General features: G+C 57.0%; 47 protein-coding genes. 18 read left to right on the plus strand and 29 right to left on the minus strand.

Annotated features, from left to right (window positions below; all coding sequences use genetic code 11):
* Positions 1-40: 40 nt before the first annotated feature.
* Genes CPJ18_RS14045 through CPJ18_RS14055 form a run of 3 tightly spaced genes read right to left on the minus strand, consistent with a single transcriptional unit; the run spans position 41 to position 4,664 of the window.
* Entirely contained in the window at positions 41-2,410 is a 2,370-nt protein-coding gene (locus CPJ18_RS14045; RefSeq protein WP_103659020.1) for an LPS-assembly protein LptD, read from the minus strand.
* A complete protein-coding gene (lptG, locus tag CPJ18_RS14050) occupies positions 2,410-3,498 on the minus strand; it encodes an LPS export ABC transporter permease LptG (protein WP_077122751.1) in 1,089 nt (362 codons plus the stop codon). Before lptG ends, CPJ18_RS14045 begins: the two co-directional genes overlap by 1 nt.
* On the minus strand, positions 3,495-4,664 hold the full coding sequence (locus CPJ18_RS14055) for an LptF/LptG family permease (RefSeq protein WP_103587672.1): 1,170 nt from the start codon (positions 4,662-4,664) through the stop codon (positions 3,495-3,497). The genes lptG and CPJ18_RS14055 overlap by 4 nt, the downstream gene beginning before the upstream one ends.
* A gap of 273 nt (positions 4,665-4,937) precedes the next feature.
* Here CPJ18_RS14055 and CPJ18_RS14060 point away from each other — a divergent pair, with 273 nt between their 5' ends.
* Together CPJ18_RS14060 and CPJ18_RS14065 are read left to right on the plus strand one after the other, a co-directional pair.
* The gene (locus CPJ18_RS14060; RefSeq protein ID WP_103659147.1) at positions 4,938-6,428 is read left to right on the plus strand and encodes a leucyl aminopeptidase; all 1,491 of its coding nucleotides are present in this window, start codon (positions 4,938-4,940) and stop codon (positions 6,426-6,428) included.
* Positions 6,429-6,460: 32 nt separating this feature from the next.
* Positions 6,461-6,910 carry a DNA polymerase III subunit chi gene (locus CPJ18_RS14065; protein WP_103659022.1) on the plus strand — a complete coding sequence of 150 codons (450 nt, stop codon included), beginning with the start codon at positions 6,461-6,463 and terminating at the stop codon, positions 6,908-6,910.
* A 95-nt stretch (positions 6,911-7,005) separates the two neighbouring features.
* Here the strand turns inward: CPJ18_RS14065 and CPJ18_RS14070 are convergent, their stop codons facing one another.
* On the minus strand, positions 7,006-9,441 hold the full coding sequence (locus tag CPJ18_RS14070) for a glucose/quinate/shikimate family membrane-bound PQQ-dependent dehydrogenase (protein ID WP_103659024.1): 2,436 nt from the start codon (positions 9,439-9,441) through the stop codon (positions 7,006-7,008).
* Between the two features lie 630 nt (positions 9,442-10,071).
* Here CPJ18_RS14070 and CPJ18_RS14075 point away from each other — a divergent pair.
* Positions 10,072-11,100, plus strand: a complete 1,029-nt coding sequence (locus CPJ18_RS14075) for a sensor domain-containing diguanylate cyclase (RefSeq protein ID WP_103659026.1) — start codon at positions 10,072-10,074, stop codon at positions 11,098-11,100.
* Between the two features lie 4 nt (positions 11,101-11,104).
* Here the strand turns inward: CPJ18_RS14075 and CPJ18_RS14080 are convergent, their stop codons facing one another.
* The 4 genes from CPJ18_RS14080 to CPJ18_RS14100 all read right to left on the minus strand — a co-directional run bounded on the left by CPJ18_RS14080 (position 11,105) and on the right by CPJ18_RS14100 (position 16,281).
* Positions 11,105-12,031 carry a Gfo/Idh/MocA family protein gene (locus CPJ18_RS14080; protein ID WP_103659028.1) on the minus strand — a complete coding sequence of 309 codons (927 nt, stop codon included), beginning with the start codon at positions 12,029-12,031 and terminating at the stop codon, positions 11,105-11,107.
* A gap of 312 nt (positions 12,032-12,343) precedes the next feature.
* Positions 12,344-13,183, minus strand: coding sequence for a polysaccharide deacetylase family protein (locus tag CPJ18_RS14090; RefSeq protein ID WP_077122745.1), 840 nt, complete (start codon positions 13,181-13,183; stop codon positions 12,344-12,346).
* Positions 13,184-13,294: 111 nt separating this feature from the next.
* The gene (locus CPJ18_RS14095; protein ID WP_103659030.1) at positions 13,295-15,178 is read right to left on the minus strand and encodes an ABC-F family ATP-binding cassette domain-containing protein; all 1,884 of its coding nucleotides are present in this window, start codon (positions 15,176-15,178) and stop codon (positions 13,295-13,297) included.
* A 62-nt stretch (positions 15,179-15,240) separates the two neighbouring features.
* The gene (locus tag CPJ18_RS14100; protein ID WP_103659032.1) at positions 15,241-16,281 is read right to left on the minus strand and encodes a GGDEF domain-containing protein; all 1,041 of its coding nucleotides are present in this window, start codon (positions 16,279-16,281) and stop codon (positions 15,241-15,243) included.
* A gap of 225 nt (positions 16,282-16,506) precedes the next feature.
* Between CPJ18_RS14100 and CPJ18_RS14105 the strand changes: the two genes are divergently transcribed.
* Positions 16,507-17,199 carry a glutathione S-transferase family protein gene (locus CPJ18_RS14105; protein ID WP_077122742.1) on the plus strand — a complete coding sequence of 231 codons (693 nt, stop codon included), beginning with the start codon at positions 16,507-16,509 and terminating at the stop codon, positions 17,197-17,199.
* Between the two features lie 102 nt (positions 17,200-17,301).
* The gene (gene ndk / locus CPJ18_RS14110) at positions 17,302-17,724 is read left to right on the plus strand and encodes a nucleoside-diphosphate kinase (RefSeq protein WP_045231849.1); all 423 of its coding nucleotides are present in this window, start codon (positions 17,302-17,304) and stop codon (positions 17,722-17,724) included.
* 312 nt (positions 17,725-18,036) lie between these two features.
* On the opposite strand, the gene CPJ18_RS14120 is transcribed toward ndk, so the two are convergent.
* A complete protein-coding gene (locus tag CPJ18_RS14120; protein ID WP_103659034.1) occupies positions 18,037-18,540 on the minus strand; it encodes a hypothetical protein in 504 nt (167 codons plus the stop codon).
* On the minus strand, positions 18,537-19,088 hold the full coding sequence (locus tag CPJ18_RS14125) for a CGNR zinc finger domain-containing protein (protein ID WP_103659036.1): 552 nt from the start codon (positions 19,086-19,088) through the stop codon (positions 18,537-18,539). Before CPJ18_RS14125 ends, CPJ18_RS14120 begins: the two co-directional genes overlap by 4 nt.
* Positions 19,089-19,151: 63 nt before the next feature.
* Here CPJ18_RS14125 and CPJ18_RS14130 point away from each other — a divergent pair, with 63 nt between their 5' ends.
* Positions 19,152-20,048, plus strand: a complete 897-nt coding sequence (locus tag CPJ18_RS14130; protein WP_103659038.1) for a branched-chain amino acid ABC transporter permease — start codon at positions 19,152-19,154, stop codon at positions 20,046-20,048.
* Here CPJ18_RS14130 and CPJ18_RS14135 read toward each other — a convergent pair.
* The 5 genes from CPJ18_RS14135 to CPJ18_RS14155 form a co-directional block, all read right to left on the minus strand.
* Positions 20,045-20,506, minus strand: coding sequence for a molybdenum cofactor biosynthesis protein MoaE (locus CPJ18_RS14135; protein ID WP_167397906.1), 462 nt, complete (start codon positions 20,504-20,506; stop codon positions 20,045-20,047). The genes CPJ18_RS14130 and CPJ18_RS14135 overlap by 4 nt on opposite strands.
* Positions 20,507-20,591: 85 nt before the next feature.
* The gene (moaD, locus tag CPJ18_RS14140) at positions 20,592-20,846 is read right to left on the minus strand and encodes a molybdopterin converting factor subunit 1 (RefSeq protein ID WP_103659042.1); all 255 of its coding nucleotides are present in this window, start codon (positions 20,844-20,846) and stop codon (positions 20,592-20,594) included.
* Entirely contained in the window at positions 20,846-21,433 is a 588-nt protein-coding gene (gene pgsA, locus CPJ18_RS14145) for a CDP-diacylglycerol--glycerol-3-phosphate 3-phosphatidyltransferase (protein ID WP_077106544.1), read from the minus strand. The genes moaD and pgsA overlap by 1 nt, the downstream gene beginning before the upstream one ends.
* 102 nt (positions 21,434-21,535) lie before the next feature.
* On the minus strand, positions 21,536-23,578 hold the full coding sequence (gene uvrC / locus CPJ18_RS14150) for an excinuclease ABC subunit UvrC (protein ID WP_167397899.1): 2,043 nt from the start codon (positions 23,576-23,578) through the stop codon (positions 21,536-21,538).
* A complete protein-coding gene (locus tag CPJ18_RS14155) occupies positions 23,575-24,342 on the minus strand; it encodes an SDR family oxidoreductase (RefSeq protein ID WP_103659044.1) in 768 nt (255 codons plus the stop codon). Before CPJ18_RS14155 ends, uvrC begins: the two co-directional genes overlap by 4 nt.
* A 369-nt stretch (positions 24,343-24,711) precedes the next feature.
* On the opposite strand from CPJ18_RS14155, the gene CPJ18_RS14160 reads away from it, so the two are divergent.
* Positions 24,712-25,368 (plus strand): outer membrane protein, encoded by a 657-nt coding sequence (locus CPJ18_RS14160; RefSeq protein ID WP_103587685.1) that lies wholly within the window; start codon positions 24,712-24,714, stop codon positions 25,366-25,368.
* Between the two features lie 118 nt (positions 25,369-25,486).
* On the opposite strand, the gene CPJ18_RS14165 is transcribed toward CPJ18_RS14160, so the two are convergent.
* Together CPJ18_RS14165 and CPJ18_RS14170 are read right to left on the minus strand one after the other, a co-directional pair.
* Positions 25,487-26,083, minus strand: a complete 597-nt coding sequence (locus CPJ18_RS14165; protein ID WP_103659046.1) for a glutathione S-transferase — start codon at positions 26,081-26,083, stop codon at positions 25,487-25,489.
* A gap of 21 nt (positions 26,084-26,104) precedes the next feature.
* On the minus strand, positions 26,105-26,833 hold the full coding sequence (locus CPJ18_RS14170) for a ribonuclease T2 family protein (protein ID WP_103659048.1): 729 nt from the start codon (positions 26,831-26,833) through the stop codon (positions 26,105-26,107).
* Between the two features lie 209 nt (positions 26,834-27,042).
* Between CPJ18_RS14170 and CPJ18_RS14175 the strand changes: the two genes are divergently transcribed.
* Complete coding sequence (locus CPJ18_RS14175; RefSeq protein WP_077122731.1) at positions 27,043-27,999, plus strand: lysylphosphatidylglycerol synthase domain-containing protein; 957 nt, start codon at positions 27,043-27,045, stop codon at positions 27,997-27,999.
* 5 nt (positions 28,000-28,004) lie between these two features.
* Here the strand turns inward: CPJ18_RS14175 and CPJ18_RS14180 are convergent, their stop codons facing one another.
* Complete coding sequence (locus CPJ18_RS14180) at positions 28,005-28,850, minus strand: 23S rRNA (adenine(2030)-N(6))-methyltransferase RlmJ (RefSeq protein ID WP_077106537.1); 846 nt, start codon at positions 28,848-28,850, stop codon at positions 28,005-28,007.
* A 17-nt stretch (positions 28,851-28,867) separates the two neighbouring features.
* Here CPJ18_RS14180 and CPJ18_RS14185 point away from each other — a divergent pair, with 17 nt between their 5' ends.
* Both CPJ18_RS14185 and CPJ18_RS14190 read left to right on the plus strand, forming a co-directional pair.
* Entirely contained in the window at positions 28,868-31,066 is a 2,199-nt protein-coding gene (locus CPJ18_RS14185; RefSeq protein WP_167397900.1) for a molybdopterin oxidoreductase family protein, read from the plus strand.
* A gap of 19 nt (positions 31,067-31,085) precedes the next feature.
* Complete coding sequence (locus CPJ18_RS14190) at positions 31,086-31,703, plus strand: NUDIX domain-containing protein (RefSeq protein WP_103659050.1); 618 nt, start codon at positions 31,086-31,088, stop codon at positions 31,701-31,703.
* An 8-nt stretch (positions 31,704-31,711) separates the two neighbouring features.
* On the opposite strand, the gene CPJ18_RS14195 is transcribed toward CPJ18_RS14190, so the two are convergent.
* From CPJ18_RS14195 to purM, 6 genes are all read right to left on the minus strand, one after another.
* A complete protein-coding gene (locus tag CPJ18_RS14195) occupies positions 31,712-31,999 on the minus strand; it encodes a type II toxin-antitoxin system RelE/ParE family toxin (protein ID WP_103659052.1) in 288 nt (95 codons plus the stop codon).
* The gene (locus CPJ18_RS14200; protein ID WP_103659054.1) at positions 31,996-32,235 is read right to left on the minus strand and encodes a type II toxin-antitoxin system ParD family antitoxin; all 240 of its coding nucleotides are present in this window, start codon (positions 32,233-32,235) and stop codon (positions 31,996-31,998) included. Before CPJ18_RS14200 ends, CPJ18_RS14195 begins: the two co-directional genes overlap by 4 nt.
* A 62-nt stretch (positions 32,236-32,297) precedes the next feature.
* The gene (locus tag CPJ18_RS14205) at positions 32,298-32,696 is read right to left on the minus strand and encodes a type II toxin-antitoxin system VapC family toxin (RefSeq protein WP_103659056.1); all 399 of its coding nucleotides are present in this window, start codon (positions 32,694-32,696) and stop codon (positions 32,298-32,300) included.
* On the minus strand, positions 32,696-32,935 hold the full coding sequence (locus tag CPJ18_RS14210) for a type II toxin-antitoxin system Phd/YefM family antitoxin (protein ID WP_103659057.1): 240 nt from the start codon (positions 32,933-32,935) through the stop codon (positions 32,696-32,698). The genes CPJ18_RS14205 and CPJ18_RS14210 overlap by 1 nt, the downstream gene beginning before the upstream one ends.
* A 77-nt stretch (positions 32,936-33,012) precedes the next feature.
* On the minus strand, positions 33,013-33,672 hold the full coding sequence (gene purN, locus CPJ18_RS14215; RefSeq protein WP_103659058.1) for a phosphoribosylglycinamide formyltransferase: 660 nt from the start codon (positions 33,670-33,672) through the stop codon (positions 33,013-33,015).
* Positions 33,669-34,742, minus strand: a complete 1,074-nt coding sequence (gene purM / locus CPJ18_RS14220; RefSeq protein ID WP_103659059.1) for a phosphoribosylformylglycinamidine cyclo-ligase — start codon at positions 34,740-34,742, stop codon at positions 33,669-33,671. Before purM ends, purN begins: the two co-directional genes overlap by 4 nt.
* Before the next feature lie 237 nt (positions 34,743-34,979).
* On the opposite strand from purM, the gene CPJ18_RS14225 reads away from it, so the two are divergent.
* From CPJ18_RS14225 to ppx, 4 genes are all read left to right on the plus strand, one after another.
* Positions 34,980-36,134: an AI-2E family transporter gene (locus CPJ18_RS14225; protein WP_077122723.1), complete on the plus strand. Its 1,155-nt coding sequence runs from the start codon at positions 34,980-34,982 to the stop codon at positions 36,132-36,134.
* 3 nt (positions 36,135-36,137) lie between these two features.
* Positions 36,138-36,851 (plus strand): DnaA regulatory inactivator HdaA, encoded by a 714-nt coding sequence (gene hdaA, locus CPJ18_RS14230; RefSeq protein ID WP_103659060.1) that lies wholly within the window; start codon positions 36,138-36,140, stop codon positions 36,849-36,851.
* Positions 36,852-37,001: 150 nt separating this feature from the next.
* Positions 37,002-39,203, plus strand: coding sequence for an RNA degradosome polyphosphate kinase (locus CPJ18_RS14235; protein WP_077122721.1), 2,202 nt, complete (start codon positions 37,002-37,004; stop codon positions 39,201-39,203).
* Positions 39,200-40,720, plus strand: a complete 1,521-nt coding sequence (ppx, locus tag CPJ18_RS14240) for an exopolyphosphatase (RefSeq protein ID WP_077106527.1) — start codon at positions 39,200-39,202, stop codon at positions 40,718-40,720. The genes CPJ18_RS14235 and ppx overlap by 4 nt, the downstream gene beginning before the upstream one ends.
* Before the next feature lie 189 nt (positions 40,721-40,909).
* Here the strand turns inward: ppx and CPJ18_RS14245 are convergent, their stop codons facing one another.
* The 3 genes from CPJ18_RS14245 to rnd form a co-directional block, all read right to left on the minus strand.
* Positions 40,910-42,271 carry an esterase-like activity of phytase family protein gene (locus CPJ18_RS14245; RefSeq protein WP_103659061.1) on the minus strand — a complete coding sequence of 454 codons (1,362 nt, stop codon included), beginning with the start codon at positions 42,269-42,271 and terminating at the stop codon, positions 40,910-40,912.
* Positions 42,272-42,379: 108 nt separating this feature from the next.
* Entirely contained in the window at positions 42,380-43,405 is a 1,026-nt protein-coding gene (locus tag CPJ18_RS14250; RefSeq protein ID WP_077106525.1) for an adenylate/guanylate cyclase domain-containing protein, read from the minus strand.
* A gap of 202 nt (positions 43,406-43,607) precedes the next feature.
* Positions 43,608-44,774, minus strand: a complete 1,167-nt coding sequence (gene rnd, locus CPJ18_RS14255) for a ribonuclease D (protein WP_103659062.1) — start codon at positions 44,772-44,774, stop codon at positions 43,608-43,610.
* A 301-nt stretch (positions 44,775-45,075) separates the two neighbouring features.
* Between rnd and aspS the strand changes: the two genes are divergently transcribed.
* Positions 45,076-46,866: an aspartate--tRNA ligase gene (gene aspS / locus CPJ18_RS14260; protein WP_077122766.1), complete on the plus strand. Its 1,791-nt coding sequence runs from the start codon at positions 45,076-45,078 to the stop codon at positions 46,864-46,866.
* A 5-nt stretch (positions 46,867-46,871) separates the two neighbouring features.
* Positions 46,872-47,348 (plus strand): FUSC family protein, encoded by a 477-nt coding sequence (locus CPJ18_RS14265; protein WP_103659063.1) that lies wholly within the window; start codon positions 46,872-46,874, stop codon positions 47,346-47,348.
* A gap of 57 nt (positions 47,349-47,405) precedes the next feature.
* On the opposite strand, the gene CPJ18_RS14270 is transcribed toward CPJ18_RS14265, so the two are convergent.
* Complete coding sequence (locus CPJ18_RS14270) at positions 47,406-48,596, minus strand: hypothetical protein (protein ID WP_103587698.1); 1,191 nt, start codon at positions 48,594-48,596, stop codon at positions 47,406-47,408.
* A 227-nt stretch (positions 48,597-48,823) separates the two neighbouring features.
* On the opposite strand from CPJ18_RS14270, the gene parC reads away from it, so the two are divergent.
* Entirely contained in the window at positions 48,824-51,103 is a 2,280-nt protein-coding gene (gene parC, locus CPJ18_RS14275; RefSeq protein ID WP_103659064.1) for a DNA topoisomerase IV subunit A, read from the plus strand.
* Positions 51,104-51,317: 214 nt separating this feature from the next.
* Here parC and CPJ18_RS14280 read toward each other — a convergent pair whose 3' ends face one another.
* The gene (locus tag CPJ18_RS14280) at positions 51,318-51,785 is read right to left on the minus strand and encodes a PRC-barrel domain-containing protein (protein ID WP_103659150.1); all 468 of its coding nucleotides are present in this window, start codon (positions 51,783-51,785) and stop codon (positions 51,318-51,320) included.
* Between the two features lie 270 nt (positions 51,786-52,055).
* On the opposite strand from CPJ18_RS14280, the gene CPJ18_RS14285 reads away from it, so the two are divergent.
* Positions 52,056-54,270 (plus strand): DEAD/DEAH box helicase family protein (locus CPJ18_RS14285; RefSeq protein ID WP_103659065.1); only part of this gene is annotated, 2,215 nt, incomplete at its 3' end.

The following is a 54,270-nucleotide window of genomic DNA, read 5'->3' on the forward strand; positions in this document are numbered from 1 at the left end:
AAAAAAAGCGGCGAAGTTTTCACTTCGCCGCGGTTTGAAATCAGAAGTTATTGGGCTTCCAGCCGATCTCGGCATCATCCCAGTCCGTGCCAGCCGAACCCACGGTGATGTCACCCAGCGTTCTGAACGCCAGACGCGCATTGACCGACCAATCATTCGCGGCCTCGTTGACCGTATTGATGTTGCCCACATCCGAATAGCTGACGGTGAAGATGGTGCATTCATCCTGATAGAGAAAGCCGATACGCCGCTCGCTGGAGAACTTGTTGTTCACGTCATAATTGATCGCGCCGAACAGAGCCCAGTTATCATCGAGGCGCAGCTTGCCAGATGCCTGAATGATGTCACGTTTACGGTCGTAGCCGTATTCCGGCTGAGCGTCGACCTGGGTGTAGCTGACTTTGCCAGATACCCGGTTGTCGGTATAGGCGACCGCCGTTTCCGAGCGATTGACTTCGAACGTATCCTTGTCGAACCGGAGGCTGGAGGACAGCGACAGGCCGATCGGCGCGTCGATGGCTGCCATTGCAACGTAATCGGAACGGTCCGTTTCCAGACCGGAATCTGCACCGACATTGACCAGATCGTTGGACGCAAACGAGTTTTCGCCAGCGAGATGGAACGACTGACCGGCAATGGCGCGAATGCCGTAACCATTGTCGAATGTGCCATTGTAGCGGAAGCCGAGATTGGCGCGTGTGCCGCCTTCGATGCGGTCGAAGCCCGAAAACTTGTCGCGCTCGAACAGATTGGTCGCATCGAACACGAATGCCTGGGCATCTTCGTTTGGAAACTGGCCAGAATTGCTTTCGTTCGGACGAACGAAAATCTGGGCGATAGGCTCGATCACATGGCTGCTGTTAAGTGCCTTGAAAAGCACCGGATAACGGGCTTCAAGACCGAACGTCGCCATGCCACGCAGATTTGCGTCATTATTGATCGAGCTATCATAGGCATATGTGCCGAACGAGTTTGCGGACATGTCATTCCACAATGCATCGCCACGGGCTGCCAAAAGCGGCGTCAGCAACAGACCGCTATCGAATGTAAAGGTCCGCTTCCATTCCGCCTCTGTCGAAAGGCGCGTGTAGTTTCCTTCGAGGCCATTATAGCGCACGGATGGACCGAGGTTATAGGCATCCTGCTCACGACGCGTCAGGCTGGTGAAATTGGTCGTCAGCGACAGTTCGCCGCCATATACCGGATCTGGCAAGAAATAGCGGTAATCGAGAGCAGGGTGAACGATCGCCTGCTTGCGCTCCTGCGTTTCGCTCTCGTCATTGTCCTGAACGTTGAAGTAATAGGCGTTCAAATCGAAGGAATTACGGTCGCCAAGGCCTGTCAGATAAAGCTTGTTGGTCTGAACGTCTGACTTGTAGTCCTTCAGACCATAGGTGCGCGAGAAGTTGTTGTCGGTCTGCACCATGGCGTCCCAGCCGAACGACCAGCGTGGATTGATCTTGAACTCGCCTTTGGAGGCGATCATGGCGCGTGTGTCGTTCTGCGAATCGCTGGTATTGACGTCGAAATCCTGCGGGTTCATCTGATTGATACCAGCCGCGCGCATCGTATGCGTTCCCATTTCGAAACGCTGGCGCAACTCACCCTCGAGCAGCAGACCCTGTGACGAGTAATAGGTCGGCGTGACAGTGACGTCAGCGGTATCGGACAGCACCTGGAAATAGGGAACGCCAATACCGAAACCGAGATTGTCGGTCACGCTCATGCGCGGAAACAGGAAGCCGGACTTCCGTTTGACCGTGTTGTCTGGAACCGTGATGAACGGCAGATAGGCGATCGACTTGCCAAAAAGCTCGAAGCGAGCCTTCTCAAGCCGCACCGTATGGGTCTTGCCGTCCTGAATGACGCGTTCTGCCTTGACCTGCCACAGAGGCGCTTTTTCTGGCCGTTCGGCGCAAGGAAGACATGCCGTGTAAACGCCGTTGTTCAGAACCATCACGTCCTGCGAAAGACGTTCGGCGCTTTCACCGGCAATGCGGGTATTGTCCGTCGTCTCGACACGAAGCGCGTTTATGAAGCCCTGGCCAAAATCGTCGGTAACGTCGAGTTCGTCCGCATAGATGCGGTTGCCGCCCGGTTCGATCAGTTCGATGTTGCCGCGCGCAAGAACGCGCCCAGTGGACTGGTTATATTCGACGCGCTGGGAAACCATGCGGTAGCCGGAATAGTGCAGGCGCACGCCACCGGTCGCGATGACGCGTTCGGCATCTTTATTATAGGTAAGTTCGTTCGCTGTAAGCAGGAGTTTCGATTGGTCCTGAGGGTCGCCTACGATGACGCCGTCTTCAGCGAAAACGCTGGAAGCGGTTGCAACATATGCGCACACAGCAGCACCAGTCAGAAGGGCTGTCGTAAGCCGTCTGATATTCCCGCGGTCAAATACCGCCACTAGCCGTCCTCCTGATGAAGCAGAATGGTTGCACCCAACGCCAACGCCACGACAACTGGAACCCAGACCGCAACGAAGGGAGGGACAACGCCGCTACTCCCGAATGCCCTTACGAGCACGGTTACTACATAAAGCACGAAGCCGGAAACGATTCCACCCAGAATCACGGAGCGAGACTGTGCAAAACGGCTGAACTTTAATGAAACAGTCGCGGCAATGAACGTCATGGCCACGAGAAGAAAGGGCATGGACAACAGGAAGTGGTACTGTGTCTCCAGAGCTTTCGAAGAGATTCCGAAAGACTGGGCTACCTCGATTTTGTGAGAAAGCTCAAAGAAAGCAACGGTTTCAGGCTGCGTCAAACGCTCCTGAACGAATTCCTGTCTCAGATTGGTACTGATTCGTGCCGAGGCTTCCCGGGTTGGCACATGGCCGGGGCGGATCTCTGCAACGTTGTTAAGAAGCCAGTAACCATCTTCCAACTTAGCCGACTGTGCGTCCTGACGCAGGAGGATATTGCCGTCCTTGTCGAGGTGTATGAGCACCACATCCTTGAGCAGGGTGCCGTTGTCCTCGAAGCTCTTGGCACCGATGATCGTGTCCTGTCCGCCGCTGCTCTGGCGAAGCCATGGAAGCACCTGCTGCTGGCGTGAAGCCCCGCCCTCATTGCGCCATCCCGATTCGACCGCCAGCGATTTGCTTTCGCCCCAGGCTGCGATGGGGTTCAGCACCGTGATGGAGAGAATACCCATAAGAATGGCACCGCCAACGAAGGGCAGAATGAACTGCCACGCGGAAATACCGGCAGCGCGGGTAACCACTAGCTCATAACGGCGGTTGAGCGAAATCAACGTCGTCATGCCGACGAAGAGAGCGACGAAAGGAATCGTCTGCTGAAGAATGAGCGGCAGGCGCAGAGCGGTCAGGCCGAGCGCAGCCGGCACCGAGTAACCTGGCAGGCCGGACATGCGTCGCGCCGTTTCGCTGAAGTCGGCCAGAAAAATGATCGCGGATACGCCAAGCAGGAACCAGACGGTCGTCATGAGATAACGGCGGAGGAAGTAGCGGGAAAGCGTGCCGAACATCATGCGCTTTGCCCTCCGGAACCGGATGCCTTGGGTGGAGAAAAGCGCTTCTGGATTCTCAGCAACGCATTGCCGAAAGCGCTCGGCATCCGCAGCTTTTGGCCGGTCAGGAGCAGGAACGTCGCAATACCGCCGCTGACCACTGGAACCGCATACACAAGCGGTATGAAGGCTGCACTCTGCTTGACCTGATTGGTGAAATAGAAGCCGAGCCAGCGCAGCATGAATGCGGTGAGAAGTGCCGCCACCATCGGATGCAGCCGTGCCTCACGGTGGGAGCGGGCATCTCCCGCGACCACAAGCGAAATCAGCGCGAAAACGAAGGGAAACATCCAGTCCACCAGACGACGGTGCAGCTCAGATTGAAAGCCGCCCGGTGCTTTGCGGTAGCTCTCAACTGTTTCATCCGGCGAGAGCAGGAATGACAGGCTCGCATCGCTGGATGAAATCGAGGGTTCGCTGTCGCCCTTCTCTGACATCGTGGACAGATCGAAGGCATAGGACAGGAACTTGACCACAGAAACCTTGCCGTCCGGCGTCTTCTGCTGCACTTCGCCATCGCGCATGGTCAGCGACGTGCCGCCCTCATCGATCATGCCTTCCTTGGCATAATAGATGAGATCATAGTTTGGATCACGCCGGTCCGCGACGAACAGACCGCGCAGGATACGCCCCTGACGCTCGCCGATCTGGACGTAAAGGCCATCCTGAATGGTGCGGAATGTTTTTTCTTCGATGACCGACGACAGGAGGTCGGCGTAAGCCGCTGCAACCATCTGCCGTGCGGCCGTGCGTGCCGGTGGTTCGGCGAAATTTGTGATTCCGAAGGAGACAAGGCTCAGCACGGTTCCAAGAATCAGAATCGGCTTGAAGATGATCGTCCGCGGTGCGCCGGACGCATCGATGATCGCCAGCTCCGAATCGGTATTCATCGCCGTCAGCGTCTGCGTGATGGCAATGACGAGGGCGAAGGGTAGGACAACGGGAATCAGCGTCGGCAACAGCATGGTCGCCAGCGTCACGAACGAACCCATGGACTGACCGGTATCGGTAACGAGATTGATTCTCTGCAGAACCTGAATCGTCCAGATAATGGCCAGAACGGGTAAAAGCGCGACCAGAAACATCTGCGTCGTGCGTCGCAATATGTATCGTTCAAGAAGCGTCATTCGGTCCCTGATAAGGTATTTCCATTTTGTTCCCCCCGCGGGAACTTTTTCTATCTAGCTGCAACAATCGCGAATGGCGACTCCGGGACACTCACAAATCTGTCTTGCGCGGCAATTTTTCTTAACCCTGTGTCTTTTTGTTGGTCACGCCTTTTCTAATCTCCGCATGCGTGATTCATAAAATTGCCATGCCGGGAAGAGATTGCAGGGTTGCGCCGGGCCTGGAAAACGTGATGATCCCGCGCATCCCGAAATAAAGTGATGAGCGAGAACATGTCCGCCAAATTCGATATATCCTTTGCCAACTCCGCCACGCTCGAAAATGCCAGCGCAATTTTGCTGCAGGCTTCCGGCGAAAATGCTCCCGCTGGCCAGGCGCATGTCGATCCGGCGGGCATATTGGCGAAGGCCGCCAAGGTTTCCGGCTTTGCCGCCAAATCGATGAGCGTTCTCGATGTGCTTGCCCCGCAGGGCTCGGACGCGGATCGAATCACGGTTATCGGTCTGGGGAAAGTTGCCAAGCTGACCGCCCATGACTGGCTGCGCGCAGGCGGAACGGCTGCTGCCAATTTCAAGAAGGCCGAAAAGGTCGTTATCTATCTCGACGCGCTGGGTATCGACGTCGATGGCAAGGCTGCTGCGGATTTTGCCCTTGGCCTTCTGCTTCGCGCCTATAGCTTCGATACCTATAAGACGAAGAAGAAGTCCGATGACGACAAGACACCGAAAAATGTCGAAGTCATCATCGTGACAGCGGCTCACGCCGAGGCAAAGGACGCGTTCGTCACTGCTGAGGCCGAAGCGGAGGGCGTTATTCTGGCGCGCGATCTCGTCAACCTGCCGCCGAATGTGCTGGGTCCGGTCGAGTTTGCCGAAAAGGCCGAGGAGTTGAAGAAACTCGGCGTCGAGGTTGAAATCCTTGGCGAAAAGGAAATGAAGAAGCTGGGCATGGGTGCGCTTCTGGGCGTCGCGCAAGGCTCGGTTCGGCCACCTCGTCTGGCCATCATGCACTGGAAGGGCGGCTCCAAGAAAGATGAGCCGATTGCTTTCGTCGGCAAGGGCGTCGTGTTCGATACCGGCGGTATTTCGCTGAAGCCCGGTGCCGGCATGGAAGACATGAAGGGCGATATGGGCGGCGCGGCCGCCGTGACCGGCCTGATGCACACGCTGGCGGCGCGCAAAGCCAAGGCAAACGTCATCGGCGTCATCGGTCTTGTCGAGAACATGCCGGATGGTAATGCGCAGCGCCCGGGCGACATCGTCACCTCCATGTCCGGCCAGACCATCGAAATCATCAACACCGATGCCGAAGGCCGCCTCGTGCTGGCCGATGCGCTTTGGTACACCAATGATCGTTTCAAGCCGAAGTTCGTGATCAATCTGGCGACGCTGACCGGGGCGATTACCGTGGCACTCGGCAATCTTCAGGCTGGCCTGTTTTCCAACGACGACGAACTGGCCGAACGTTTGACGAGCGCGGGCAATACTACACAGGAAAAACTGTGGCGCATGCCGCTGGGCAAGGATTACGACAAGATCATCGACTCGAAATTCGCCGATATGAAAAACAGCTCTGGCCGTCTTGCCGGTTCGGTGACGGCCGCGCAGTTCCTCAAGCGCTTCGTGGGCGACACGCCTTGGGCGCATCTGGATATTGCCGGAACGGCCATGGGTTCGCCGCTGACGGAGATCAACCAGTCTTGGGGTTCGGGTTATGGCGTGCGCCTGCTGAATGAACTCGTTCGCGCCCACTACGAGGATTGATCATTGGTGGGCAAAGCGCTACTGGCACGACGATGACGGAGATACTGTTTTACCATCTGACCGAATCGAAGCTGGAAGACGCTTTGCCACCGCTTCTTGAAAAGTCATTGGAGCGCGGCTGGAAAGTCGCAGTCCAGACCTCGATGGAGGAGCGTCGCGATTCGCTCGATGTGCATCTGTGGACATTCCGCGACGACAGCTTCATGCCGCATGGCACCGAGCTCTCCGAAAAAGCCGCTGAACAGCCCGTCCTGCTGACCGCATCTGGCGAAAACCTCAACGCCGCCAACGTCCGCTTCATCGTAGACGGCGCAGAGCCACCCCCAATCGACAGCTACGAGCGCATCGTTTTCATGTTCGACGGTTATGACGCCGCGCAGCTCGAGGGCGCGCGCGCCCAGTGGAAAAAGCTGAAAGGCGAGGGTCATACGCTGACCTACTGGCAGCAATCGCCGGAAGGGCGCTGGCAGAAGAAGGCTTGAGGGCCAGAGCTTTACATAAGGGTTTCTGCATCTTGAAGATTATAAAAATGGCCGGGTCATCCCCGGCCATTTCCGTTTCTCAATGCCTTGCAGTCTTACTTTTGCCCAGGCAGCGCATAGGCAATGACGTAATCGCCACGATCCGGGGACTGGCGGGCTCCGCCTGCGGAGATGACGACATATTGCTTGCCGGTCTTGGGTGACTTGTAGCTCATTGGGCCGCCCTGGCTGCCGACGGGGAGGCGAGCTTTCCAGACTTCCTTGCCGGTCGCCGTGTTGAAGGCGCGCAGATAGTAGTCCTGTGTGCCGGCGATGAAGACGAGACCGCCCTGGGTGGCGAGCGTGCCGCCGAGGGTTGGCATGCCGATGGGGATGGGTAGACCCATCTTGATACCCAGCGGGCCGGTGTCTTCGACAGTGCCGACCGGCACCTGCCATTTGATCTTCTGCGTCTTCATGTCGATGGCGGTCATGGTGCCGAAGGGCGGTTCCTGACACGGGATGCCAAGTGCCGATAGGAACCGGTTCTTGTTGACCGCATAAGGTGTGCCCTTCATCGGCACGACGCCCATCACCGTATTGGTCGCTTCCGAACCGCTGTTGACGGCGGTTGTCGGCTTTGCTTCCTGCATCTGGATCCACAGACCGAGACGCATGTCGTTGACGAAGATGGTGTTGGTCGTCGGGTCGGTGGAGATGCCGCCCCAGTTCATGCCGCCGAGCGAGCCGGGGAAGTTGAGCGCCAGATCGGTGCCGGGAACGGTGTAGACGCCGTCATAACGCATGCCCTTGAAGGCCACGCGGCACAAAAGCTGATCGAACGGAGTTGCACCCCACATGTCGCTTTCGGTCAACGTCTGAGCACCGATCTGCGGCATGCCGACGGAAAGCTTCTGCGTTGGTGCATAGGGCTCGTTCGGGATATTGCCCGGTTTGACCGGAACGTCGGCAACCTCAGTTAGCGGTTGACCCGTGGCGCGGTCCAGCACGTAAAGCTGGCCTGCCTTGGTGCCGAATACAAGGCCGGGAACCGTTGTGCCATCGGCCTTCGGGAAGTCGATGAACGACGGCTGCATGGGCACGTCGAAGTCCCAGAGGTCGTTATGCACGGTCTGGTAGACCCACTTTTCGCGACCGGTGGAGGCATCCAGCGCCAGCATGGAAGCGCCATATTTGTGATCGAGCTGTGTGCGGGTTACGCCATAGAGATCGACCGATGGGCTGCCAACCGGCATGAACACGGTGTTGGACTGCGGATCATAAGACATCGCGGCCCAGACGTTCGGCGTTGAGCGCGTGTAGGTCTGGCCCGGAGGTGGCAGCAGGGTGATGTCAGGGTTGCCGGGATCGAACGCCCAGCGCAGCTGGCCGGTGATGACATCGAAGCCGCGCATGACGCCGCCCGGCATGTCTGTCTGTACGTTGTCGGCGATACGGCCGCCAACGACGACGGTGGTGCCGGCAAGTGTTGGTGCCGAGGTCAGCACATAGCTTGGGTCCGGCGCATCGCCGAGGCCGATTTTCAGATCAACGCGGCCATTGGTACCGAAATCCGGGCAGAATGCGCCAGTGTCGGCGTCCAGAGCGATCAGCTCGGCCGTGATGGTGTTCATCAAAATGCGGCGCTGGCAAAGAGCGCCTTCGGTAACGGTTGCTGCCGTCACAGGCGTGGAGCCGGGAACGCTTGGCTGATCGACCGGGCGCGTGGCATCGAAATAGGCGAGGCCGCGGCAACGCATCCAGACGGATGACTTGGCGTTGATCTCGTTCTTCCAGATTTCCTTGCCGGTATCGGCATCCAGCGCAATCACGTTGTTATGCGGTGTGCACAGGAAGACGCGGTCGCCCACCTGCAATGGCGTCTGCTGGTCTTCGGCACCGCCGCCGCCGGGGCTGATGGGCGTATCGCCGGTGTGGTAGGTCCACGCGACTTCGAGCTTGTCGATGTTGTCGCGGTTGATCTCATCGAGCGCCACGAAGCGGCTGCCACCCGGTGTATTGCCGTAGTGTTCCCAGTTCTTCTGCTCGGTTTCGGCGGTGACGGGTGTCAAGGCCGGAGCGTCGCCGCTGGCAACAACGGTTGGGTGTGGCACGAACATGCCAGCCATACCGGCGGCCGATGCGGCACCAAGCACGAGCGCCAGAATGAACGAGCCTGCATAGGCCGGTGTTTTTCCAGCAGAGCGCCGCAGCAAGGGAACGGAAAGCGCAACGACTGTCGCACCAACCGTCAAGGCCAGCAGGCGGGAAATCAACGGCCAGTATTCAAACCCGACATCCCAGATGGCCCATGCCAATGTGCCGATGAAAACGAGGGCGAAAACGCTCGCTCCAAACGGTTTGCGCAGGGCGATGAGCAGGCCGCCGAGAATAAGGGCGACGCCGGAAATGATGAAATAGAGGCTGCCGCCCAGCATGGCGAGCTTGCCGCCGAAATAGGCGAAGAAGATACCCGCAGCGATGATAACGAGGCCGAGAAGTGCCAGCCATATTTTCGAAAGTGCGGATAGGGGTTTTGGTTGATCAACCATCAAGAATTCCTGACTGTTTAAGTTTTGCAGTCAGACGAAACGCATGTTCGCCCACGTGGAGCGCAAAGGATTTCTGTCTGACAGATGGCACATGATCTTGAGCCGCCAGGAGGCTGCTGTGACAGGAAATGGGCCAGGCTGAGAAGCATGCTGTCCATGATAACTTTCCGCAAAGGGATATATCGGCGGGCCTTGGCAAGCCACGTAAGCTGGCTTTCAGGCGGCGATATGTCCCGTCAAGATCCGAGTTTCCCTCGCAACCCCACTCCTCCAACGGATTGGTACGGGCGTTTGGCTTTCACCAAGCCCTGTGGGAATACGCCCCGCCGCAGACGTTAACAAGGTAAAAAACGCAGAGATTCGGCTGAAAAAACCGCCATAACCGACTCTTTCCGCTCACTTTCTCTGAATATCACGGCTTTTTGAGGCGGGAAGTCGCCGGTGGGAAGACGGAAGCGTGGGGCGTATCATATAAAAACCTACGAATCAGTCGGTTTTAGAAACAGGCAACGAAACGAGATTGAACTCTGCGCGGCTTCTCAGTTTGGTCTTCTAATGTAGTGCGTTAATAAAAATGCTGTATGCAACACTCAACGAACGGAGCGTTGCGCGACAGTTGAGGAGAATGAAATGGGTCAATCCGCCCCGTGGCCGGTCAACGAAACAGAGCGTCTCGTCGCTGTCCGGTCCATCCTGTCTCTTGGGTCCGGCCCGACACCGGAACTGGCTGCGCTTTCTGAGCTGGCGAAAGGCGTGTTCGACATGGCGCGTGCCGCCATCCATATCGTGGATGAGGACTGGTTGCGGATTGCGCATCAGGCTGGCATTCAGGTCAGCGAATGCTCTCGCGATATTTCCATCTGCACCCGGGTCGTTTTGTCCAACGACGTCCTTGTCGTGCCGGATTTGAGTGCGCACCCGGAATTGCGCGGCTTTCCCTATGTCGAAGGCGGGCCGAAATTCCGTTTTTATGCCGGTGCGCCCATTGAGCTCGAGCCGGGGCTGACGGTTGGAGCCTTCTGCATTCTCGACACGTCTCCGCGCGAGTTGAAACCAGCAGAAGTGGAAAGCCTCAAGCGCTTTGCGGTTCTGGCAGCGGCACTGCTGCGCTTGCAACATGCCAATTTTACCATGAGCCTTGCCGAGCGCGCCTTGCGCGATGCGGCCATGACCGACCCGCTGACAGGTTTCTATAACCGCAAGGCACTGAGCGCCTTGGTGGATTCGCAGATGTATGCCGCCTTGCAGTCCAACGAGACGTTCGGCGCGCTGTATCTGGATATGGATGGTTTCAAAGCGATCAATGATACGCTGGGCCATGGCGTTGGTGACCGCGTTCTGCACGAAGCAGCCTGCCGTATTCGTGATGTCATCCGTTCTGAAGACATTGCCGTGCGCATGGGTGGGGATGAGTTTGCGGTTTTCGTTCCGCGGCCTGCCGGTTCGCATGTTCTTTCAAAGCTGGCGGAGCGATTGCTGGAGGCATTCCGCCAGCCCTTCCACATCGATGGTCGTTCTATCAATGCGCCGCTCAGCATCGGCGGCGCGATTGCACCGCAGGCGGGGCAGGATTGCGTTTCGCTGCTGCAAAGTGTGGATGAAGCGCTGTATCAGGCCAAGAAGGATGGGCGCGACCGTTTCGTCAGCCGCGCCATCTGACCGATCAGTCGAAGAATGAATCCACGAACTTGTGACGGCCGAGCAGGAATGCGTCGGCCACATGCATCAGTGGGGCCAGATCGACATCCGAGGTTTTGGCCTTGATGATTTCGGCGAAGCGTTCGTAGAGGGCAGGGTACTCACGCTCTGGTTCGGACAGTTTCTGCTCGCCAGCGATGGAGAGCTTTGCGCCGCCTTCGGAGAGAATCATCTGGCCCGCTTCAGTTTCTGCCACGATATCCCAGCTCTGCTTGCCCGTCTGGAGCCAGTCGAATTCGGCGTGCACAGGCATTTGCGTCACATCCGAGAAGAGGATGTCTGCGGCGATAGGCGCATCGCGGTTCTCAGGGAATTCCAACGTGGCCTTGGTGATGAAAAGGGCGCGCGGCAGAATGTGGGTTATGATCGATAGGGCATTGATGCCCGGATCGAACACGCCGAGGCCACCCGCCTGCCAGATCCACTCCTGGTTCGGATGCCAGTGGCGCACGTCTTCCTTCCAGATGACGTGAACGCTGTTGATCTTGGTGGAAGCGAGGAAGCTCCTGGCGGCTTCGACCGCTGGCGCATAACGCGAATGCCAGCTGGCAAACAGCGAAAGACCCTTGGAATCGGCCAGACGCACCAGATCCTGCACTTCGGAAAGCGTCGCACCCGGTGGTTTTTCCAGAAAGACATGCTTGCCTGCATTCAGCGCAGCGTAAGCTGCGGTGTAACGGTACTGCGGCGGCATGCAAAGCGACACGGCCTGCACATCAGGCACGGCTTCGAGTAGCGCTTCGATGGTGCCGTAAGATGCTACGCCGTCCACAGTGCCATGGCGGCTGGCGGTGGCAATCAGATCGAAATCCGGATTAGCGGCAATGGCTGGAAGGTGTTGATCGCGAACGATTTTGCCGACGCCGACGATGGCGAGCTTGGTAGCTGACATGAAAGAAAACCCGTCTGAATGTTTCACTCGAATAATATTACTTTATCGAGTTCTATCAGAAACATCGGAGTGGGCAAGGGTGGCGGTTACAGTAGGTGACGCTGCGGATTTGAAATGTTGTGGGATTATAATTTACTCCCTCATTCCTGTGCTTGTCACAGGAATCCAGTCGACGCGCGTCTGCGCGGCGGGAGACTCTTTTCAGCCCAAAGACTTGGGCTGGCTAGATTCCTGTGACGAGCACAGGAATGAGGAGAGCAGTGATCCTTGGCTTATGTCGTCTACCGTGCCAACGTCGCGGCTTCCCGCTTTTCAATCCAGCGAGGCAACAAGCAGCGGCTTATGGGCCGGTTTCTTGTAAATCAGATGCACCACCTTGTAGCCTTCCGCGCGCAACTGCGTCAGCAAGGCGGGCAACATGGCGGCGGTGCGTCTGTGGATATCGTGCATCAGGATGATGCCGCTGCCGCGATGGCGAAGGGCGGCGATGGTGCGTGAGGCGACGACGGCTGGCGAATCCTTGAAATAGTCTTTCGAATCGATCTGCACATCCATGATGACCATGCCGCGATCCGAAATCATGCTGCGCAGGCGGCCGTTATCGGCAAGGTAAGGGAAGCGGAAGAAAGAAGCGTCGGTGTCTGTCGCCGTGGCAACGGCTTTCGATCCCTTGGAGACTTCGGCCAGAGCGCGATCGAACGACATGGCTCTGAGATTGGGATGGCTGAAGGTGTGGCTGCCGATGCTGTGGCCGTCAGCAACGACTTTTCTGGCGATTTCCGGATGCGACTGCGCCATCTGGCCAACCATTAGGAATGTCGCCTTGACGCCGAATTCATCCAGCGTTGCTAGAATGCTCTCGGTCTTGCCCGGAACCGGGCCGTCATCGAAGCTGAGCACGACTTCCTTGTTGGCCAAGGCGATGTCCTTGACCGACGAGACGTAGATGTCGCGCCCGGCAAGACCCTTGGGATTGCGAGGATGCATCCACGCCGTCGGCGAAAGCGCGACGGCATCACCGCTGACCGATGGGGCAGCAGGCATGGTCGCAGCAAATGCGGTTTTCAGGGAGCCGTCAGGCTGTGGTTTTCCGGCGCAGCCGGTAAGGCAAGCCGCAATGAGTGCAGCGGCAGAGAGGTGGCGGAAAACCATGGTGATTCTCGGAATATGCAGGAATGAAACTGCCGAGAATTTCTACGATTATGGTTAATGGCTGGTTACCAAGGCGCTACGAAAACGAGGCTTCGATAGAGAGGCGACAGACTAACCCGCCATCGCCTCTTCATACTCACTGGAAAGCATCAGCCAATGCTCTTCCGCATCTGCCAGCTTGGCAGCGGCTTCGCCACGTTCCTTGACCTTCAGGGCCGCTTTGGCCGGTGCCTTTTCGTAAAGGGTGGGGTCGCCGAGTTCCTTGTCCAGCGCCTGAATCAGTTTCTCAAGCTTTGCCGTCAAGGATTCGACTTCGTTGATCTTTTTGCGAAGCGGAGCCAGCGAGGCGCGCTTTTCTGCATTCGCCTTGCGCTGGTCCGCTTTTGAAGCGCCGTCGACTACGACTTCAATTTTTTCGTCTTTTTTTTTACCCGAAGAGACAATCAGGTCGCGATATTCATCCATGTCGCCTTCGAATGTCGTCACCGTGCCGTTGTTGACGAGCCAGAGGCGGTCGACGGTGGCTTCGATAAGGTGGCGATCATGCGAGATGAGGATGACGGCACCGTTATAATCGTTCAACGCCTCAATCAGCGCGCGACGGCTATCGATATCCAGGTGGTTGGTCGGTTCGTCGAGGATCAACAAGTTTGGCGCGTGGAATGCAGCCAGACCCATCAGCAGGCGTGCCTTTTCACCACCCGACAAATCCTTGGCGGGCGTCGCCATCTTTTCCGTTGCCAGACCCATCTGCGCGACGCGAGCGCGGACCTTGGCTTCCGGTGCCTGTGGCATAAGCTTGCGCACATGCTCGACCGGGTTATCCTCAGGCACGAGATCGTCCAACTGATGCTGGGCGAAGAAGCCGATTTTCAGCGATGGTGCCAGCCGCAGATCGCCGCTGTCAGGTGCCAGACGTCCAGAGATGAACTTGGCGAAGGTGGACTTACCGTTACCGTTGGAGCCTAGCAGCGCAATGCGATCATCATTGTCGATGCGCAGATTGAGGCCCTTGAGAATCGGCTTGCCTGGCTCGTAACCGACCGCACCGCCATTGATGGCGACGATGGGGGAGGCGGGCTGCTTTTCCGGTTCCGGGAAGGTGATCGGCTGGACGTGATCCTCGATGACCGAAGACACCGTGCCCATGCGTTCCAGCGCCTTGACGCGGCTCTGCGCCTGCTTGGCCTTGGAAGCCTTGGCCTTGAAGCGATCAATGAAGCTCTGCAAGTGCTTGCGCGCCGCATCGTTCTTGACCTTGGCCTTGGTCTGCAACTCGTCGGCTTCGGCCTTCTGGCGCTCGAACTGGTCGTAGCCGCCGCGATAGAAGGTCAGCTTCTTCTGGTCCAGATGCACGATGGCGTTGACGGCGTTGTTGAGCAAATCGCGATCATGGCTGATGATGATGACGGTGTAGGGATAGCGGCGGATGTAATCTTCCAGCCACAAGGTGCCTTCAAGATCGAGATAGTTGGTCGGTTCGTCCAGCAGCAGAAGGTCCGGCTCCGCAAACAGAACGGAGGCCAGGGCGACGCGCATGCGCCATCCGCCGGAGAAGGATGAGGCGGGGCGAAGCTGGGCGTCCTGATCGAAGCCGAGACCGGCGAGAATGCTGGAGGCGCGGGCTTCTGCGGAATGGGCGTCGATATCGACCAGACGCATCTGGATATCAGCAATGCGGCCCGGATCGGTTGCCGTCTCGGATTCGAGCATCAAAGCGGCGCGCTCTTTATCGGCGGCCAGCACGATGTCGATCAGGTTTTCCTCGGTTGCCGGTGCTTCCTGCGCCACCTGTCCCATGCGGGCGTTCTTGGGAATGAAGACCTCGCCGGTCTCGGCACCCAGGTCGCCGGTTATGATGCGGAAAAGGGTGGATTTGCCCGCGCCGTTACGGCCAACGAGGCCAGCCTTCGTGCCCGCGGGAAGCGAGACACTGGCGTGATCAAGGAGCAAGCGCCCGGCAATACGGGCGGAAACGTCTGAAATGGTAATCATGGCGCCGTTTTGGCCGAACTCATGTCTGAACGCAAGAGCGCGAAAGCCACAGTTTCAACGGTTTATGCGCCGATCTGCATCAGGTAGCTGTTGCGCGAGCGTTGCGCCACTTCTCTGGAATAGGGAATGACGCAATTGCGTGCGCCGCTGCGGGCCGCCAGAAGCGCAAGCTCCGCATGGCCGTAAAACTCCGCAGCACTTGCCGTACCCTCGGATGCAGCAACGCCCATCGAAACGGTCAGATGCTCGCCATCGCCCTCTTTCGTGGCGAAGCGCAGGTTCTCAACGGTGTGACGCAGCCGCTCTGCAATGCTCTGTGCCGTGCTTTGCGAGACGCCTGAGAACAGGAATGCGAAGTCGTTGCCGCCGATACGCGCAGCAAAGTCATCCTTCTTGATCGACTTGCGGAACAGGGCCGCCAAGCGCCGCAACGCCTTGTTGCCAGCAATGGTGCCATATTTCTCGTTGATCTCGCGGAAGCGGTCGATATTGACCAGCACCAGGCAGACAGAGGTATCGCCCTCGGCTTGGCAAACTTCGGCGAGCTTTGCCAAAAACGCGGCGCGGTTGGGCAGTGCGGTCAGAGTGTCTTTCAGGGATGCAGCCTGAAGCTTATGACTGTTGCTTTCCTGTTCGCGGATTTTTTCCAGGCCCTGACGCACGAAGTTGTGGAGGCTTGCCTGTTCGTGCTGAATATCCAGTAGCAGTTCTGCCAGATATTCCTGGGTCGTATCGGATGGGGCGCGATCGGATATGGAGGCGAGCAAGGCTTCGGAGCGCTCCAGAGCAGCGGAAAGCCGTGCCGATATCTGCTCGATTGCGCTGGCTGCTTGCGACGTCGCATGGGCCGCGGCCATGCGCGAGAAGCTCGGCAGATTGTGCTTCTGACCGATCATGTCGATATCATGCTGCTGTGGTGCGTTGCCGAGTGCCAGAATATCATGGCCCATGGCGGCGTTGTGCCCGGCAAGAACTTCAAAGAACAGCTCGTAATTGCGGGGCAGCGGCGCAAGGTTCATCTTGGTGATGAACTGCGTGACCTTGGTGACGATGAGGCTGCTTCTGGATGTGTCCCGGCTTTTGTTACTGGCTGGTATTGTCATGCCACCCCATCTCCACACACATTACCTGCTGGCTCGGCACGGCAATATTGACCTTATGTCCATGTTTTGGTCGAGAGACTTTAAAATACCATAAATGACCTAGGCCAATTATAAGTGGTGTCATCATGTACGGGTGTGATGCCTTCCATCAGTCTTAATGATTTGATTATTGGCAGACCCGCTGATTTTATGGGGACGCAATTTCGCATAAGGGAAGGACCGGCTATGACATCCAGAACCCTCTATTCGCTCTGCGGCAGTGACCACGCTCGCCCCTTTTCTCCCCATTGCTGGAAGACGGTTCTTTCGTTGGCGCATAAGGGGCTGGATTTCGAGGAGCGTCCGCTGGCGTTCACGGCGATTCCTGGTGTGGAAAACGGCTTCTCTAAACTGGTGCCGATCCTTCGTGATGGCGACCAGTTGATCAAGGACAGCTTCGACATCGCGCTTTATCTGGATGACGCCTATCCTGACGCGCCCTCGCTGTTCAACGGGGAGGGCGGAAAATCACTGGCCCGTTTCGTTGAAAGCTGGTCGCAGACCCAGCTTCATCCGGCCATCGTCAAAATTGCGGTTCTCGATATTCACGACATGCTGGACGAGACGGACAAGACGTATTTCCGGGAAAGCCGAAAAGCCTTCTTCGGTAAATCCATCGAGGAGATCGCGGCGAACCGGGAGGAAGAGATTGCTGCCTTTCCGGCAAAGCTGGAGCCGATCCGCCGCATGTTGTCTTTCCAGCCCTTCATCGGCGGGGATAGCCCGTTGTTTGCCGATTACATCGTTTTCGGTGCACTGCAATGGGCGCGGGTCACCGCCGGTGTTGGCTTGTTCGGGCAGAAAGACCCGGTGAGCGACTGGTTCGAGCGCTGCCTCGATCTGCACGGCGCGCGGGGGCGCAGTGTGACAGCGGCATGAAATGTGCCGCCCCTGTGGGCAAATCCGGGCATCCCCCTTGTTTTCAGGCCTACGGGCGGTTAAACACCGCCCACTTTCTTTCAAGGACAAGGATACGGACACATGGCGATTGAACGCACATTTTCGATGATCAAGCCGGACGCAACCAAGCGTAACCTGACTGGCGCTATCACCAAGGTATTTGAAGACAACGGCCTGCGCATCATCGCATCCAAGCGCGTCTGGATGAGCAAGCGCGAAGCCGAAGGCTTCTACGCCGTTCACAAGGAACGTCCTTTCTTCGGCGAACTGGTTGACGGCATGACTTCAGGCCCAACCATCGTTCAGGTTCTGGAAGGCGAAAACGCAATCCTCAAGAACCGCGAAATCATGGGCGCAACAAACCCAGCAAACGCTGACGAAGGCACAATCCGCAAGAGCTTCGCGCTGTCCATCGGCGAGAACTCGGTTCACGGTTCGGATGCTCCTGAGACAGCAGCTCAGGAAATCGCTTACTGGTTCGCAGAAACCGAAATCGTCGGCTGATTCAGGTGTTGAAGCGGCGGAATCGGTTTGTGAGACGGCTGCTTTAAGGTGATGAAATGATTTGGAAAACGGGGCCGTGAGGCTCCGTTTTTTTGTGCTTGGTATGCTGGTGTTTTGCCGTGTGGCTTACCCCCCTCTGGCCTGCCGGCCATCTCCCCCACAGGTGGGGAGATCGACTCGTGGCAGCCATTCGGCCATCGCTGATGTCGAGATTGAAGTGGGTGTTCGCGCCCAGCTGATCTCCCTCCTTGTGGGGGAGATGGCCGGCAGGCCAGAGGGGGGGGTAAGCAACACGGCACAAGACCAGCTTTTTCAGCCAGCAGGACACCCCGCAACCGCCCCCATATCCATACTCCCATCCGCCTTAAACACCTCCGGGTTGGGCGTATAAAGCGGCCCCACCACCAACGGTTTCGCGGGCAGCAGCGACTGGTCTGTGTCCGATGTAATGCTCGTCTCTATCGTCTGTATCACATGCCCGTCCGGCGCTTTCAGACGGATCGTCACCTTATAGGCACGGCCTTCTTTTACGCATTCCACTGGCGGGCTTTGCAGCACGATTTTCGGGCTTTTGGGAAACAGAGGCTCATTGATGACGAAAGCCTCACCACCACGCGGATTTTCGAAGCTGGCTTTTATGGTGCTTCCATCCCTGATCGGCGATGTCGGTTGAAGGGTGACGAGGTATGTCGCGGTTGCCACGCGGTAATTGAAAACGAACATACGGCCGGAAACGCTGACGATTTCTCGTTGCTCCTCCCGTTGGCAGGCGCACAGCGAGAGAGCGGCGATGGCAAGGGCAGCAACTGTCTTCAAGATGCCGTCTCCTGTTTGCGCCGATAATGCTTGGCCGCCTTTTGGCGATTGCCGCAGACGGCCATGTCGCACCAGATGCGGCTGCGGTTCTTGCTGCGGTCTATGAATAGCCAGCCGCAATGACCGCAAATCCGCAGACGTGCGCGATCCGGCCCGGCCATGAGGCTCAGCACGGAGCGGGCAGTTGCTGCTTCAAGGCTGTGTTTGGCAGGCGCGTTTTTGAGGGCCGTGGCAGAGGCGCTGAGCAGGTCGGCTAGGAAATTATCGTCGTCCTGGCCGGTTTCGATCAACTGGCGGAAATACCGGTCCGTCGCTTCGCGCAAATTGATCAGATGCCCTAGGCTTACAGCAGATGGCGGGGCAAGGGCAGGGAAGATGTCCCGTTCTGCCGACAGCCGGGTTGCCGCCTCGCAAAAACTGTTCAGTTGTTCCGGCACCGCAAAGCGATCCGCTGATTTCTCGTGGTCAAAGCGCAGAATAACGCTGTTGGCGACATCAAGCGCCAAAGCTCCTCCGACGAAACGATGTGGTGTCCAGCTAAACGTCATGCTGCAATTATAACTGTTAAAACGTGTTTTACCAGTTATAATAAATGCGGGTGAGGGTTGGGAATGGCATATTTTCTGCAACAGCTTTTGAACGCGGTTCCGGTGGCTTCGCTTTATGCGGCTTTGGCCTTTGGTTATGCCATCGCCTTTGCCATCACCAAGCGGGCGGATGTCACCTACGGTGCGATCTTCGCTTTTGCCGGTCTCACTTGTCTGCTGTTTGCGGATTTTGGCTGGAACCAGCTCTGGCTCATCTTGCCTGCCACTTTGGCGCTTGGTGCAGCGGCGGGCGTTTTTGGCGGGCTCTGGGCCGGGCTCTTCATCGGTCGAGGCGTCATGCGTCCGCTGGCCAGTGCATCGCCCAATGCGGTTACAGTCGCGTCCATCGGCGCACTGATTGCGCTGATGGAAAGCGCACGGTTGGCTGCAGGCACGCGCTCGCTCTGGCTGCCGCCCATTTTGAGCGATACCATTTACGTCTGGCGCAGCGCGGACTTCGCCGTCACGACCACGCCGATGCAGCTCATCAATTCCGCGGCGTTTCTGGCGCTGGTTGCGGGTGGATATCTCGTCCTGCAAAAAACCAATGCCGGGAGATACTGGAAAGCCGTCGGGGAGGACGCATTTGCCGCGTCGCTGCTTGGCGTCAATCCGGGGCGGGTGTTTCTGGTGTCCTATTGCGCGGCGGCATTGTTCGCGTCGATCTGCGGTGTGCTCGCCACCTTCTATTATGGCAATATGGATTTTGGCGCTGGGCTGGTCTTCGGCTTGAAAGTGGTGCTGATATCTGCGGCGGGCGGCTATACCAGCCCGCTCAAATGCGCGGCTGGAGCAGCGGCCATCGGCTTTGCCGAAACATTCTGGGCCGCTTACGGCCCGGTCGCGTGGCGAGATGCAGAGGTGCTGACGATGCTGGTTCTATGGCTGATCGTCATGAGACGCGAGCGGGATGAGCCCTAGCGCCATTTGTCTTTCGCCGTATCATCTGCATCCTTGGCAGCAATCCATTCTCCGGATTTTCCGTCCTTGCCATGCTCCTTCTTCCAGAAGGGTGCAGAGGTCTTGAGATAATCCATCACGAAATTCGCGCCGTCGAAGGCCGCTTGCCGGTGGCGAGATGCGGCGATCACGAGGACGATGTTGTCTCCGGTTGCGATTTTGCCATAGCGGTGGATGGCGGTGAGGCCGAGAAGCTGGAAGCGCTCGATGGCGAGTTTGCCGATGCGCAGCATTTCCGCCTCTGCCATGCCCGGATAATGCTCCAGTTCCAGCGCGGAAAGTGCGCCGCCATCGTCACGGCAAAGGCCGGTGAAGGTCACGACGGCACCAATGGTCTTGTCCGCCTGCGTCAGCAATTTCGCCTCGGCAGCGGCGTCGAAATCTTCTGCCTGTACGCGGATGGTCGGCTCGATGGTCATCATATTCTGGCCAATTCGGACGGGGTGCTTTTTTGCTCGATTGCCCGAGAGTTGGTGCAGTCGGTACCACCTACTCCCTCGTTCTTCAACCACCCGTCATGGGCGGAAAGATGCCGATTTCTCTTGCGCCGACGATGCTTTCGTCGTTGTCGATATGTTCCTGATTGACCGCAACGCGGATCACATCGGGGAATTCGAAGGCCGCTTCGTATTCCTCACCCAGCGTGGTGAGATAGGTGGTCAACTCCCGCGCGGTCGTGACGTCGGCGGGCAGGTCGATATCCTCTTCGGATTTTCCGATCCGCTCCCGCACCCAGGCGAAATAGACGATATGGACCATTATTCCGAGTCCACGATGTGCTTGAGGCCAGCCTTGAAGTAGTCGTAGCCGGTATAGATCGTCAGCGCCGCTGCAATCCACAGCAGGGTGATGCCGATTTCGGTGGTGTAGGGTAGGACCTGATCTCCTGCCGGACCTGCCAGCAGGAAGGCGATGGCGACCATCTGGATGGTGGTTTTCCATTTGGCGATCTGCGTCACCGGCACGGAAACCTTCAGCGCCGCGAGATATTCGCGCAGGCCGGATACCAGAATTTCACGGCAGAGAATGGTGATGGCGGCCCAGAGCGACCAGCCGGCAATGGTGCCGTCTGCCGCCAGCAGCAGCAGAATGGAGGCGATCAGCAGCTTGTCCGCGATAGGGTCCAGCATGCGCCCGATATTCGATGTCTGGTTCCAGATGCGCGCGAGATAGCCATCGAGAAAATCCGTCAGCGAGGCGATGATGAACAGCCACAGCGCCGTCCAGCGCGCGAAATCCGAACTTTCGAGCTTTCCTTCGATAAAGAAACACAAAACAATGACCGGAACCGCGAGAATGCGGCCATAGGTCAAAAGATTCGGGATGTTGTATGCGCGCGAAGCCATGGGGAAACCTGTCAGTCTGTATACAGCGTTGATGCAGCCCTAAGAGGCAAGCGTCAACACCCTATTATGTTTTTTTGCGGGTGCGGCCCGAAAGCGCGGGCATCAGTCTTTGCCGCTCTCGTGGAAGTGATTGTAAACCATCCGCGCCACCGTCTCGGAAATGCCGCCGACGGCCATAAGGTCGCTCAAGGCCGCGCGCGACACAGCCTTTGCCGTGCCGAAATGCTGTAACAGCGCGCGTTTGCGACCGGGGCCGATGCCGCTGATCTCATCCAGCGGGTTCTTAATCATTTCCTTCTTACGGCGGGCGCGATGGGAGCCGATAGCAAAACGGTGGGCTTCATCGCGCATGCGCTGGATGAAATACAGCACAGGGTCGCGCGGCGGCAGCGAGAAATCGCTGCGCGTATCGGTAAAGAAGCGCTCACGCCCCGCATCACGGTCCACGCCTTTCGCCACCCCGATGGCGGTGACACAATCGCGAATGCCGAGCTCGTCCAGAATGGTGCGCACTGCCGTCATTTGGCCCTGGCCACCATCGATGAGGATGACATCCGGCCATGCGGGGAAGGGCATGTCAGCGGCGTCTTCCGGCGACACAGCCTGCGTGCGGTCCGGTCTTCCCTCTTCCTTCAGCAGACGGGAGAAGCGTCTTGTCATCACCTCACGCATCATGCCGAAGTCGTCGCCGGGTGTGATGTCGGTCGATTTGATGTTGAACTTGCGGTAGTGGGCTTTGGTAAAGCCATCCGGCCCCGCCACCACCATGCCGCCCACGGCATTGGTGCCCATCATGTGCGAGTTATCGTAGATCTCGACACGGCGTGGCACATAGGGCAGGGCGAAGGTTTCGGCAAAGCCCTTCAGAAGCCGGGCCTGCGAGGATGTTTCCGCCAACTTACGGCCATGTGCCTCACGCGCGTTGCCCAGAACGTGAGCCACCACATCCTTCTTCTCACCGCGTTGTGGCACGGAAATCGTGACCTTATGGTTGGCCTTCTCGCCAAGAGCTGCGGCCAGCAGTTCCTGCTCCTCTACCGTCTCGGACAACAGGATTTGCTTTGGCACAGGTTTGTCATCGTAAAACTGCGCCAGAAAGGCGTTCAAAATCTCGGAGCCGGGAAGCGAGGGATCAGCCTTCGGGAAGTAGGCACGGTTGCCCCAGTTCTGCCCGGTGCGGAAGAAGAACACCTGAATGCAGGACACGCCGCCTTCGTGGTGAATGGCGAAGACATCCGCCTCATCGATGCCGGCGGGATTGATACCCTGATGGCTCTGCACATGGGAAAGTGCCGCCAGCCGGTCTCGGTAAATGGCCGCCCGTTCAAAATCGAGGTCTTCAGACGCTTCGTTCATCTGCGAGGCAATCGTGGCTTTCACGCTCTGGCTTTTGCCGGAGAGGAAGTCCTTCGCCTCTTGCACCAATTCGGCGTAACCCTCATCGCTGACCTCGTGGGTGCAAGGGGCGGAACAGCGCTTGATCTGGTGAAGAAGACAGGGGCGGGTGCGGCTTTCGAACACGCTGTCGGTACAGGTGCGGATGAGGAAGGCGCGTTGCAGCGAATTGATCGTGCGGCCAACGGCACCAGCGGAGGCGAAAGGCCCGAAATAATCGCCCTTGCGTGCGCGTGCGCCGCGATGCTTGAAGATGGCGGGCGCGCGGTTGTCGGATGTGATCAGAATATAGGGGAAGGACTTGTCGTCGCGCAGCAGAACATTGTAGCGAGGACGCAGACGCTTGATGAGGTTGGCTTCCAGCAACAGCGCTTCGATTTCCGTGCGCGTCGTCACGAATTCCATATGCGTCGTCAGCCGCACCATCTGGCCGATGCGGTTGGAATGGAAACGGCCTTGGGCATAGTTGCCGACACGCTTCTTCAATGAGCGCGCCTTGCCAACATACATCACATCGCCAGCATCATTGAACATGCGGTAGACGCCGGGGCTATTGGGCAGGTGTTTGACGAACTCGCCGATGAGATCCATGCCCTTGAGGCCGGATTCGTTTTTCCAGCCCGCATTCCAGTCCATGGATGCAGCCGAGTATTCCCCTGCTACCTCGAGAGTGGAGGAGGACACATCGTCTTCATCATCGTCGTTGTCATCGAAGAGAACACCGCCATCGGGCAGCTTCTTTCCGTTCATTCAGGTATCTCCGCCACATCTGGGGTTTCCCAGCCAAGGTGCTGGCCACCATCCAGTGCGATCATTTGGCCGGTCATCGACGGCGTGTCATACAAAAAGCGAATGGTCCGACCGAACTCGTCCGGTTGCGGCCCACGCTTTAATATAAGGGCGTCGATCTGCGCCTGAAAGTGCTCAGGCTCCTGTCTTTCACTTTTAAATGACGGGCCGGGGCCGATGGCGTTGACGCGAACGCGCGGCGCAAAGCTCTGCGCCATAGTTTTCGTGGCCGTCCACATGGCGGATTTCGACAGCGTGTAGGAATAGAAACGGGGCGTGAGCGCCAGAACGCGCTGATCGATGATATTGACGATGAGGCCCGACGCATCCTTCGGCAATTGCCGCACCAGGGCTGCTCCCAGAATGGAGGGCGCGCGGACGTGGACGGCAAAATGTGCATCGAATGCCGACGAATCGAACTCATCGGCACTGTCATGACGGAACACGGATGCGTTATTAACGAGGACACCGATGGGGCCGAGCGCCGAATTTGCGCTTTCCATCAGTTTTTCCGTTGATTCCGCATTTTCGAGGTCTGCCTGCACAACGGCCGCTTTTCCACCTTTTTGCCGTATTGTCTTAGCGAAATCCTCCGCTTCATCGAGCGAAGAGCGCGCATGCAGGCCAATCGCGAAGCCTTCTGCAGCAAGATACTGCGCTATTGCGCGACCCATGCGACGCGCAGCCCCGGTAATCAGTACGGTTTTCGGTATAATCTCGTTCAAAGCTGATCTACGCCCTGCTGATGTCTCATATAACCAAGGATATAAGTCCAAAGGGCGAGTTTTGCACAGCGTGAGGGTTGATTATACAGAATTATCCCCGCCCGATGCATGCGAAGTAATTTAATTTAAATACATGTAAAAAGCCGCTCTTCTCAAGTTAACGGCTCATTATCCTTAATAGATTTTTGTGTCATTTTAGCAACGTCCCATTTCCGTCACGTCGCTGCCCCAATCAATTCACATTTTGGCTTTTTGATCTCCTCAATCACCCATCATTTTGATCATCAGTCGGGCAAGGGAACAAACTGTTTTACACCGCGTTTGGGAACAAGTGTTTGAGCACCCCGCGGGTATGAAAAGGAGAATAGCATGCGTACTATCGTTGCAACACTTATGGCGACCACAATGGCAGCTGCAGCGTTTTCGGCAGCAAAGGCAGCCGACGCTGTGAACGAAGTGCCGCAGGCACCTGTCGCTTACGAGCAGCCAGCACCGATCAGCAACTGGTCTGGCGCTTACCTCGGTGCCACCGGTAACTATGACTGGGGCCGTTTCACCGGCAATGGCGGCGATCGTGACGCCGACGGCTTTGGTGGTGGTCTCTACGGCGGTTACAACTGGCAGAGCGGCCAGATCGTATACGGTGGTGAAGCCGACGTTAATTACGGTGATGAAAAAGGTTCCGCTGGAAGCAACAATGGCGTCGGCCTCGAAGGCAAGCAGGGCGTGAACGGTTCGATCCGTGCCCGCGTTGGTTACGACATGAACCCATTCCTGCTCTACGGTACAGGCGGTTTGGCGATCTCTGACAACAAGGTCAGTGACCCAACCTCCAGCGACAAGGCTACAGCTCTCGGCTACACAGTTGGTGCCGGTGTCGAAGCCATGGTAACCAACAACATCACAGCTCGCGTTGAATACCGCTACAGCGACTACCAGAACAAGGACTTCACGCTTGACTCTGGAACCGTATCTCGCGGCTTCGACGATCACAGCGTTAAGGCTGGTATCGGCGTAAAGTTCTAATCCTTAAACGGATTAACTGTTGAAAGCCGGGGTTCGCCCCGGCTTTTTTCATTTTTGTTTTTACGGTCGCAAAAAGCAAATGTGGCGGGATGGTTAAAACCACCCCGTTTTTTCTGTCTCAGGCTGGTGCTCTCATCTCGGCATAATCCTTGAAGCGTTTGCCGAATGCGTGCGGCCATTCCGCCAGCGTCTTGCGGCCATCAGCCCATTCCCCTGCAAAACGCAAATCGAGATAACCGATCATCGCCGCAAGCGCGAAGTGACCGCCGTGCAGCTTCTTTCCTGTTTTTGGCAGGTTAGCATTCAGGTAATCCAGACCCTTGACCACCTTGCCCCATTGTTTTTCGATCCATGGCTGGTGGACTTTGTCCTCGGGGCGGGAGCGGCGCTCATAGACGATGGCCAGAAGGCAATCCATGATGCCGTCACACAGCGCCTCCAGAATTTCGGCCTCCGTGCGCTTCTCGCCCTTTTTCGGGTAAAGCTTGCCGCCCGACAGACGGTCCAGATAATGCATGATGGCGACGCTGTCATAGACCGAGCCGCCTTCATCCAGAATGAGCACGGGGATTTTGCCTAGAGGATTGTTATCCATCAACGTTGCTGGCTGGGCGTTGGTATCGACACTGACGCTGGTCAGGTCGATGTCGAGATAACGCGCGGCCATGCGGACTTTCGCGGAATAGGGGGAGGCGGGCGAGTAAAGCAATTCCATGGATATTCTACCTCTAGGGGTTTAGCGGATGGGTATGATTTCAGTGGTGTTTGAACGGCAGCCTTTTCGGTCTACCTCCGGGCAACTGCGGAAGCCGAGGTCTTTGTTCATGCAGATGCGGACTTCTTCCAGCCTTGGCCCGTCACAGCTGATTGCAAGACCTTGTTTCGTCATGCCCGGATTGTCAGCAATGAAGGCAGTTTCGACGGCATCTGCGGAGAGCGTCTTGCTGCTGGTGCCGGATGATAGGTCTTTGGGCAGATTGACGCGCTGATAGGCGGCGCGAATCGTATCGAAATAATCCTTTTGCGACAAACCGCTGCACGATCCGTGCTTGCGCCATTGGTGGCCGATGAGGCCCATGGACGGCATGATGTCGAACATGCTGCGGCCAAGGCTATCAGGGACACGCTCCTGTTTGTCCTTCCCGCAGAATTCGGGATAGCCACTTTCATTCTGCGGCCACAGGCCGTGGACGATGAACCCGTATTTCCGATTGCTGCCGCATTGCTGGCGGCTGTTCTGACCGGCATCGCTGGCGCAGAACGCCGGCGACCACGACAGTGACAGCACGTAAAAATCAAAGCCTGAACCAACGGGCGGCTGCGGCGTTTGCATAGGTGAAGGCGCAGTTGCCGAAATGGTGATCGGCTTTCGTGGTGTCTCTTGCTTTTGATCAGCAAACATAAACCACCCTGCCGCAGCCAGTGAAAGTGCACCCAATGCAATAAAACCGGCATATTGTTTCATTGGGTCAATTATCTTTCCATGGCCGCGATGACGAAGTCTTGATCGGTATCGGGTTTTATACCATCCCGCCACTGTGGCAAACAGGCGACCGAAAAATGAACCATGGGTGATAGTCTTAGTTGAAACGGAGCTTGTATAACGAATAAGCTCAGCGAATCCGGCAAAAAGCCACGCTGTGCGGATGGGGGAGACAGTTCAGGCATGTCCGTATGAAATTGAAAAAATACATCTGGCCCGTCGTGGGCGTGGCAACCATCGGTTTTTCCGTCTGGCTGCTGTACAAGGAACTGAAACACCTGTCCTTGGACGACGTTTGGGGCAGTCTCGCCGCCATCAATCCCCACCACTGGCTGATGTCCGGACTTTGCACCCTCGTGGCCTATGCCGCACTGGCAGGATATGACCGGATTGCCCTGCAACATCTCAAGCGTAAAGTTGGCTGGGTTTTCATCACGCTGACGTCATTTACCACCTACGCCCTGTCGCACAATGTTGGTGCATCGGTATTCTCAGGTGCCGTCGTGCGCTACCGTGCCTATACGTCCAAAGGTCTCAGCGTTTCGGAAATCGGCGTGCTGGTGGCTCTGTGTTCGTTCACCTTCGCCATCGGTACCATCATGCTCGTCGGCTTCATTCTGGTGTACGAGCCTGAGATAACCGAGCGATTCGTCGGTGTTCTGCCCGTTGAGGCCTCTGCGACAACGGGCGTTATTCTGCTGGGAATCGCTGGCCTTTATTTGCTCGGCAGCCTGTTCAAACTTCGTCCTTTGAGAATAGGCTCGTTCACGCTGTTCTACCCGGCACCGCACCTCGTCATACAGCAGCTGGTGATCGGCCCAATCGAGCTGTTGGGTGCGGCTGGCATCATCTACTTCGCCCTGCCGGAAGCCGGAAATCCGGGCTTCATGGTCATTCTCGGAATCTTCCTGATATCGTTTTCCGCGGCGCTGATATCGCACGCCCCCGGCGGTCTCGGTGTGCTGGAGCTTGTCTTCGTCACCGGCCTGCCGGACATGAACCCGGCAGACGTTATCGCAGCACTTCTGGTGTTCCGCCTGTTTTACCTGATCATTCCGTTCATCATCGGCCTGTTCATCATCCTCTTTTTCGAGAGGTCACAACTGGCCGTGGCGGAGCGGGAAGAGCGGCAGGCGGAACTGAAGTAACGCAGCTACTCGCCGCGCAGCCAGAATGCGCGGTGTGAGGCGTACCGGTCCTGCGCCATCGTGGCTCTCAGCACCGGCAAAATCGTGTGCAACTCCTCCTTCAGCGTGAAGGGCGGGTTGACGATGATCAAGCCGGAACCGCTGAGGCCTTCCACCCGGTCGCTGCGCACGGAAAGCTCGGCGCACAACATCTTCGGAATCTCGTATGACTGAAGAAGTTCGTGGAAGTCCTTGATTGGAGCGCTTTTTTTCAGCGGGTACCACAGGCAATAGGTGCCGGTCGAAAAGCGGCGATAGGCTTTATGGAAGCCTTCGGCCAGCCGCTCATATTCGTTGTCTTTTTCGAACGGCGGATCGACCAGCACGAGGCCGCGCTTTTCCTTGGGCGGCAAATGCGCGCCGAGCGACAACCAGCCGTCGAGTTCGGTTACGCGCGCCTGATAATCACCTTCGAAAAGGCGGGACAGCGCACGAAAGTCATCCGGGTGCAGTTCCATGGCGGACAGACGGTCCTGCGGGCGAAACAGCATGCGCGCCAGCTTTGGCGAGCCCGGATAAAACTGGATGCCGCCATCAGGGTTGAGTTCTCTGACCGCTGTTAGATAGGGCTCCAGCAGCTCCGCCACCGCTGGCGGCAGGTCCGCGTCCAGCAACTTGCCGATGCCGGTCTGCCATTCGCCGGTTTTCTGGGCTTCCACGGAGGACAGGTCGTAAAGGCCGATACCTGCATGTGTATCGAGAACGCGGAACGCCTTGTCCTTGTTTTGCAGATAACGCACGAGCCGCGCCATGACCGCATGTTTGAGAACATCGGCAAAATTGCCTGCGTGATAGATGTGCCGATAGTTCATGCGCGCCGATGCCTTTTATGAATATTCTTGATGGTCGTCACTTGGCCCTTTTGGCCGCATTGCCTTTGCAATATACAAAAGTCATGAATGATGCGACCCCGATTTCCGCCAAAGCCGTGACTGATGCTGTCAGCATCGGCCACACCGTCTGTCCGCACGACTGTCCAAGCGCCTGCGCGCTGGAGGTGGACATCACCGCCGATGGCCGAATCGGCCGTGTGCGGGGTGCCAATGCCAACACCTACACGGCTGGCGTCATCTGCGCCAAGGTCGCGCGCTACTCCGAGCGGATCTACCATCCTGGCCGATTGCTGACCCCAAAGCGCCGTAAGGGCGCAAAAGGGGCGGGCGACTGGCAGGAGATCAATTGGGAGAACGCTCTCGATGAGATTGCCGACGCTTTCGTCAAGGCGGAAGCAAAGCATGGTGCGGAAGCCATCTGGCCGTATTTCTATGCCGGAACCATGGGGCAGGTGCAGCGCGACAGCATAGAGCGGCTTCGCCACGCCAAGAAATATTCCGGCTTTTTCGGCTCCATCTGCACCAACATGGCCTGGACCGGTTATGTGATGGGCACCGGTGCTCTTCGCGGGCCTGACCCGCGCGAGATGGCAAAGGCTGACGTCGTTGTCATCTGGGGCACCAATGCGGTGGCCACGCAGGTCAATGTCATGACCCATGCCATCAGAGCCCGGAAGGAACGTGGTGCCAAGATCGTGGTCGTGGATATCTACGACAATCCGACCATGAAACAGGCGGATATGAAGCTGATCGTGCGTCCCGGCACGGATGCGGCTCTTGCCTGCGCCGTGATGCACATCGCCTTCCGCGACGGTTATGCCGACCGGGCCTATATGGCGAAATTCGCGGATGATCCCGCCGGGCTGGAAGCGCATCTCGCATCCAAGACCCCACAATGGGCCGCAGACATTACCGGGCTTTCGGTCGAAGAAATCGAGGCTTTCGCAAAGCTAGTCGGCACCACGCAAAAGAGCTTTTTCCGTCTGGGTTACGGTTTCGCCCGCCAGCGCAACGGCGCAGTTGCCATGCATGCGGCGCTTTCCATCGCCACCGTGCTGGGCTCCTGGCAATATGAAGGCGGCGGCGCGTTTCACAACAATGGCGACATCTTCCGGCTCAACAAGGCGGAACTGATGGGCACCGCCTATGCCGACCCAAATGTGCGCCAGCTCGACCAATCGCAGATCGGTCGCGTTCTGACCGGCGATGCCGAGGCTTTGCGTTATGGCGGGCCGGTAACGGCGCTGCTGATTCAGAACACCAACCCAGTCAATGTCTGCCCGGAGCAACGGCTGGTAAAGCAGGGCTTCCTGCGGGACGATCTGTTCGTTGCCGTGCATGAGCAGTTCATGACGGAGACGGCGGAACTGGCCGACATCGTGCTGCCCGCCACCATGTTCCTCGAACATGATGATATCTACCGCGCCGGTGGCCAGAACCACATTCTGCTCGGCCCCAAACTGGTGGAGCCGCCTGAGACCGTTCGTACCAATCTCTTCGTCATCGAGGAACTCGCCAAGCGCCTCGGCGTCTCTGATATGCCGGGCTTCGGTATGACGGAGCGTGAGCATATCGATCTCATTCTGAATCCGGGCGGATGGGGTGATTTCGATAGCCTTGCCGAGGAGAAATGGATCGACGCGCAGCCGCCGTTTGAGGTCGCGCATTATCTCGAGGGCTTCGGTTATGCGGACGGAAAATTCCGCTTCAGCCCGGATTGGCAGAGCGGTCCATCCCCCAACAAACCGCCGAAGAATGTGCCGGTCATGGGTCTGGTGGCGGAGCTACCGAAGTTCCCGGATCAGGTGGATGTCATCGAAGTGGCCGATGCCGAGCATCCGTTCCGTCTGGCGACATCACCCGCCCGCAACTTCCTGAACTCGACCTTTGCGGAGACGAAAACGTCCGTTCAGAAAGAGGGACGCCCGGAGGTGATGATCTGTCCTGCCGATGCGCTACGTCTTGATATTGTCGATGGCGATATCGTGCGGATTGGCAATGCGCGGGGAGAACTGCGCATTCACGCCAAGATCGTTGACGGGGCGAAAGCGGGTGTGCTGATTGCCGAAGGGCTGTGGCCCAACAAGGCGCATATGGATGGTGAGGGCATCAACATTCTGACCGGCGGCGATGCCGTCGCGCCCTATGGCGGGGCTGCTTTTCACGACAATAAGGTCTGGCTGAACAAGGCCTGAGAGAGTTGCAGGAATTTTAATGACCCAATCGATTGATGGCACAATGGCGCATATTTCCGACGAGGATCGGGTGAAGCTGGTCTCGAAAGAAACCGTCTGGAAGCGTTTCGTTCACCTACAGACACTGGTCTTCGACCAAAAAATGCCGGACGGACGTGTGATCCGTATTGATCGCGAAGTGCACGACCACGGCAGTGCTGCTGCCATTCTTCTTTTCGACCCGAAAAAGAATGCGGTGGTTCTCGTCCGCCAGTTCCGCCCCGCCGCCTTCGTGAATGGCGATCCAAGTTTTATGCTGGAAGTGCCGGCAGGCTTGATCGATGACGACCAGCCCGACGAAGCCATCCGCCGCGAGGCTATGGAGGAAACCGGTTATGCGGTGAACGAGGTTCGATATCTTTTCCAGACCTACGCCAGCCCCGGCACGCTGACGGAGAAAGTCGGACTGTTTTACGCACGCGTCGATCTAGACGAAAAAGCCGGTCTCGGCGGTGGACTGGCAATGGAAGGCGAGGACATCGAGGTTCTGTCCATTCCGCTCGACCAGGCATTCGGCATGATCTCGACGGGTGAAATCACCGACGCGAAGACGATCATTTTGCTGCAATGGGCGATGCTCAATCGGGCGCAGTTGTAAGAAAGCATTTAGAGGCGGCTCGTGTCCATTCGATGATGTAATATACGAACAACCTCAACAGCATCATTGTTCTCTTTGAAGAAAATGATGTGTGAGCCGATCAATGATTTGCGATATTTTTTACGAATATGCTCGGCAGACTGGGAGATGACCGAGCCGTCTGCCAAACCTTCCAGCGTCTTTCGTATCGATTGAACATAGACTTCGGCTTGCGACACACCCCAACTTTTTTCCGTATAGTCCCAGATAAGTTCGAGATCGATTTGCGCCTTCGGCGTCAGACGATATGCCCTCATCCGGCGTTTTTCTTGCGCTGAATAAATGCATCGAAATCAAATGAAGCGGCAGAACCGGAATTTTCTCCCTCGACCAAGGCAGCACGCAGGTTGCTCAGTTCCGCTTCCCGCTCTTCAAGAAGTCGAAGACCGGCGCGAACGACCTCACTGGCAGAGGTGTAGCGACCCTGTTCGATCTGTTGTTCGATAAACGTGTCGAAGTGATCGTTGAGGTTGACGGATGTGTTCTTTCCCATTGCCTACTCCTGCGCTGGACAAGAATGTACCAAAGATTGGTAGTTCATGGAATAGTGGCAACTCAGGCAAATGCCACGTTCTCAGCGGCTGCGGCAGCGGCGAGTTTTTTGTCGCCTGTGGCAAGTGGTATGGCGTGTGAGACGGCGAGTGCCAGATAGGCTGCGTCGTAAGCGGACAGCGAATGCTTTTTTGCCAGCCGCATGATGGTGATATGATCGCCGCCGCTGACGAGGGTTAGAGGCAGGTTGGTGAAGCGCAATAGGATCGAGAAGATCGCATCCTGATCTATACGTTTTCGCTTCTCTGCCGAGAGCAGGATATTTCGGAGTTCGTGGGACAGAAGGTCGGGAGCGATAGCGTCTTCGGTTTCGAGCATATCCAGCGCTTTGTCTGCGGCGTCATTTGTCTCATCCGGCAAGAACCATGCGGCAACAATGGATGCATCGACAACGAATGGCATTAACGCCTGCCTTCGCTTTTCCAAGCCTGAATGTCGTCGGCGCTGACGATTGATCGCTGCGCTCTTTCTGTCCGCAATGCATCCAGCATTCGTCGACGCTCTTGGCGATCATTGGCCTTTATCAGTCGGGCGACGGGCTCGTTACCACGAGCGATAACCACGTCCTCGCCGGCTTCTACTTTCGCCAGAAGCTCGGAAAGATGTGTTTTTGCTTCGCCGACTTTTACCGTGAGCGTCATGGCTCGAGAACTCCACTTCAGGCTGAAGGTATCAAGTCAAAGGGGGCTTGGTCAAGCGGTTGGCCAAGTCTGAGGTTTTACGCAGAAATCAGCTGCTGCCCAATGTCACAGGCATCTTCGCCGCGCACGGCCTTGCCTCCCTCCATCCTTACCTTGCCCTCGGCCAGAAGCTTGAGCGCCCTAGGATAAAGCTGGTGTTCCACGGTCAGAACACGGGCCGCGAGGGTGTCTGCGTTATCGCTGACCAAAACCGGCACTGCCGCCTGGCCGATGACCGGGCCTTCGTCCATGCCCTCGGTAACGAAATGGACCGTGCAGCCGGTGATCTTCATGCCGCTTTCGATGGCGCGTTCATGGGTGTGGAGGCCGGGAAAGAGCGGCAGGATGGACGGGTGGATGTTGATGATGCGGCCAGCATAGGGCGCGATGAAATCGCCGGAGATCAGGCGCATGTAACCGGCAAGGCAGATGATATCGGGTGCGATTTCGCTCAAGGCGGCGAGGATGGAGGCCTCGTGCTCGGCTTTGCTGGAATAGGTCTTGCGCTCGAAAACGAGGGTGGGAATGCCGAGGCTCTGCGCTTTCGCAAGACCGCCCGCTGTCGCCTTGTCTGAAATGACACAGGCGATTTCGGCCGGAAAATCCGGGGCCTGGCACGCTTGCGCCAGCGCCATCATGTTGGAGCCGCTGCCGGAGATGAAAACGACGACGCGCTTGCGGGCAGGGGCGGTGCTCATAGGCCGAGCGTACCCTTATAGATCGTGCCATGTGCGTCTTCCGCACGTGCGACCATGCGACCCAGTGCAAAAACGGTTTCGCCCTCGGCCGTCAAAGCGTCGGTGACCGTCTGAGCGTTCTCTGGGGACACGACCACGATCATGCCAACGCCGCAGTTGAAGGTACGCAGCATTTCGTTGGGGGCAACGCCGCCGGTCTTGGCAAGCCATGAGAAGACGGCGGGAACCTTTATGGCGTCGAGATCGATTTCAGCGGCCAGATGCTTTGGCAGAACGCGCGGAATGTTTTCCGGGAAGCCGCCGCCGGTGATGTGCGCCAGTGCCTTCAAAGCGCGGGTCTCGCGGATCGCCTTCAGAAGCGGCTTTACATAGATACGTGTTGGGGTCAGCAGCGCTTCCCCCAACTTCTTGCCCTTGGCAAAGGGGGCCGGGGCATCCCAGTCGAGACCGGAGAGAGAGACGATCTTGCGCACCAGCGAGAAGCCGTTGGAGTGAACGCCGGAGGATGAAAGGCCGAGAATGACGTCGCCTTCGGCAATGTCGCCCGCTGGCAGAAGCTGGCCGCGTTCGGCAGCGCCGACTGCAAAGCCTGCGAGATCGTAATCGCCATCCGAATACATGCCCGGCATTTCGGCGGTCTCGCCGCCGATCAAAGCACAGCCGGATTCGCGACAACCGGCGGCAATACCGGTGACGATGGCAGCGCCCTGATCCGGGTCCAGCTTGCCGGTTGCGAAGTAGTCGAGGAAGAACAGCGGTTCGGCACCCTGCACGACGAGATCGTTGACGCACATGGCGACGAGGTCGATACCGACGGTGTCATGGTAGTTCGCGTCGATGGCGATCTTGAGCTTGGTGCCGACGCCATCATTGGCGGCGACCAGAACCGGGTCGGTGAAGCCTGCGGCTTTCAGATCGAACAGGCCGCCGAAGCCACCGATTTCACCATCCGCGCCGGGGCGGCGGGTGGAGCGCACGGCTGGCTTGATTTTCTCGACCATCAGGTTTCCGGCGTCGATATCCACGCCTGCATCGCTGTAGGTAAGACCGTTCTTGCCCGACTGGCTCATGGCTCTCGTCTCCACTGGTTCCGTTTGGCGTCGCCATTCGCATGAGACGGGTGACGATGCAAGTATGAGTGCGGCAAAAGGCATGTTTTTCACGCCTTTTGGCTGTTTTAGCCGTATTGTTATGGGAAAGGTCAGCCGTGACGAATTTGGCAACGGTGCCACACTTGACCAGTCCGGTCCACGCATCCTATCTCCTAACCACGGCGTTACGAGCACAGGCGCTCAAAGGAGCAGACGATGCAACCACATATCAGAGGCCTCAACCTGAGACGCCAGATCTTTTTCTGGCTGGGCGCTCTCGTGTTTTTCGTCGTGTTCCTGATGGTCTTCAGCTCCATTCTGCTGCCCTTCGTGGCCGGCATGGCGCTCGCCTATTTCCTCGATCCTATCGCGGATTGGCTGGAGCGTCGGGGTCTGAGCCGGATGATGGCGAGCGTGATGATCCTCGTGTCCTTCGTGCTGCTGTTTGCGTTGTCGTTGATCATCATCATTCCGTTGATCGTCGCGCAGGCATCGGAGTTCATCACCCGCATTCCGCAATATATCTCGTCGCTGCAGCAACTCATCGCCGGTGCCGATACCAATCTGCTGCCAGGCTGGGTCAGCGCGCAGATCGATACGGTGAAGGAAAACTTCTCCAAACTGCTGACCGAAGGTGCTGGCTTCATCGGCACGCTGCTGACGCAAATCTGGAATTCCGGCAAGTCGCTGGTTGACGTGATTTCGCTTCTGGTGGTGACACCTGTTGTCGCATTTTACCTGTTGCTGGACTGGGATCGCATGATCGAAAAGGTCGACAGCTGGATACCGCGTGACCACGTGGCAACCGTGCGCCAGATTGCGCGTGATATGGATAGCACCATCGCAGGCTTCATTCGTGGCCAGGGCTCGCTTTGCCTAATCCTCGGTGTCTACTATGCCGTGGGCCTTTCGCTGGTCGGGTTGAATTTCGGGCTGCTGATCGGCTTTTTCGCAGGCGCAATCAGCTTCATTCCCTATGTCGGCTCCATGATCGGTCTCGTGCTGGCTGTTGGTGTCGCGCTGGTTCAGTTCTTGCCTGACTACGTCAACGTCATTCTCGTCCTGGCGGTGTTTTTCTCTGGCCAGTTCATCGAAGGCAATATTTTGCAGCCGAAACTTGTCGGTAGCAGTGTCGGCCTGCACCCGGTATGGCTGATGTTCGCACTGTTTGCGTTCGGCGTTTTGTTCGGCTTCGTTGGCCTGCTGGTCGCGGTACCTGCGGCAGCGGCTGTTGGTGTGCTGGTGCGCTTTGCACTGTCTCGTTATCTCGAGAGCGATCTCTACCACGGTCGCGCCGCTACGCTACCATGGGATGGCGAGGGTGCAGCGATAGAGGCGTTACCGCCGAAAAAGATTGATTCCCAGAGCTGAAAGATGACTGAAAACCATAAACCCGGTGCTGGCAGGCCGAGAGCCGAGCAGCTACCGCTTGCTTTTTCCCATCAGACGGCAACGGGCCGCGAAGATTTGCTCGTCGCCGCACCGCTGCACGCCGCCGTCAGCATCGTGGATGAGTGGCCGCGCTGGCCTTCGCCTGTCGTCATTCTGGTTGGCCCTCAAGGGTCTGGTAAATCCCACCTCGCCAGCATCTGGAAAAACACCAGTGGAGCCGTGGAGATAAAGCCGCAGGCAGGCGGGGATGCCGCACGCGCCGCCGAAAGCGGCCCCGTGCTGTTCGAGGACGCGGATAGAGACGGCTTCGACGATACGGAATTGTTTCATGTCATCAACAGCGTGCGTGAAAACGGCACCTCGCTCTTGATCACCACGCGTGAATGGCCCGCTGCATGGCCGGTGACACTGCCCGATCTGCGCTCGCGCCTGAAGGCTGCGACAGTGGTGGAGATCGGAGAGCCGGACGAGGATTTGCTCGGTCAGGTGTTGATGAAACTGTTTGCCGACCGCCAGCTTTATATGGATGACAAGCTTGTCAGCTATATCGTGGCGCGGATGGAGCGGTCGCTCAATGCCGCGCAGACAATAGTTGAACGGCTGGATCGTCTCGGCCTGTCGCGCGGAGCGCGCATCAGCAGGGCTATGGCAGCGGAAGTGCTGACGGAGTTGGGCGGCGATATCGATGAGGATTGACTGTCACAGTTCCGTCGTCAAACTGTTATACGGCCATAACGGCATTGGATGCGGTTTTTAAATCGCCGATGTCTCAACAAGACCAGAAGCTGCGCGCGCTACCTTGTGTTGCAGCCATCGGTCTGGATCTATTAGAGGGCGGAGTATTCGATGGATTCGGTAGTGCAGGACGGTGTGGACGAAGGCACGCAAACGGCAGCCGAGGTTCAAGACCTATGGAACAGCCCCTCGCGTTTCATAAACCGTGAATTCTCCTGGCTGCAGTTCAACCGACGGGTTCTGGAAGAGACGCTCAACACGGCTCATCCCCTGCTGGAGCGCCTGCGGTTCCTTTCGATTTCCGCTGCCAACCTCGATGAGTTCTTCATGGTTCGCGTTGCCGGTCTGGAAGGACAGGTCCGCCAGAACGTGACCGTCAAGACGCCTGATGGTAAGACGCCCGCCGAGCAGCTCGAAGATATCCTAAAGGAAATCGACAACCTTCAGATGGAGCAACAGGCCTCGCTTGCCGTTCTCCAGCAATATCTCGCCAAGGAAGACATCTACATCGTTCGTCCCGCATCACTTTCCGATCAGGATCGTGTCTGGCTGGAAAACGAATTCGAGGAGCTGATCTTCCCGGTCTTGACGCCACTTTCGATCGATCCGGCGCATCCGTTCCCGTTCATTCCCAATCTCGGCTTCTCCATGGGCTTGCAGCTGGATAGCGTCAACGGTCGTGAGCCGATGACGGCGCTGCTTCGCCTGCCGCCAGCGCTGGACCGTTTCGTGCGTCTGCCGGATGACAAGACCGCGATCCGTTACATCACGCTCGAAGATGTCGTCGGCCTGTTCATCCACCGGCTCTATCCCGGTTATACCGTGCGCGGCTTCGGAACATTCCGCATTATCAGAGACAGCGATATCGAGCTTGAAGAAGAGGCCGAAGACCTGGTCCGTTACTTCGAAAGCGCCTTGAAGCGCCGCCGTCGCGGCTCGGTCATTCGTATCGAGACAGACAGCGAAATGCCGCCGTCGCTGCGCCAGTTCGTGGTGCATGAGCTGGGCGTGCCGGACAACCGCGTTGCTGTTCTGCCCGGCCTACTGGCCTTGAACACGATATCGGAACTCGTCAAAGCGCCGCGTGAAGACCTGAAGTTCGAACCCTACAATGCCCGTTTCCCGGAGCGCGTGCGCGAGCATGCGGGCGATTGCCTCGCAGCCATCCGCGAAAAGGACATGGTGGTTCACCATCCCTATGAGAGCTTCGACGTGGTCGTTCAGTTCCTGCTGCAAGCGGCCAGAGACCCGAACGTTCTGGCCATCAAGCAGACGCTTTACCGCACCTCCAACGACAGCCCCATCGTGCGCGCGCTGATCGACGCTGCTGATGCCGGCAAGTCGGTGACGGCGCTTGTGGAGCTGAAAGCGCGCTTCGATGAAGAGGCGAACATTCGCTGGGCACGAGATCTCGAGCGCGCTGGCGTACAGGTCGTATTCGGTTTCATCGAACTGAAGACACACTCGAAAATGTCGATGGTCGTGCGCCGTGAAGACGGCAAGCTCCGGACCTATTGCCACCTTGGCACGGGCAACTATCACCCGGTGACGGCAAAGGTTTATACGGACCTGTCCTTCTTCACCTGCAATCCGAAGATTGCGCATGATATGGCCAACATCTTCAACTTCATCACCGGTTATGGTGAGCCGGAAGAGGGGATGAAACTGGCGGTTTCGCCCTATACGATGCGCTCGCGTATCCTCAAGCACATTCATGATGAAACCGAACACGCCAAAAATGGCGTGCCCGCGGCGATCTGGATGAAGATGAATTCGCTGGTCGATCCTGAAATCATCGATTCGCTCTATCGCGCCAGCGAAGCCGGTGTCGAGATCGATCTGGTCATCCGTGGTATCTGCTGCCTGCGGCCGCAGGTGCCGGGCCTATCGGACAATATTCGCGTCAAATCCATTGTCGGACGGTTCCTCGAACACAGCCGTATTTTCTGCTTCGGCAATGGTTATGGCCTGCCATCCGACAAGGCTTTGGTCTATATCGGCTCGGCCGATATGATGCCGCGAAATCTCGATCGACGCGTGGAAACAATGGTGCCGCTGGTCAATCCAACGGTGCACGAGCAGGTTCTTTCACAGATCATGCTGGGCAATCTCATTGACAACCAGCAGAGCTACGAGATACTGCCGGACGGAACGTCGAGGCGCATCGAGGTGCGCAAAGGCGAGGAACCGTTCAACGCGCAGCACTATTTCATGACCAATCCTAGCCTTTCGGGACGTGGTGAAGCCTTGAAATCCAGTGCGCCCAAATTGATAGCCGGGCTGAGCTCAGCCCGCAAGAAACAGGCTGAATGACACGATCAGAAGCACAGGGGCGGCTCACCGGTCTCGCCCCCGTTTCCGTCATAGATATTGGTTCGAACTCCGTTCGTCTCGTTGTGTATGAAGGTCTCTCGCGCGCCCCAGCGGTGCTGTTCAATGAAAAGGTCCTGTGTGGCCTCGGCAAGGGCCTTGCCCTGACGGGTCGCATGGATGAGGAAGGCGTGACGCGCGCACTAGCCGCGCTGCGCCGTTTCCATGCTCTGTCCGAACAGGCGCAGGCGCAGCAACTTTACGTGCTGGCAACGGCTGCGGCCCGTGAAGCCTCCAACGGCCCGGACTTCATCCGTGATGCGGAAGCCATTCTCGGCTGCGAGATCGAGGTTCTCTCCGGCGAAAAGGAAGCGCTCTATTCCGCCTATGGCGTGATCAGCGGTTTCCATGATGCCGACGGTATTGCCGGTGACCTGGGCGGTGGCTCGCTTGAACTCATCGACATCAAAGGCAAGACATGTGGTGAAGGTATTACCCTTCCGCTGGGTGGATTGCGGTTATCGGAATATTCCGGCGGCTCGATCGAGAAGGCCACCAGCTTCACCAAGAAGCAGGTGAAGACTGCAAAGCTGCTCGCCAAGGGTGAGGGGCGCACATTCTATGCGGTCGGTGGCACATGGCGTAACATTGCCAAGCTGCATATGGAAATCACCGGCTACCCCCTGCACATGATGCAGGGTTACGAATTGCCACTGGCGGATATGCTGAGTTTTCTGGATGAGGTTATTGCCTCCAAGGATAGCAAGGACCCGGCATGGCAGGCGGTCTCAAAGAACCGCCGCACGCTGTTGCCATTCGGTGCCGTCGCGATGCGCGAAGTGCTGGAGACGATGAAGCCAGCCAAGATCGCGTTTTCGGCGCAAGGCGTTCGCGAAGGCTATCTCTATTCGCTGTTGCCAGAAGCCGAGCAGAATGCCGATCCTCTGCTTGTCGTTGCCGACGAACTGGCCATTCTGCGCGCCCGTTCGCCCGAACATGCACGCGAACTTGCGGACTGGAGCGGCAGAACGGTGCCGATCTTCGGTATCGATGAGACGCCTGACGAGGCACGGTATCGGCAAGCTGCCTGCCTGTTGGCGGATATCAGCTGGCGCGCGCATCCCGACTATCGTGGATTGCAGGCGCTGAACATCATCGCCCACTCGTCGTTCATCGCCATCACGCATCCGGGCCGGGCCTATATCGCACTGGCCAATTATTATCGCTTTGAAGGCTTGAACGACAACGGCACGACGGAGCATCTGACGGCCATTGCCGGTGAGAGAATGCAAGTTCTGGCGAAGCTGCTGGGTGGCCTGTTGCGTGTGGTCTATCTGTTCTCGGCGTCAATGCCTGGGGTGGTCGACCACCTCAAATTCCGCCGCTCGGAGCGCGACGATATCGACCTGGAATTCGTCGTGCCGCATGAATATTGCGATTTCGCCGGCGAACGTCTGGAAGGACGGCTTCAGCAGCTTTCGAAGCTGACGGGCAAAAAGCTGGCATTCGTATTTGAGTGAGGTTAGCAGACTTTTTGCTACTCACTCCTGTGCGTGTCACAGAAATCTAGCCAGCCCAAGTCTTTGGGCTGAAAAGGCTTTTACAACCCGATAGACATCGGGTGCCTGGATTCATGTGACAAGCACAGGAATGAGGGAATTTGGGATGGAGCCCACAACATTCGTTGCAGGCTCCACCCATGATGCGACTTACTTCGCGTCCAGCAGGTCTTTCACTTCAAGCAGAACGAACTCGTTGTCATCGGCCTTATCCAGCGCGCGGCCTGCCGAGAAGGGCAGGTTGTTGTCGTTGCCGACGATGATGTGTGTGGCATCGACGCGGTCGACATTTTCGATGGTGACGAACGGCATCGTGTAGGTGCCATTTGCGCTGCCCTGATGTGCCTTATTGTCTGGGTCAGCAATCTTCATCAGGTCGATATAGCCGATCTTGCGGGCAGCCTTGCCGACATTGGCATCGTTCATCTCGATCTTGTAGATACGCTTCAATTTGGCAGGCACGGCAAAGCAGTTCGCTTCCGGCTTTTTCGGATCAGCGCACGCCTTGTCGGCCATGCCAGCACCGTTGTCGCGTTCGATAACGAGAGCGGTCGTCTCGTCCAGCATATTGAAATCACCGATGGCTTCGCCACCTTCTGCCAGCGGATAAAGCCAGGTGCGGCCGGTCCATGCCTTGGAGGCGACATCAAGTTCGATGATGCGCAAGCCTGTGGCGCCATCTTCGGTCTTTTCAACCTGACCTTCGGCATTATAGAGCGGACCTTCCAGAAGGCCGTAAAGCTTGGAGCCATCCTTGGACATCGCCAGGCCTTCATAGCCGCCGGAGCGCTTCAGGTTGAAGGCTGGCATCTTCTGCGTCGGGTTGCCGGGCAGGCTAAGTGTTGGATGGTCGGGAGACTTTACGTCGATGTCGCCAGCCTTGGTGGAAACAACATCCGTCAGCTTGCCGTGACGGGTGAATTTCAGAATGTAGGGGCCAAATTCTTCGCCGACCCAGAAACCATCGGCCACCGGCTGGATGGATTCGACGTCAAAGTCGGCACCAGTGAGATAACGCTTGTCAGAACCTTCCATGACGATGGGGAAGGGTGCCTTCTTGTCCGGGTCGGACAGGAATACGGTTTCCAGAGCGTTGACCTTGCCGGCATCCCAATCGAACGAGATGTGGTGCAGCATCAGCATCGAATCGCTGGAATTGGACTTAGAGCCGAAACCATTGTCGGAGAGGCTCCAGAACGTGCGGTCTTCCATTGTCTTGATGCCGGAAAAGCCCTGCATGGCCTGGCCGTCGAAAGGCATGGAAAGTCCGGTCGTGCGCACGCCATCCTTACCGGGCACGGTGCCCAGACCTTCAGCGCGCTTGCGGTCAGGCGTGGTGAACTTGGCAGACGTCTTGAGGTATTCCGGCGCATCGTCCGGTGCCTTGATGATCGTGTTCGCGGGAAGCACGGCCTGAGACACGAGCTTTGCTGGAAACTCCTTCTCCGCGGCGAAGGCAGAAACGGTGCCGATGACGAGGATTGCGGCGGAGGCGAGGAGGGTCTTTTTCATGAAGGTACCTGTCGGTTTGCGTATAGATGCAGGCACCGATAGGCATGCTTTATGACAGAGAGATAATGCCGCTTTGAAGATTTGATGACGCTTATAGAGTAGACGCCATCAGGCCGCGATGGGATGCTTGCTGAGTGCGCAGACGCCAAGCGTCTGTCCGCGTCCCTTGACGGCGTGTTCGCCCAGATACTCGCTTCGCACGCCCTTCGGCAGCAGCAGTTGGTGGGCGAGATCGGACGAGATGAGAACTGGATAACCCAGCATCTTGCTGAGTGACTCAAGGCGCGCTGTGGTGTTCACCGTATCGCCGAAATAGGTGATCTTGTGATGATCCACGCCGATTTCGGCCGTGATGACCGGCCCACCATGAATGGCGAAACGCAGCTTCGGCACGGTGCCGAAACGGGAAAGCCATGCGTCCCGGCTGGTTTCGATGGTGGCGAGAATATCGAACACGCAATTGATACAGGCGGCCCGGCGGATCGCCACATGGTATGGCCAGGTGATGATGGCGGCGTCGCCAATGTAGTCATCGATCACGCCGCCATGACGTCTGACGGGAGCGGCATAGGTGGAGAACAGCTCGCCCAGATATTCCTGCGCTCTCAAATCACCATTGGTTTCGGCAAAGGATGTCGACCCCACGAGATCGATGAACAGAAAGACACGCTCTTCGCTGACCGGGCGGCGATAACGGCCGATGATGAGATCGATGAAGATATCGCGGCCCAGCAATTCGCGTACCCGCATGATGAAGACGATGACGGCACAGACGCCCAGCGTGAAGACAAGCGTCTGCATTTCGGCGTGGACGGCTCTGCGCCAACCCATGGGCAAAACGCCTGTCGCCCACAAAATCGTTCCGCCAAAGCCGAAGCCACAGAAAACGAGGATGGCGTAAATGACCAGTCCAACGACGATATAGGCGGGTGTCGGCAACATGCTGATGCGACGTGAAAGCCCCGGCAGGATGTAACCGCGCTCAAAGGCAAGGATGGGTGCGCAGGCGAAAAGGGCGTAGGTTGCGCCAATCAGCGCCCCGCCGCCATATTCCAGAAATGCATAGGCCACACCGCTGCCGGCAACCGCCAGAAACAGCATAACGTAATCCAGCATTGCGAGAATTTTTCTCATCCGGGCTCTTTTTGCAAACGGGTCGGGCCGACGCTGCCATCCATGATTAGAGACAGACATCTGATTCCCGCCGGTTGCGACCATATTGTGGAAACGACCGCCCAAACAGTGATGTTTCGGTAATGTAAGACCGATGGATGCCAGATGTGACCGACTTGCATCGGTGTGAACAGACGCATCCAGTGGTTATGGCTTGAAGCCGTTAGTCTTGAACTTCGACCTGCGGAAGTTCCAGCGCTTCCACTTTCTTGCCCGCGAAACGCAAAGCGACTTCGCCGCGGATCAGCTTCAATGCGGGCTCTCCGAAAAGATCCCGCCGCCAGCCGGAAAGGGCAGGGACTGCAGCGCTCTCGCCATCTGAGGCGATACGGTCGAGATCTTCACTGTTGGCGATGACCTTCGCAGCCACGCCATGCTTGTCCGCCGTCAGTTTCAAAAGAACCTTCAGAAGTTCGACGGCAGCACCCGAACCTTCCGGTGAATGGCTCTGGCGCGGTGCGGTCGGCATCTCGCCTTTGGGCAGTGCCAGCGCCGCATTGACGGTCTCGATGATGGCGGTGCCGGAGCCCGAGCGCTCCCAGCCCTTGGGGATGGTGCGCAGTCGCGACAGGGCTTCGGTATCCTTCGGCTGCTGTTGGGCAATCTCGAAAATCGCGTCGTCCTTCAGAACACGCGACCGCGGTACGTTGCGCGACCGTGCCTCACGCTCACGCCATGCGGCGATGAATTTTAGAATGGCGAGTTCGGTCGGCTTGCGAAGGCGCGATTTCAACCGCAACCAGGCATCATCAGGGTGCATATCATAGGTGTCGACCGATTCGAGAATGTCCATCTCTTCCTTCAGCCATGATGAGCGGCCTTCACGTTCCAGCTGCGCTTTCAGCGCCAGATAGACGTCGCGCAGATGCGTCACGTCGGCCAGCGCATAATCCAGCTGCTTTTCCGTCAGCGGGCGTCGGCTCCAGTCGGTAAAGCGTGAGGACTTGTCGATCTGGACGTTCTTGATTTTCTGTACGAGCTGATCGTAGGAAATCGAGTCGCCGAAGCCGCATACCATGGCAGCGACCTGCGTATCGAAGATAGGGTGCGGAATAAGGCCGCCGAGATGATGGATGATTTCGATGTCCTGGCGCGCTGCATGGAACACCTTGATGACGCTTGCATCCGCCATCAGTTCGAACAGCGGCGTCAGATCGATATTCTTCGCCAGCGGATCGACCAGCACTTCCAGCGTCGGACTTGCCATCTGCACGAGACAGAGTTCCGGCCAGAAAGTCGTCTCGCGAAGAAATTCCGTATCAATAGTAATGAAATCGGATTTCGCCAGTTCCTTGCAGGCATCGGCGAGTGCTGTTGTCGTCTCAATCATTGCGTCATTCAGCCAGTCACGGAAATCGATCCGTCTTACTTTCCCTTTGGTCGGCGCATGTCAATATGAGCAAGGCGTTTCTTGGTTCTTTGTATGGTCTTTCCCGCACCTTATGTGGCCTCAAACTCGAAATTCGCCCGCCTTGTCATCCAGAAAGGTGATTGCGCTCTCGGTAACGGGGGTGCAAAGAGAGGCGGGAAATATGCGCTTTACCTTGACAAATCGGGTCAGTCATGCGCTTTTCCGGCCAATTTTCGAAAGAGCGGCAGACCATTTGCCGCTGCATCTTCAGGATCATAAAATGCATCGTTACCGCAGCCACACCTGTGCCGCTCTCCGCAAGTCGCATGTCGGCGAAACCGTTCGCCTTTCTGGCTGGGTTCACCGTGTGCGAGATCATGGCGGCGTTCTCTTCATCGACCTTCGAGACCATTACGGCATCACGCAAGTTGTGGCAGACCCGGATAGCCCGGCGTTCAAGTCCGCTGAAGTCGTGCGTGGCGAATGGGTCATCCGCATCGATGGTCTCGTCAAGGCCCGTTCGGAAGACACGGTCAACAAGACCATGGCAACCGGCGAAATCGAGCTTTACGCCCAGGAAATCGAAGTGCTGGCCGCTTCCAAGGAACTGCCGCTGCCGGTCTTCGGCGAGCCGGATTATCCCGAAGACGTGCGCCTGAAGTACCGTTTCCTCGACCTTCGCCGCGACACGCTGCACAAGAACATCGTCAAGCGTACGCAGATCATTTCCGACATGCGTCGCCGCATGGGCGATATCGGTTTTGCCGAATATTCCACGCCCATCCTGACGGCATCCTCGCCAGAAGGCGCGCGCGACTTTCTCGTGCCAAGCCGTATCCACGAAGGCAAGTTCTTCGCGCTGCCGCAGGCACCGCAGCAGTACAAGCAGCTTCTGATGGTGGCCGGTTTCGACCGTTACTTCCAGATCGCACCATGCTTCCGCGATGAAGACCCGCGCGCAGACCGTCTGCCCGGCGAATTCTACCAGCTCGACCTCGAAATGAGCTTCGTGACGCAGGAAGACGTCTGGGAAACCATGGAACCCGTCATTCGCGGTGTGTTCGAGCAGTTTGCCGAAGGCAAGCCTGTGACCCAGAACTTCCGCCGCATCGCCTATGACGATTCGATCCGCACCTATGGTTCCGACAAGCCGGACTTGCGCAACCCGATCGAGATGCAGGCCGTGACAGATCATTTCGCCGGTTCCGGCTTCAAGGTCTTCGCGAACATGATCGCGTCCAACCCGAAGGTCGAAGTCTGGGCAATCCCGGCCAAGACCGGTGGCTCACGCGCATTCTGCGACCGCATGAACGCATGGGCGCAGGGACAGGGTCAGCCCGGCCTCGGTTATATCTTCTGGAAGGAAGAGGATGGCAAGGTCGTCGGTTCCGGTCCGCTTGCCAAGAACATTGGCGAAGAGCGCACCGAAGCGCTGCGCGTTCAGCTTGGTCTGGAGGCAGGCGATGCGTCCTTCTTCGTGGCCGGTGATCCTGCCAAGTTCTACAAGTTTGCAGGCGAAGCCCGCACACGCGCAGGCGAAGAACTGAACCTCGTCGACCGCGATCGTTTCGAGCTGTGCTGGATCGTTGACTTCCCGTTCTTCGAATATAACGAAGAAGAAAAGAAGATCGACTTCGCCCACAACCCGTTCTCCATGCCGCAGGGCGGAATGGATGCGCTGGAAAATCAGGATCCGCTGACCATCAAGGCGTACCAGTACGACATGGTCTGCAACGGCTATGAAATCGCCTCCGGTTCCATTCGTAACCAGTCGCCTGAACTGATGGTCAAGGCGTTCGAAAAGGTTGGTCTGAGCCAGCAGGACGTGGAAGACCGCTTCGGCGGCCTCTACCGCGCCTTCCAGTACGGCGCGCCTCCGCATGGCGGCATGGCAGCCGGCGTGGACCGCGTCGTGATGTTGCTGACCGGCACGAAGAACCTGCGCGAAATCACGCTGTTCCCAATGAACCAGCAGGCACAGGACCTTCTGATGAACGCACCGGCACCGGCTTCGCCAACGCAGCTTCGCGAACTGGCTCTGCGCGTCGTGCCGACGCCGAAGAAGGATTGATCCTGATGCTGCAAGGGCTGCTTGACCGCGCCCGTGCAGCCTTCACCCATGTCTTGGCGGCGGCTTTGGCTGCCGCCTTTTCTTTTTGGGTTGCCCGCCATCTGCTGGGCCATCCGCAGCCGATCTTTGCTGCAATCACCGCGCTCATATGCCTTGCGCCCAACATTCCCAACCATTTCACGCAGGGCATCAATCTGCTCATTGGCGTGACGACGGGCCTGATCGTCGGTGAAGTCGCTTTGATGTTTCCCTACGAAATGGGAGAGGTGCGAATGGCCGTAGCGATCTTCATTGCCATGATCATCGCCGCATCCCTCAACAAGGCACCCATGGTGGCAATACAGGCCGGTGCCTCCGCCATGCTCGTACTTTTGCTGGGGCCGCAGAGCGCCGGTTTCGTCAGATTGCTGGACGTTCTGGTGGGCGTAGCCACCGGCATCTCCATCGCCTTCGTGTTCTTCCGTAAAAAACCGGATGCCTGAAAACAAAAAAAGCCCCGGAGCATCGCTGCGCCGGGGCTTTATCATGATGTTGGACGACTATTCGTTCGCCTTAACCGTCACACCCAGAACCTGGGGAATGGTGTTCGGCGCACCCATGGCTGCACCCATGATCATCGGGAACGGCACGGGCTTTGCTGGTTCGGCTGAGATCGTGAAGTTCTTCGGGTCGTCGATATAGGCGTTCACGGCAGCAGAGACTGCATTCTGCAGTTCCGGAACATTCAGCTGCGCCATCATCAAAGGAACCATGCCCTTGATGGTTTGAGACAGCTGCTCGCCGGTCATGCCCTGTTCGCCAGCGGCGTAATCGATGGCGCGCTTGGTGATGCTGGCGTCCTGGAAGCTGACTTCGGCGCTGACGAAGCTCAGTTGCTGCATGAGGCCGAGCATGGCAAGGCCTGCTGCCTGGTCTGCCTGTTCCTTGTTGGGATTGGCGGCCTGCGCCTTGACGGCTTCCTGCATCGACTGAATGAAGTTCAGCGTGTAACCGGAGAAGCTGAAGGCCATGTTGAGGCGGCCGACATCCTTCAGGTCAATGGCATATTCATCGATGGTCATCGTGCCCGGTGCGATTTCCCATGAGCCGCTCATGGTCATCTCGCCGCTCAGCGTCTTGACCTTCAGCTTGTCGATGGCTTCCTTGCTCTTCGGATCGGTCACATCGCTGAGGTCGGCTTTGAAGCCGGTGGCGTTCAGGTCGAAGCTGATCGTGCTGTCATCTTCGCTCTTGGTCAGCGTGGTGGTTGTTTCCTCAAGCGCGAAGGCCTGCTTGCCATCGATCTTGACGGAAACCGGGCCGCTGTGGGCCTCATCATAGAGCAGCATCGAGTCGACTTTGCCCGTCGTTGCGTCTGCGGGCACGACGACGCCGGACATGTAGATATCGGAGACATCGACAGCGACGTTCTCCTGTGCGTATTTCACATTATCGAAGCTCATCTTTTCGATGGTGTAGCCACCATTGTCTTCTTCCACGCCCTCAAGCGTGACGTTGCCGAGCGGGAACGTCTGTTCCTTGGCCGCACTCGCCGTGAAGGTAACACCACTGAGGGTCACGTTGGAGCCATTGACGGCGATCGACTTCGCAGCGATTTCTGCGCCCTGAATGTGATAGGCGGCATTGATCTTCTTGAGCACATCAGCACCATCAAGGGCGAAAGCCGGTGACGCGAAGGCGACGGCTGCGGCGCTGGCAAACAGAAAATGCCGGGTGGTTTGAAGTTTCATCCTATCTCTTCCCTCATAATGTATGGAAAACGGTCGACCGATAATCTGGAATCACGCATTTATATCCGAGGCATAGCCTTGGTCTACTGCATTCGTACTTTGCAACGAATGGCCGAATTGCGGCATAAAAACAAGATTAACGAAAAATATACGTATCACCGGCTTCATCCACAGAGGAAAAGCGTTGATTCCTTGCCGGGAATCGACGTTTCCGCTAGTCAAGCGCCATGGCAAAAAACATTGTTCCTCCGTCCGGCGGAGACGACGACAATATTGTACCGATCGATTTGAAGGCGGCGCTCGAAGAGCGCTATCTGGCCTATGCGCTATCGACCATCATGCACCGTGCGCTGCCGGATGTTCGTGATGGCCTGAAGCCGGTCCATCGCCGCATCATCCACGCCATGAGCGAGATGGGCATTCGCCCCAATTCCGCGTTCAAGAAGTGCGCCCGTATCGTCGGTGACGTCATCGGTAAGTTCCACCCGCATGGCGACCAGTCGGTCTATGATGCGCTGGTGCGTCTGGCGCAGGATTTCTCCCAGCGTTACCCAATCGTGGACGGGCAGGGGAACTTCGGCAACATCGATGGCGATGGCGCTGCCGCCTATCGTTACACCGAAGCGCGCATGACCGATGTCGCGGCGCTGCTGCTTGAGGGTATCGAGCAGGACGCGGTCGATTTCCGCCCGACCTATAACGAGGAAGACGAAGAGCCGGTCGTCATGCCCGGCGCGTTCCCCAACCTTCTCGCCAACGGCTCGTCCGGCATTGCCGTGGGCATGGCAACCTCCATTCCGCCGCACAACGCGCATGAGCTGTGCGATGCGGCACTTCGGCTGATCAAGAACCCGGAGGCGAGCGTCGAGGACCTGATGTTCGATCCGGCACACCCGGAAAAGGGCGGCATCGAAGGCCCGGATCTGCCCACGGGCGGCATCATCATCGAGAGCCGTGATAGCATGCTGGACGCCTACAAGACCGGGCGCGGTGGTTTCCGCGTGCGGGCGAAGTGGGAAATCGAGGACCTCGGCCGCGGCGGTTACCAGATCGTCATCACCGAAATTCCCTATCAGGTTCAGAAATCACGGCTGATCGAAAAGATTGCCGAGCTTTTGCTGGCGCGTCGCCTGCCGCTGCTGGAGGACGTGCGCGACGAATCCGCAGAAGATGTGCGCGTGGTGCTGGTGCCGAAGAACCGCACCGTCGACGCCACGCTGCTGATGGAATCGCTGTTCCGCCTGTCCGATCTGGAAAACCGCATTCCGCTCAACATGAACGTCCTGTCCATGGGCCGTGTGCCCAAGGTCATGGCGCTGAACGAGGTGCTGAAAGAGTGGCTGGACCACCGCCGCGACGTGCTGTTGCGCCGGTCGCGCTTCCGTCTGGCCGCCATCGATCGCCGCCTGGAAATTCTCGGCGGCTTCCTCATCGCCTATCTCAATATCGATGAGATCATTGCCATCATCCGCGAGGAAGATGAGCCGAAGCCGGTGATGGTTGCCCGCTTCAACCTCACCGATGTCCAGGCCGAAGCCATTCTCAACATGCGCCTGCGCTCTTTACGCAAGCTGGAAGAATTCGAAATCCGCACGGAATTCGAAGGCTTGAGCAGCGAAAAGGCCGAGATCGAGTCGCTGCTGGCATCGCCGGACAAGCAGTGGAAGACGGTTGCCTGGGAAATCGAAGAGGTCAAAAAGAAATACGCCAAGGTCACGAAACTCGGCGCACGTCGCACCCTGTTCGCCATGGCACCGACCGCCGATATGGATGCCATCCAGCAGTCGATGATCGAGAAGGAACCTGTGACGATCGTCATCTCCCAGAAGGGCTGGATCAGGGCGCTAAAGGGCCACATGACCGACACATCGGCGCTGACCTTCAAGGAAGGCGATGGTCCGAAACTGACATTCCCAGCCCAGACCACGGACAAGCTGCTGCTGGTGACGACAGGCGGCAAGGCCTACACGCTGGGCGCGGACAAGCTGCCGGGCGGGCGCGGCCATGGAGAGCCGGTGCGCATCATGGTGGATATGGAGAACGATCAGGACATTCTGACCGCCTTCGTCCATGACCCATCGCGCAAACTGCTGCTCGTCTCCACCGGCGGAAACGGCTTCGTGGTTGCGGAAACGGAAATGGTGGCCAATACCCGCAAGGGCAAGCAGATCATGAACGTCGCCATGCCAGATGAAATGAAGCTGGTCGTGCCTGTGACGGGCGATCACGTCGCCGTCGTTGGCGAAAACCGCAAGATGCTGACATTCCCGCTATCGCAAGTGCCGGAAATGTCACGCGGCAAGGGCGTGCGCCTGCAACGCTACAAGGACGGCGGCATCTCGGACGTGAAGTGCTTTGCGCTGGCAGCCGGCCTGACATGGGAAGACAGCGCCGGCCGCTCCTTCTCCAAGGTAGGCGACGAGCTGCTGGAATGGATGGCCGACCGCGCTACCGCAGGCCGCACCGTGCCGAAGGGTTTTCCGCGTAGCGGCAAGTTCGGCGGCTAAGGGCAGGGGCCCCTCTCTCTACCGACGTCATCCTCTGCTGCGTGCCGAGGATCCAACCACGCCACTACAATTCCCATGTGGCAAATAATCTTCATCGCCACAGCGATGAAGCAGACAATCCAAGCGCACAAACAAAAAGCCCACCGACGATTGGATTGAACCAACTGTCGGTGGGCTTGAAGACTGGCGGAATATGACCGCCTATCTGACGTAATTAGTCATCCAGCTTATCGTAGTCCAACTTCGGAGCAGCTTCGAGCGCTTCCTTGGTTGTGTCGACGTAGGCCTTCCACGTTCCATTGTCGTTGTTAATGGCAACAGAGGCAGGGTCGAGAACCACGTAGCTCTTATCGATACCGAGGAAGCCACCGACGCTGGCAACCAGACCGATAACAGACTTGCCATCGCCGATCACGACGTCTTCGATCTCACCGATGTTCTCGTTCTTTGCGTTGTAGATATCAAGACCATCCAGCTGCGAAGCCGTGAGGTCGGTCTTCTGCACGTTGACGAACTTCAAAGGGCCATTTGCCTTGGTGCCCATGGTAATCCCAGGACCCGTAAGCGTCGCATCAGCACCAGCAGCCGGTGCCGCGGCAGGAGCAGTGGTCGCTGTCTGCGCAAACGCGACAGAAGATGTCAGAACCGCAGCAGCAGCCAGTGCGAAAACCTTGTTTTTCATAATGTTTCTTCCCTTTTCAGTATCGGACACGGTGTCCGGGGGAAGAACGGGTTGAGGTGGGTTTGGTTCCTAATTTTGATCTGGCGGAGATCGATAGTCTTACATCCAAGCGATTTAGGGTATGCGAATATAAAAATAAAACGGACGATGGTAAAATCACGCCCGAGCGGTTGAAATAAATAATTGCACTGATATCTGTTGGTTTCTAACTCTGATTGATTTTTACATGTTGAATCAGGGATCGAAACAGTAAGTAGTGGATGGTCTTAGATGGACGACGAAAAAAAGTTTAGCTTCAAGAATCTCAAAAAACCAGAAGCGGGAGAGAGGCCTAAGCATCCTAAAGACATATTTGCTCAGCGTCCTTCATCAAAAGGCACCATGAAGGAAATGTGGCAAAGCCAAGCTACAGCTTTGGACGAATGGTGGAAAGTTAAAGACCGGCACTCACTCATCTCAATGTATACAGGTGCAGGGAAAACCTTAGTTGGTGTTCTAATTGCTCAGAGCTACATCAATCAGGGCGTTCAGAATGTGCTTTATCTGTGCCCTACGATTGATTTGATCAAACAGACGTATAAGGAGGCCGCGAAAGCTGGGATTAAGGCGACCACTTACTACGCGGGAAAGTTTTCTGATGAAAATTTCGCGAGAGGGAAGACTTTTTGCATTACCACGTATCAAAGCGCGATAAACACGCGATCTAAATTCAGGGGAGCGAGTTCTCCGGGTGCAATCGTTTTCGATGATGCTCATGTCGGCGAACATTTGATGCGGGATGCATTTACGTTGGCTGTTTCTAAGAGCAAGCGTCCGGAATTATTTGCATCATTAGCGAGTTGCCTCCGCCCAGGATTTGAAAAGCTTAACATTGCAAGCAACTTCGATCAGGCGTTAGGGGAGCATTCTGCAGGGGCCGTAATCTTGTGCCCTCCAACGGAAGTGATTGATGCGGCAGAAAAAATTCAGGACGTGCTTGTTAAGCACATGGATAACAATGATCCAGATTACTACTTACCTTTTGATTATATGAAAGGAAAAATTGGTTTTTGTTGTATTACTATTAGTAAAGATAAAATTGAAATTTCACCTCCGTTCGTGCCGTCGTTATTTACTAGAATATTAGAGGATAACTCCGCTCCAAAAGTATATTTGTCCGCCACGGTGCGTTCGAAGGCGGATATTGTTAGAGCATTTGGAAGATCGCCTATCTTGATCGAGCCTGAAGTTGACTCAGGTAAAGGTGAGCGAACTTTTCTTTTCGGAAGCGATCTGAAATCTACCGTTGCTGACAATGATTATCTGCGTTCTCTGATTCAGAGGCATAAAGTCTTGATTTCAGTTCCTAGTGATCGAGTTGCAGCTAAAGTGCACGTTGCACTAGGCACTAATAGGCCGGACGTCGATTTTAGTGAAGCTCTTGATCGTTTTAGAAATGCGAGCTCTGGTGCGTTCGTATTAGTAGGTCGCTACGACGGAATCGATTTGCCAGATGAGCAGTGTAACGTGCTTTCAGTTGAGGGGCTCCCAGTAGGTACTTCTCAGATAGAGAAGTACCTGTTTGAGTCTTTAAGGCTCGATCGTTCGTATTTCTCGACAATCAACAATAGATTAACTCAGTTGTTTGGCAGGATAAACCGCGGCAAAAATGACTTTGGGATATATTTCATCAGAGATAAAAAAGTAGAAAATTGGATTAGGAATGAGAGAAACAAGGCTGGTCTTCCTCGCATATTGCAAGAACAGATAAATTTCTCTGAGGCGTTGAATGAGCAAATAGCTGATTGCGACGGCAAAACATTGGATCAAATTGTTGATCAGATTGTCAACCGAGAAGAAGATTGGCTAGATCACTACGGCGCACATATGAGGCCCAAAGCACTCGATGATGCAAAGATCGCGGAGCAATCAAAAGAATTTCACATTGAAGATGACTTTGCTAAGCGTGAAAGTCGATTTATTGTGAAGCTGTGGCAAGGTGACATTGAGGGTGCAATCGAGGAGTTTAACGTCGATTTCTCGCCTCTGTCGCAAATTAACCCAAGGCAATTGGGTTGGTACTCCATTTGGCTGGGCATAGCGCATCTTCATAACGGGGACATTGCTTCCGCTCATGATTGGTTTGATGAGGCGCGGCGAAAGCTTGGGGGAAGAATTCCTTTGCCAAGACGGAGCAGGATGTCACAATTAGAACTGGAAAAAGAAAAAACCGTAATAGAAGAAGGGCTGAGGCAGTTCTTGCTGCTCGATAAGCCGCAGCTAATTAAAGCAATTTCAAAGCTTCAAGATCGCGTCGCTCCGGCTTTTGATCCTTCTGCTGAGCACCGACCAGCAGAGGAGGCCGTTCGGGAGATCGGAGCAGCGATGGGGTTTGACTCGCGGAGGCCTTGTACCGATGATGGTACCGGCCCTGACAATGTTTGGATAGATCATCACTCAAAGTCAGTTATTCCGTTCGAGTTAAAGACGGATAAAATGAGAGCAT

The sequence above is a fragment of the Agrobacterium rosae genome (assembly GCF_002915175.1).
GTDB lineage: Bacteria > Pseudomonadota > Alphaproteobacteria > Rhizobiales > Rhizobiaceae > Agrobacterium > Agrobacterium rosae.

What these genes read in the sequence shown, in the direction of transcription:
- CPJ18_RS14250 (WP_077106525.1), bottom strand. Translation starts at nt 43,405, where the DNA reads ATGAGAAAAATTCTCGCAATGCTGGATTACGTTATGCTGTTTCTGGCG.
- CPJ18_RS14125 (WP_103659036.1), bottom strand. Translation starts at nt 19,088, where the DNA reads ATGACGTTTAGCTGGACACCACATCGTTTCGTCGGAGGAGCTTTGGCG.
- CPJ18_RS14210 (WP_103659057.1), bottom strand. Translation starts at nt 32,935, where the DNA reads ATGACGCTCACGGTAAAAGTCGGCGAAGCAAAAACACATCTTTCCGAG.
- moaD (WP_103659042.1), bottom strand. Translation starts at nt 20,846, where the DNA reads ATGGTCCATATCGTCTATTTCGCCTGGGTGCGGGAGCGGATCGGAAAA.
- lptG (WP_077122751.1), bottom strand. Translation starts at nt 3,498, where the DNA reads ATGATGTTCGGCACGCTTTCCCGCTACTTCCTCCGCCGTTATCTCATG.
- ndk (WP_045231849.1), top strand. Translation starts at nt 17,302, where the DNA reads ATGGCGATTGAACGCACATTTTCGATGATCAAGCCGGACGCAACCAAG.
- CPJ18_RS14170 (WP_103659048.1), bottom strand. Translation starts at nt 26,833, where the DNA reads ATGAAACAATATGCCGGTTTTATTGCATTGGGTGCACTTTCACTGGCT.
- CPJ18_RS14165 (WP_103659046.1), bottom strand. Translation starts at nt 26,083, where the DNA reads ATGGAATTGCTTTACTCGCCCGCCTCCCCCTATTCCGCGAAAGTCCGC.
- CPJ18_RS14280 (WP_103659150.1), bottom strand. Translation starts at nt 51,785, where the DNA reads ATGAAAAACAAGGTTTTCGCACTGGCTGCTGCTGCGGTTCTGACATCT.
- CPJ18_RS14060 (WP_103659147.1), top strand. Translation starts at nt 4,938, where the DNA reads ATGTCCGCCAAATTCGATATATCCTTTGCCAACTCCGCCACGCTCGAA.
- CPJ18_RS14225 (WP_077122723.1), top strand. Translation starts at nt 34,980, where the DNA reads ATGCAACCACATATCAGAGGCCTCAACCTGAGACGCCAGATCTTTTTC.
- CPJ18_RS14070 (WP_103659024.1), bottom strand. Translation starts at nt 9,441, where the DNA reads ATGGTTGATCAACCAAAACCCCTATCCGCACTTTCGAAAATATGGCTG.
- purN (WP_103659058.1), bottom strand. Translation starts at nt 33,672, where the DNA reads ATGAGCACCGCCCCTGCCCGCAAGCGCGTCGTCGTTTTCATCTCCGGC.
- CPJ18_RS14270 (WP_103587698.1), bottom strand. Translation starts at nt 48,596, where the DNA reads ATGAAACTTCAAACCACCCGGCATTTTCTGTTTGCCAGCGCCGCAGCC.
- CPJ18_RS14265 (WP_103659063.1), top strand. Translation starts at nt 46,872, where the DNA reads ATGCTGCAAGGGCTGCTTGACCGCGCCCGTGCAGCCTTCACCCATGTC.
- CPJ18_RS14205 (WP_103659056.1), bottom strand. Translation starts at nt 32,696, where the DNA reads ATGCCATTCGTTGTCGATGCATCCATTGTTGCCGCATGGTTCTTGCCG.
- CPJ18_RS14100 (WP_103659032.1), bottom strand. Translation starts at nt 16,281, where the DNA reads ATGACAATACCAGCCAGTAACAAAAGCCGGGACACATCCAGAAGCAGC.
- purM (WP_103659059.1), bottom strand. Translation starts at nt 34,742, where the DNA reads ATGAGCCAGTCGGGCAAGAACGGTCTTACCTACAGCGATGCAGGCGTG.
- pgsA (WP_077106544.1), bottom strand. Translation starts at nt 21,433, where the DNA reads ATGGCTTCGCGCGCATACAACATCCCGAATCTTTTGACCTATGGCCGC.
- CPJ18_RS14055 (WP_103587672.1), bottom strand. Translation starts at nt 4,664, where the DNA reads ATGACGCTTCTTGAACGATACATATTGCGACGCACGACGCAGATGTTT.
- parC (WP_103659064.1), top strand. Translation starts at nt 48,824, where the DNA reads ATGGCAAAAAACATTGTTCCTCCGTCCGGCGGAGACGACGACAATATT.
- CPJ18_RS14090 (WP_077122745.1), bottom strand. Translation starts at nt 13,183, where the DNA reads ATGGTTTTCCGCCACCTCTCTGCCGCTGCACTCATTGCGGCTTGCCTT.
- CPJ18_RS14160 (WP_103587685.1), top strand. Translation starts at nt 24,712, where the DNA reads ATGCGTACTATCGTTGCAACACTTATGGCGACCACAATGGCAGCTGCA.
- uvrC (WP_167397899.1), bottom strand. Translation starts at nt 23,578, where the DNA reads ATGAACGGAAAGAAGCTGCCCGATGGCGGTGTTCTCTTCGATGACAAC.
- ppx (WP_077106527.1), top strand. Translation starts at nt 39,200, where the DNA reads ATGACACGATCAGAAGCACAGGGGCGGCTCACCGGTCTCGCCCCCGTT.
- hdaA (WP_103659060.1), top strand. Translation starts at nt 36,138, where the DNA reads ATGACTGAAAACCATAAACCCGGTGCTGGCAGGCCGAGAGCCGAGCAG.
- CPJ18_RS14130 (WP_103659038.1), top strand. Translation starts at nt 19,152, where the DNA reads ATGGCATATTTTCTGCAACAGCTTTTGAACGCGGTTCCGGTGGCTTCG.
- CPJ18_RS14105 (WP_077122742.1), top strand. Translation starts at nt 16,507, where the DNA reads ATGACATCCAGAACCCTCTATTCGCTCTGCGGCAGTGACCACGCTCGC.
- CPJ18_RS14095 (WP_103659030.1), bottom strand. Translation starts at nt 15,178, where the DNA reads ATGATTACCATTTCAGACGTTTCCGCCCGTATTGCCGGGCGCTTGCTC.
- CPJ18_RS14190 (WP_103659050.1), top strand. Translation starts at nt 31,086, where the DNA reads ATGACCCAATCGATTGATGGCACAATGGCGCATATTTCCGACGAGGAT.
- CPJ18_RS14180 (WP_077106537.1), bottom strand. Translation starts at nt 28,850, where the DNA reads ATGAACTATCGGCACATCTATCACGCAGGCAATTTTGCCGATGTTCTC.
- CPJ18_RS14185 (WP_167397900.1), top strand. Translation starts at nt 28,868, where the DNA reads ATGAATATTCTTGATGGTCGTCACTTGGCCCTTTTGGCCGCATTGCCT.
- CPJ18_RS14075 (WP_103659026.1), top strand. Translation starts at nt 10,072, where the DNA reads ATGGGTCAATCCGCCCCGTGGCCGGTCAACGAAACAGAGCGTCTCGTC.
- CPJ18_RS14175 (WP_077122731.1), top strand. Translation starts at nt 27,043, where the DNA reads ATGAAATTGAAAAAATACATCTGGCCCGTCGTGGGCGTGGCAACCATC.
- CPJ18_RS14200 (WP_103659054.1), bottom strand. Translation starts at nt 32,235, where the DNA reads ATGGGAAAGAACACATCCGTCAACCTCAACGATCACTTCGACACGTTT.
- CPJ18_RS14135 (WP_167397906.1), bottom strand. Translation starts at nt 20,506, where the DNA reads ATGACCATCGAGCCGACCATCCGCGTACAGGCAGAAGATTTCGACGCC.
- CPJ18_RS14195 (WP_103659052.1), bottom strand. Translation starts at nt 31,999, where the DNA reads ATGAGGGCATATCGTCTGACGCCGAAGGCGCAAATCGATCTCGAACTT.
- CPJ18_RS14080 (WP_103659028.1), bottom strand. Translation starts at nt 12,031, where the DNA reads ATGTCAGCTACCAAGCTCGCCATCGTCGGCGTCGGCAAAATCGTTCGC.
- CPJ18_RS14235 (WP_077122721.1), top strand. Translation starts at nt 37,002, where the DNA reads ATGGATTCGGTAGTGCAGGACGGTGTGGACGAAGGCACGCAAACGGCA.
- CPJ18_RS14245 (WP_103659061.1), bottom strand. Translation starts at nt 42,271, where the DNA reads ATGAAAAAGACCCTCCTCGCCTCCGCCGCAATCCTCGTCATCGGCACC.
- rnd (WP_103659062.1), bottom strand. Translation starts at nt 44,774, where the DNA reads ATGATTGAGACGACAACAGCACTCGCCGATGCCTGCAAGGAACTGGCG.
- CPJ18_RS14065 (WP_103659022.1), top strand. Translation starts at nt 6,461, where the DNA reads ATGACGGAGATACTGTTTTACCATCTGACCGAATCGAAGCTGGAAGAC.
- aspS (WP_077122766.1), top strand. Translation starts at nt 45,076, where the DNA reads ATGCATCGTTACCGCAGCCACACCTGTGCCGCTCTCCGCAAGTCGCAT.